Genomic DNA, 57,671 nt, shown 5'->3' with positions numbered 1-57,671 from the left:
CCCTCACTGGATCAAGCTCGACGAGGACGACATCGCCGCGCTCGGCCACCCCGCTCAAGAAGGTGCCAACTAAACCTGGACGAAAACGCTTCCGCCGTCCGCACCTAGTTGGCACCGCAACTGCTCAAGCGCGACGATTAGTGCCACCTTCACGTGGACCGGACATACGGCGTTCCCGAGTCACGGGTGCAGCTCGACGGCCGCTTGATACTCGACGCCGCCGTCCGGGCGGTCCGGCTCTGGCCCCCCGCCGACAGGACGCCCGACTGACCGGGTCAGTCGTCGGCGCCGGCCGCCGGATCGGTCGCGCGCCGGAACCGATCGCTCCACTCCCGGAGCTGGTCGGTCAGCTCGGGCGGGGAAAGCACCTCGAACTCCGCGCCGAGCGCGCCGAGCGCCATGGTCGGCCAGTCCAGGGTGTCGGTGGTCATCACCATCCGGCAGTGCCGCTCGTCGACGTACTCGATGGTGGCCCAGCGGGACAGCCGCTCCTGCACGACGGCCAGCGGTGCCCGGACCAGCACCTCGACCCGGTACGGCGCGGGCAGGTTCTCGATGCCGGCCCGGACGAACGTGGCGGCGTCCTCGGCGGGGAGTTGCCGGGGATGGAACCGGGCGCCGGTGCCGCGCGGCTCGTGCAGCCGGTCGAGCCGGAAGCTGCGCCAGTCGTGCCGGGTCAGGTCGTAGCCGACCAGATACCACCGCCGGCCGAGCGAGACCAGCCGGTACGGCTCGACGTGCCGTTCGGTCCGCTGCCCGTCCCGGGCGGTGTAGCCGAAGTGCAGCCGTTCGGTGTCCCGGCAGGCCTGGGCGACGGTGGTGAGGACCGCCGCCTCGACGGTCGGCCCGCCACCGTCGCCCCAGAACGCCGGTACGGTCATCGCGCGCAGCGCGTCGACCCGACGCCGCAGCCGGGCCGGCATCACCTGGACGACCTTGGTGAAGGCCCGGATCGACGACTCCTGGATGCCGGCGACCGCCCCGTGTGCGGCGGCCTGCAACCCGACGGCGAGTGCGACGGCCTCCTCGTCGTCGACCACCAGTGGGGGCAGGGCGGCGCCCGGGGCGAGCTGGTATCCGCCGTCGACGCCACGGTGCGCGTCGACCGGGTAGCCGAGTTCGCGCAGCCGGTCGACGTCGCGGCGGAGGGTACGGACCGAGACGCCGAGTCGGTCGGCGAGTTCGGTGCCGGGCCAGTAGCGGTGGGTCTGCAAGAGGGAGAGCAGGCGGAGGGTCCGGGAGCTGGTGTTCGCCATGCCGGCAAGTCTGCCCGACATTCAGGCCAGAAAGTGGCCGCTATGCGACCTAGCGTTTCGGGCATGACAGAACCGATCCTCCGACCGGGGGAGCAACCGATGATCGACGCCCGCTCGCTCACCCGGGATTTCGTCGTGAGCAGCACCCAGACCGTGCACGCCGTCCGGGGCGTCAACCTGCGGATCGAACCCGGCGAACTGGTCGCGCTGCTCGGCCCGAACGGCGCCGGCAAGACGACCACGATGCGGATGCTCACCACGCTGATCGCCCCGACCTCCGGCACCGCCACCGTCGCCGGCCACGACGTGGTACGCGACCCGGGCAAGGTCCGCCGGCACATCGGGTACGTCGGCCAGGGCAACGGGGCCGGGCACAGCCAGCGGGTCCGCGACGAGTTGCGTACCCAGGGCGCGATCTACGGCCTGGACCGGCGTGCCGCCCGGCGACGGGCCGACGAGCTGCTGGACAACCTCGACCTCGCCGACCTCGCCGACCGGAAGGTCTCGGCCCTCTCCGGCGGGCAGCGTCGCCGGCTGGACGTGGCGATGGGCCTGGTGCACGCGCCGTCCCTGCTCTTCCTCGACGAGCCCTCGACCGGGCTGGACCCGCAGAACCGGGCGAACCTCTGGGAGCACATCCTGCGGATGCGCGCCGAGGCCACGATGACGGTGGTGCTCAGCACGCACTACCTCGACGAGGCGGACTCGATGGCCGAGCGGGTTGTCATCGTCGACCACGGCGAGATCATCGCCGACGAGTCTGCGGCGGCGCTGAAGGCGAAGCTCGCCGGGGACCGGATCGTGGTCACCGTCGCCGGGGACGACGCCGCGCCACTGGCCCGGCTCGTCGACCGGCTCCCCGGCGCCCGGGACGTGGTCCGTGCCGGATCCCGGGTCGAGGCGCACGTCGCCGACGGGCCGGCGGCGCTGCCGGAACTGCTCCGGGCCGCGGTCTCCGCAGGGGTACCGGTCGGCACCGCCCAGGCGCACCAACCCACCCTCGACGACGTGTTCCTCACCCTCACCGGCCGCAGCCTGCGCGAGGCCGCGCACGACACCCCGACCGCGCAGGACGGCCCGCAGGACCCGCAGACCCGGAAGGACCTCCCATGACCGCCATCGGTGCCACCGCCCCCTCGCCGATCCCGGTTCCGGCGGAACGCCGGACGGGTCCGGCCGGCCTGCTCCGGGACACCGGCATCGTGCTGGCCCGGGAACTGCGTCCGCTGCGGCACGACCCGTTCTCGCTCATCTTCGGCATGGTGCAACCGCTGGTCTTCCTCGGCCTGTTCGGGCCGCTGCTGGTCGGCTCGCTCGGCGGCCAGGCCGGTACCGCCCTCGGCGCCGGTGGCGTGTGGCAGTGGTTCGTACCGGCCATCCTGGTGATGACCGCCCTGTTCGGCACCTCGGCCACCGGAGCGAACCTGCTCTTCGAGTTCCAGACCGGTGCGCACGAGCGGATGCTGGTCACCCCGCTGTCCCGCCCGTCGCTGCTGGTCGGTCGGGCGCTCAAGGAGATGGTGCCGCTTGCCGGGCAGGCGGCGATCATCGTCGCGGTGATGATCCCGTTCGGCTTCCGGCTCTATCCGGTCGGCGCGCTGGTCGGGTTGGCACTGCTCGCGGTCTTCGGCGTCGGGCTCGGCGCGCTGAGCTACTCGCTCGCGATCGCCGTACGCAAGCAGGACTGGATGTTCTGGGCCGTGCAGCAGACCCTGATCTTCCCGCTGATGCTGCTCTCCGGGATCCTGCTGCCGTTGGAGACCGGCCCGGGGTGGATGCGGGTCGCCGCGCACTTCAACCCGTTGGCCTATCTGGTCGACGCCGAGCGCGCGCTCTTCGCCGGTGAGATCGGTTCGTCGACCGTGCTCTGGGGCTGGGTCGCGGCGCTGGTCACCGCCGCCGTCGGCCTGGCCGTCGGGGTACGGGCGATGGCCCGCAGCGCCGGCTGAGCAGACTGGCCCGCCGGGGCGGGTACGGCGGTCGCACGCCACCCCGCCCCGGTGGAGGCCGCCACTGCCGAAAGGTCGTACCGCCACCGCCGGACGTCCACGTTGGATGCGCCACCGCGGCCCTGTCCAGGGCTCCGTCCGGGCGCGGCGGAAAATGTCGCCGCGCCCGTCTATCTTCTCGGGGCATCGAACGAGAAGGGCGGGGGTCGTGGGAACGATCGAGGACGGGTGGGAGCGGCGCAGTGTCGCCCGGGTGCTGCCGGCGGTGCGGCCCCGCAAGCTGGCGAAGGTCCCCTTCGTCGAGTTGGCGGACGGTCGGTTGCAGGGTGTCGTGTCGAGCGGTTCGGACATCGAGCGGGTCTACGTCTCGTCGATCGTCGCCGGCAGCCACGCCTTCAACTGCAGCACCAACAACAACCGCCCCTGCGGCGGGTTGCGTGGCGCGCCCTGCAAGCACCTGCACGCGCTGCTGGACGAGGCCACCGTGCAGTACGGCGTCGAGCGGGTCGCCCGCTATCTGCGGATCGACGCGGCCGACGGGGCGTCCTCCGGTGCCGACCTGGCGGCCCGGCTGACCGGCGGTCCCGAGCCGACACCGGCGGCCGTGGTCTTCAGCCGGTTCCTCCGGCACCTGGCCTATCTGGAGGTGCCGGGCAGCACCGAGCCGCTGCCCGAACTGCACTGGTTTCCGGCGATGGGGACGGTCGGCTGATGCTCGCCACCCAACTGGCCGGGCTCGCCACCGTCGAGCCCGGGGTCGAGGAGGCGCTCGACCTGGTCGGCGGCTTCGACGACGGTTTCAGCCACGGTTTCACCCGGCTGGGTGAGCAGCCCCGGGCGGCGCTGGCCGCGCTGGCCGACACCCTCACGGTGACGCCACTCGGCGAGCGGGTCCGGGAAGCCGTGGCGAAGGTGGTGGCGGGTTCTCTCGCCGACGAGCACCTGACCGCGCTGGCCGGCGGACGTGCCGCACTGCTCGGCGCGGTGCACGACGCGCTGCTCGCCCGGCTGGACAGCGCGCTCGGCCGCACCCGGGCGGACCGGACGGCACCCGAGCCGGCCGGCACCGCCGGGTCCGTGCCCGACAACGTGCTGGCCGGATGCCGGTCCTGGCTGCGGGAGCTGGCCATCGCGGGCTGGCGCGGCGTCGACCACGACCTGGTCGCCGCCGCGGCGCCGACCCTCGACGCGGCGCTGGCCGTGCCGGCGCTGCGCCGGCTGGCGGTACTCCTCGACGGCCTGGCGGCCGAGCTGCGCGGCTGCTGCCCGGTGTCGACAATGGACCGGCTGCCGGCCCGGCGCTGGGCGGACCTGTGGACCCGGGCCCTGCTGCTGGCCCAGCCCGGTGCCCTGCCGGACGGGCCGGTCGCCGGCACGCCGGTCTCCGGACGGCTGCTGCCGCTCGGTGCCGACGTGCACGAGCACGGCACCGCGATCCAGGTGCAGGTGCACGCCGTACTCGAACCGGCCGGCGGTGCGCCGGCCCGGCTGGTCCGGACGAGCGTCTCGGCCGCGAAGGTGGAGACCATCGTCGGCCCGGCGGTCTGGCGACTGCTCGGCAGCCACCGGGTGCTGCTCGGCGCGCTCGCCCAGCGGCACGCCGTGGAGGTCACCGACCTGCCGCTGCTGCCCGGTGGCGACCTGGTCTGGCGGGACGACCAGGCCCGGCCGGCCGAGCCGGCCGACCCGTTCGCCACCGCCCGGCTGCGGCTTCCCGAGGCGGTCGCCCCGGCGGTCGCACCGCTGGACCGCCATCCGGTACGCATCGCCGAACCCGTCCTCCTGGAGGGCTATTCCGCCACCGCCGACGACCGGGGCGGAGTCACCCTGGAACTCGGTGGGCAGTCCCTGCCGGTCGACGTGTCCCGGCTGCCCAGCTGTGCGCCGCTGACCCCGGAGCTGGTCGCCAGGTCGTCGGCCTGTCTCGGCCTGCTCCGCTGGGACGCCGGCCGCTGGCTGTTGCAACCGCTCGCAGTGCGACACACCTCGAAACGCGCGACGGCGGAGGCGCACACCGGTGACTGGGCGCTCGGCCCGACCGATCCCAGGGTGGTCAAGGCGGAGGCGAAGTCCGGCGACGCGGTGGCCGTACTCCGCGAGCGGGCGGGACGGTTGCTGCGGCGATGAGCGGGCAGAGAGCAGAGTCGAGCGGCGGTGCCCGAACCCACGCCAACCGGCGGCAGGTGCTCTACTGGCGCCTGCTGGCCAGGCTTTTCGACGGGGACGAGCAGCCGGCGCTGGAGTCGGCCAGCGTGGCGATCGTCGACGACCTCGGCCTGCCGGCGGCACTGCTGGATCCGGCGGTCTCGGTCGACACCATCGTGCAGCGCTTCCCCGAGCTCGCCGCCGACCTGCGGGACCTGATGACGGCGCCACCCGCCGAGGAGGACTCCACCGGCGCTCCGGCGTCGCCCGGCGGCTCCGACGAGCAGGTCGGCAACGCGGAGGTACGCCGGGCCGCCCTGGTGTCGAAGTTGCTGCTCAACGTCTTCGCGACCGGTACGGGCAACGTCACCGCCACCGAACTGGCCCGCTGGCAGTCCGACGCCGGCTGGTTCGAGCAGGCGCTCGGGCTGGAGCCGGGGCAGCTGCGTGGCGGTCGGCCAGGCGCCACCGGCGGGCCCGGCGTCGGGACCCAGCCCGGCACCGGCGAACTGGCCGGGGTGCTGGCCGGGATCGAGGGCGACCTGGTGCGCCGGATGCGGTTGCGCGAGGTGCTCGGCAACAGCGCGCTGGCCAGCAAGCTGACCCCGAGCATGTCGCTGATCGAGCAACTGCTGCGGGACAAGCACAACCTGTCGGGTGTGGCGCTGGCGAACGCCAAGGCGCTGATCCGGCGCTTCGTCGACGAGGTCGCCGAGGTGCTGCGTACCCAGGTGCAGCAGACCAGCGTCGGCACCATCGACCGCTCCGTGCCGCCGAAGCGGGCGTTCCGCAACCTCGACCTGGAACGCACCATCTGGAAGAACCTCACCAACTGGAACCCGGAGGACCAGCGGCTCTACGTCGACCGGCTCTACTACCGGCAGACCGCCCGGCGGACCACCCCGGCCCGGTTGATCGTGGTGGTCGACCAGTCCGGGTCGATGGTCGACGCGATGGTGAACTGCACCATCCTGGCCTCGATCTTCGCCGGGCTGCCCAAGGTCGACGTGCACCTGGTGGCGTACGACACCCGCGCGCTGGACCTGACGCCGTGGGTGCACGACCCCTTCGAGGTGCTGCTGCGGACCAAGCTGGGCGGCGGGACGGACGGCACCGCCGCGCTCACCCTGGTACGACCGAAGATCGCCGAGCCGCGCAACACCGTACTGGTGTGGATCTCGGACTACTACGAGGCGAATCCGCAGGGCGTCTTCGACGGCCTCGCGGCGGCGCACCGCAGCGGGGTACGGGTGATCCCGGTCGGCTCGGTCAACAGCGGCGGCCAGCAGAGCGTGAACCCGTGGTTCCGGCAGCGTTTCAAGGATCTCGGTGCGCCGGTCCTCTCCGGGCACATCCGCAAGCTCGTCTTCGAACTCAAGAACTTCCTCAGCTAGGAGACCCACCGAATGACCGACATGTTGCGTGCCCCCGCCGAGGTGAAGTACGCCGAGGAACTCGACTGGCTGGAGTCGGTCGACGACGGACCCAGGCCGTTCTCCTGGCGGCTCAGCCCGCGGATGGTCCGGCTCTTCGTGCTCGGCTCCGAGCGGGCCGACGGCCTCGACCGGGAGATCTCGCAGAAGTGGTTCGGCGACCGGAGTTTCGTCGAGCGCAGCATCGTGACCCTGGCCTCGGACCGGGGCCTGCTGCTGATCGGTGACCCCGGCACCGGCAAGAGCTGGCTCGCCGAGCTGCTCGCCGCCGCGATCTGCCGCAACTCCACGCTGGTGGTGCAGGGCACCGCCGGCACCACCGAGGACCACATCAAATACTCGTGGAACGTCTCGATGGTGATCGCCCGGGGCCAGTCCCGGGAGTCGATGATCCCGTCGCCGATCATGACGGCGATGGAGCAGGGGGTGATCGGGCGGTTCGAGGAGCTGACCCGGTCGACCAGCGACGTCCAGGACGCGTTGATCTCCATTCTCTCCGAGAAGTACGTCTCCATCCCGGAGCTGGACGACGACAACATCGTCTTCGCCCAGCCGGGCTTCTCGATCATCGCCACCGCGAACAGCCGGGACCGGGGCGTGAACGACCTCTCCTCGGCACTCAAGCGCCGGTTCAACTTCGTCCGGATCCCGGTGGTGACGAACAAGCGCAGCGAGGCGGAGATCGTCCGGTTCCGTACCACCGAACTGCTGCGCCGGCACCGGATCGAACTGGACGTGCCGCCGACGCTGCTGGACATCCTGTTGCAGAGCTTCGCGGACCTGCGGGCGGCGGCGGCCGCGGCCGGCAGCGACGACGAGAAGTTGGAGTCGGCGCTCTCCACCGCCGAGCAGATCGGTGTGCTGGAGGACGCGATCCTGCACAGCCACTTCTTCGGCGACCGGACGCTGCGGGCCGGCACGCTGGCCGGCTCACTGGTCGGCTCGCTGGCCCGGCGTGCACCGGAGGACCTGGCGATCCTGAACAAGTACTGGCACGGCGTGGTCGAGCCGCGCAGCAAGGCCGACGGCGGGTCGTGGCCGGAGTTCCTCGAGGGCGGTCGCGAGGCGATCGCGACGCTGTCGTGAGCGGGCGGGTATCCGTTCCCCCGGACCGGTCGGCGGGCACGTTCGCCCCGCTGCGCGCGCAGCTTGAGGCGGCGGCGACCACGTTCGCCGGTGGTCCGGGCGCGGTGGCCGAGATCCTCACCGGGATCGTCGACGACGTCGACCGGGCACTGGGGGAGGAGTTGGAGATCTTCCCGGTCTGCCACCACTCACCCGCCTCCGCGCTGGCGATGGCCCGCCGGCTCCGCGAGAAGCAGCCCGCCGTCATCTACCTGGAACTCTGCGAGGACCTGCGACCGCTGCTGGAGGAGCTGCGCAACTGCCGGCTGCCGGTGGCGTTGCAGGCGTTCGCGTCCGATCTCGACGGGTTCCCGTCGGCCTGGGCACCGCTCAACATCGTCGCCCCGATCAGCGAGGCGTCGGCGGAATACCAGGCCATCGCGTACGCGCTGGACACCCCGGGCGTCGAGCTGGTCCTGGTGGACCGGTCGGCGGACCACGTCTTCCAGTGGACGTCGACCGATCCGGCATCCGGCGTCGGGCCCGAGTCCGGCGACTCCGATGCGACCCCGGACGGATCCGGCGGGCAGCCGGCGGAGGAGGCGGCCCTGCACGGGGAGGCGGTCGGGATCGGCATCGGCGACCTGCGTCCCCGGTTCGCCGAACTCCGCTCCTACCTGCTGCACCACGGTAGGGTGCGGCACTGGTCCGAGTGGTGGGACCAGTACGTCGAGCAGCCGCTCGCCGACGCCGACTACGACACGTACCGGCAGGTCATGGTCCTGATCGGCAGCCTGTTCCGGCGACTGCGTCCACCGGCCGACCCCGGTCACGACGACCGGGACTCCGACCGCGAGCGCCACATGTGGACCCGGATGCGCCAGCACCTGGCGGCCACCGGCGTCGACCGGTCCCGCTGCCTCTACGTCTGCGGCGCCTTCCACGCGGCCAGCCCGGTCGAGGAGTTCGGCACCGCACCCGGCACCCCCGACTGGGAGATCAGCCCACCCACCGCCACCCGCTGGCTGTACGGGCTCATCCCGTCCAGCCACTCGGCGATCGAGCGGCAGTTCGACCTCGCTCCCGGGTCGGTGTCGATCGCCCAGGCCGGCTGGGCGAAGGCGGTGGGCCGGGGCGGTGTCACGCCGTACCAGCTGGCGGGGCAGCAGGCGGGCCGTAAGCGGGGAAGGGCGAAGAAGCAGCCTGCGGCGGCGCCGGCACCGGTCACCGACCGGCTCTCCGGGTTTCTCTCCCGGCCGCCGGTGCTGGACGAGGTCGACGAGGCGGAGTTGCTCGGCTGGTGCGTCGACATCGTGCGGCTGGCCCGCCGCAACGGCTACCTGGCCAGCACGGCCGACGCGATCGCGGTCTTCGAGACCTCGATCCTGCTGGCCGGGATCCGCAACCGGGCCCGACCGACGCCCTACGACTTCTCGGACGCGGCGGTCACCTGTATCGAGAAGGACGTCGTCCCCGGCCGGCGGGACGTACGCCGGCTCTGCGAGATCCTGCTCGGCGGCGACCGGATCGGCCAGGTCGGCTACGACGCGCTGCCGCCGCTGGCCCGGGACGTCTTCGACCGGCTCGCGCCGCTGGGGCTCGCCCTGGAGACCCGCACCATCCAGCGGGCCCTGCTGGACCTGACCGCCCGCCCTGAGTTGGCGCCCTGCTCGGATCTGCTCTGGGTGCTGCACCGCCTGCTGCCCGACGGCGTCGTCCGGCCGATCATGGGGGATCGGCGGCTCGGCGAGCGTTCCATCCAGGAGAGCTGGGATCTGGGGCTGGGCCGGCACCAGCGCGCGGTGATCGAGCTGGGCTACGAGGGCATCACCGTCGAACAGGTGCTGGAGAAGCGGCTGCGTCGCTCGGTCTGGGCTCCGGACGCCACCGCCGCGGTCGCGCTGGCGGCGGTGGAGGACGCGATCCTGTTCCTGCCCAGCCGGCGCTTCGTCGACGAACTCGGCTGCCGGGCCGTCGAACTGCTCTCCGCCGAGCGCACCCTGGACGAGGCGCCGGAGGTGCTGCGCCGGATCCGCCGGCTGCTGGCGCACCACCGCACCACCGAGCCGGAGCTGCCGGCCTGGTGCGAGTCCTTCGTGACGACCGGGTACGCGCACTACTGCACCCTGCTGCCGACCGCCTTCACCGACGACGAGACCGGGGTACGCCAGGTCGGGGCGATGCTCGGCTTCCTCTTCTCCATGGAGAGCCTGGCGTTGTCCCTCGGCTGCGACCGTGCCCAACTGGAGCTGGCGGTGCGCCAGTCGCACCCGGAGGCACCGGCGAAGGTGGCGCTGCTCTGGGCCGCCCAGTCCCAACTGGGGCTGCTGTCGATGGCACAGCTCCGGTCCCGCTGTGCCGAACTGTTGACGAATCCGCTCGTCGTGCCGGCGTTCCCGCACTACCTGAGCGGCTTCGTACAGGCGCTGGAGCCGGTGCCGTCACTGGCCTCGTTCGTCGTGGAGGTGATCTCCGAGGCGTTCGCCCGGCTGCCCGATCCGGTGCTGCTGCCCTGGCTGCCCAAGCTGATCACGACGCTGCGGGAGCAGGCCTGCGAACTCGTCCCGCTGCTGGTCCGGGAGGCGGGCCGGACCTTCCCGGCCGGTCTCGCCGCGCTCGATTCCTGGGTGCCGCCCTGGGCGTCCGACCCGACCGCCTCGCCCGCGCCGGATGCCCTGGCTGGTAGCCCGGTGTCGTCGTCCGGGCCTGCGGTCGGGTTGCTGCGTGAGCATCCCGCCGCCTGCGACGCCGTTGCCGAACTGCTCGGCTGCGACGCCGGTTGGCAGCCGGCCGGGGCGGGCGGGGGCGAGTCACCGCCGAGCGGGCCGGCGTTGCTGCTACGCGCGCATCCGGCGACCGCGGCTGCCGTCGTCGAGTTGCTCGCCGAGACGGCCGGCTCCCGGTGAACCGGAACCGGGCGACCGCCCCGGGGCTGCGGCGTGGATCCTCCCCACCAGGGACGAGCGCCGGCCGGACCGCCACCTGTACCGGCGCTGTAGCTGCTTCTGGAGGTGGCGTCCGTACCCTCGCGCAATGATCAGCATCGCCCGGACCGCCCGGGCCGTCGCGGTGGTCTGGCGGTCCGGGCGGGCCAACCTGGCGGCGTACGTGCTGCTCGCGCCGATCGCGGGCGCGTTGCCGGTACTGGCGGCCTGGCTCACCAAACTCGTTCTCGACCGGATCGCGAACGCCTCCGGCGGCCCGATCCTCGGGGTGGCGAGCGCGTTGGCGGGAGTCTCCGTCGGCCTCGCCCTGGTGCCGCACCTGATGAACTACCTGCGGGCGGACCTCGGCCGCTCGGCCGCCATCGTCGCGCTGGACCAGCTGTATGCCGCCACCGACCGCCTCGCCGGCCTGCGCCGGCTGGAGGAACCGGCCTTCCAGAACACGCTCCGGCTCGCCGAGCAGGCCGGGCGGGACGGGCCCGGCCGCTGCGTCGACGGGCTGCTCGGCCTGGTGCAGGGCACGGTGCTGCTGACCGGCTTCATCGGCACCCTCGTGGTGATCAACCCGGTGATGGCCCTGCTGGTGGCGGCCGGCGGCGTACCGGCGCTGGTGGCGGAGGTCCGGCTGAGCCGCCGCCGGGCGAACCTGCTGTGGGAGATCGGGCCCGGCGAGCGGCGCGAGATGTTCTACGCCAGCCTGCTGACCAGCTTGTCCGCGGCCAAGGAGATCCGCCTGCTGCGACTGGGCGGGCTGTTCCGGCGCCGGATGCTCGCCGAGCTGGGTACCGCGAGTGCCGCCCGCCGGTCCCTCGAACGCCGGGAGGTACGCGTCCAGGCGCTGCTGGCGATACTGAGCGCGACGCTCTCCGGCGGCGGCCTGGTGTGGGCCGTCGCCACCGCCCGGTCCGGCGGGCTCACCGTGGGCGACGTGGCCGTCTTCGTCGCCGCCGTCGCCGGGGTGCAGAGCAGCCTGACCACCCTGATCGACCACATTGCCGGCATCCACCAGGCGATGCTGCTGCTCGCCCACTACGAGCAGATCGTCACCTGCCCGCCGGACCTGCCGGAGCCGACCCGGCCGCGACCGGTACCGCCGCTGAAGCGGGGCATCGAGTTGCGCGACGTCTGGTTCCGCTACGGTCCGGACCATCCGTGGGTGCTGCGGGGCGTGCACCTGTTCATCCCGGCCGGCCAGGCGGTGGCCCTGGTCGGCCACAACGGCGCCGGCAAGAGCACCCTGGTCAAGCTCCTGTGCCGGTTCTACGACCCGACCCGGGGTGCGATTCTCTGGGACGGCCTCGACCTCCGCGAGCTGCCGGTAGCGGAGCTGCGGGCCCGGATCGGCGCGGTGTTCCAGGACTACATGACCTACGACCTGACGGCCGCGGAGAACATCTGGCTCGGCGACGTCGACCCGTCCGGCCCGGACCAGGTGCCTGCCGAGGATGTCGCCCGGATCGCCGACGCCGCCCGCCGGGCCGGCATCCACGAGACCATCGAGGCCCTGCCCCGGGGGTACCAGACGATGCTGTCCCGGGTCTTCGAACTGGACGGCGATCCGGCGGACGCCGGCGTCCTGCTCTCCGGTGGGCAGTGGCAGCGGGTGGCGATCGCCCGCTCGGTGCTGCCCCCGGCGCGGGACCTGCTGATCCTCGACGAGCCGAGTGCCGGCCTGGACGCCGAGGCCGAGCGCGACATCCAGCTCCGGCTGGGCCACTACCGGGCCGACCGGACCAGCGTGCTGATCTCGCACCGGCTGGGTACGCTGCGGGATGCCGACCTGATCGTGGTGCTGTCGGGCGGGCGGGTCGTCGAGGCGGGCCGGCACGGGGAGCTGTTGGCGGCCGACGGCACCTACGCCACGCTGTTCCGGATGCAGGCGTCGGGTTACGCCCCGGCCGAGGTGGAGGCGGAGGCGGAGACGACACCGGCCGGCTGACCCGGGCCGACCAGGAACGTTTCGAGTACGCCGTCCCGCTGGCCGGGCAGGTCGGCGAAGAGCAGGTTGGCCCGTCGGGCGTACCCGTCCGCCGCCGCCCGCTCGCCACGGCGCTCCCGTACCCGGCCGAGCTGCCGGAGCGCTGCCGCCTCGCCGTACCGGTCGCCGGCCGCCCTGGCCAGGGTCAGCGCCTCCTCGCCGTCCTGGTGGGCCAGCGCCACGTCGCCGATCCGCAGGTACACCTCCGAGCGGCTGAGCAGCGCCTCCCACTCGTCCTCCCGGTTGCCGGTCCGCCGGCACAGTCGCAGCCCGGCGGTGAGCGCCGTGAGCGCGTCGGGATGCCGCCCGAGTTGGCTCTGCGTCCGGCCGAGCGCGACCAGCGTGATCGCCTCGCCGACGGCGTCGCCGTCTTCGCGCCGCATCGCCAGGCAGCGGGTGAGGTGCAGTCCGGCGGCCGGGAAGTCGCCGAGTTCGAACTCGATCTCCGCCAGGTTGTGCAGTGCCATGGCGAGCCATACCGGCTTCGCCTCGGCGAGCAGCCCGACGGCCGCCCGGACGAGTTCCGCCGCCCGGCGGGGCGAACCCGTCCGGTGGTGGAACCAGCCGAGGTTCTGGAGTGCCCGCCCCTCGCCCTCGCGGTCACCCAGCCGGCGCCACAGCCCCAGCGCCGACTCCAACGCGCCGCACGCCGCCTCCGGGGATCCGGTACGCCAAAGCAGCGTCGCCCGCAGCGGAAGCACGGTGGCCCGGGCGGCGTCGTCCCGGGTCAGGCCCGCCGCCTGCTCGCAGACGGTGACCAGCGCATCGGCCTCCGCCCAACGGTTGTGCTTCTGCAACCACACCGCCACCGACGGAATCGCCTCCACGCAGAGCCGGCTCAGCGGTGGCGCCGCGTCGCAGGCCTGACGTGCTGCGGCGATGATCCCGGCCAGCTCGCCGTCGACCCAGCGCACGGCGTCGTCGAGCGTGCCAAGTTCGGTGATGGTCGGCCCGGCGGCGAGTTCGGCCACCCGCTGCGGGCGCAACAGTTGGCCCGCGCGCAGCACCGTGGTCAGATACGCGGTGAGCCCGCGCCGTACCGCGCGTTGCCGCTCGGCGGCCGGATCCACCTCCTCGGCCAGCTCCGCGCCGAAGAGCCGGAGCAGGTCGTGGAAGCGGAACCGGGCCGGCCCGACCGCGTCCAGCAGGTGCGTCTCGGTGAGCCGGTCCAGCAGGGTCAGGGCGCGCCGTTGCGGGACACCGATGGTGACCGCCGCGAGCGGCAGCGGCAGTTCCGGCACCCGCAGCAGCGACAGCGACCGGAAGGCGGCTGCCGCCGTGCGGTCGTCCGGATCGGCGCTGTCCAACAGTTGGCGGTAGGTGTTCCAGAAGCTGGACCGGATGGCGAGGTCCTCCGCGCGGAGTTCGTCCAGGCGCTCCCGCTCGTCGTCCAGCCGGTCCGCGAGTATCGCGACGGACCAGTCGGGGCGGGCCGCGAGCCGGGCTCCGGCGATGCGCAGCGCCAGCGGGTGCCCGTCGCAGAGTGTCACGAGCTGTTCGGTCGCGTCCGGGTCGACCGCCACCCGGCCGTCCCCGCAGAGGGTGTCGAGGAGTTGCCGCGCCTCGGCGTCGCTGAGTCGATCCGGCCGCAGCCGGAGGGCGTCGAGGGTGCTCGCCGGCCGGCGGCTGGTGACGAGGACCGCGCAGTCCCGGCCGGCCGGCAGCAGGGGCCTGATCTGCGGCGCCCCGGTCGCGCCGTCCAGGAGGATCAGCAACCGCCGGGCGGCCGTCTCGGACCGGAACCGCGCGGCCGCCTCGCCCAGTTCGAGCGGTACGTCCCTGGCCGGTACGCCGAGCGCGCGCAGTAGCTGGCCGAGCGCCGACAGCGGGTCCAGACCGGGCATCCCGGGAGCCCCGCCCTGTAGGTCGAGGTAGAGCTGCCCGTCGGGGTAGTGGCCCGCGAGCAGGTGCGCGGCGCGTACCGCCAGGGTGGTCTTGCCCATCCCGCCGGGGCCGTGCAACACCACCACCGACGGACCCGTCCGCGGCCCGTTCCCGGTGGTGCAGGCCCGCTCGATGGCACGCAGTTCGTCGACCCGACCGACGAACGCGGCCGGGTCCGGCGGCAACTGCCGGGGCGGCCCGGGCGGATCGCCGGGCACGGCGGCCGGTGGCGGGTCGACGGGTTCCGTGCTCGCGTCCGCCGTGGACAGCTCCGGGGCCCGGCGCAGGATGGCCTGGTGCAGCCGGGACAGCTCCGTGCCGGGTTCGAGGCCGAGCTGGTCGGCGAAGACCGCGCGGGTCTCCGCGTACGCGGCCAGCGCCGCCGGGGCGTCGCCGGACCGGTACAGCGCCAGCATGAGCTGGTGACGCAGCCGCTCCCGGTACGGGTGGACGGTGATCAGCAGCCGCAGTTCGCCGGTGACCGAGGCGTGCTCGCCGCGCGCCAGGCGTACCTGGATCAGATCCTCGACCAGCGACAGGTGCTGCTCCTCGAGCAGGGTGATCCGGGCGGCCAGTTCCGGCCCCGGGCGGACGTCCTCGGCCGGCCGGCCCCGCCACAGCTCCAGCGCCGCCCGCAGCCGTGCGGTGGCGGTGGCGTGGTCGCCCCGGGCCAGCGCCGCCCGGCCCAGCTCGATCGCGCTCTGGAAGCGGTGCAGGTCCAACTCCTCCGGGTCGACCCGCAGCCGGTACCCGGCGGCACCGGCGACCAACCGGTCGTCGTCGGCGGGTCCGCCCTCCAGCTCGGCCAGCAACCGGCGCAGCCCGCTGGCATAGGTGCGCAGGTTCGCCACCGCCGAGCGGGGCGGCTGGTCCCACAGCTCGCCGACGAGGCGGTCCAGCGAGACCCGCTCGTTGGCCGACAGCAACAGGATGGCCAGCATCGCCCGCTGCTTCTGCGGGCCGACCGGCACGGCCCGACGGGCGGCGGTGATCCGGAGTGGGCCGAGTAGCTGGAATCGCAGGCTCAAGGCACCTCTACCAGTTTGTATCGATGTTGTAGGTCGCCGTGTAGCACGGCCGGCTACCGTCCGCGATCAGTCTAGAGATCCAGATTGGAGGTACGCGATGACCCGTCACGTCGGCACCCTGGCGGACCGGTTCCTGGCGCTGATGCTGCCCAGGACCACCGCCTCGGCGGTCTGCCAGCCGCTCTGCAGCAACGTCCCGATGTGCTGCCGGTTCACCAACACCCGGTTCAAGTGGCGCACCTGTAACAGCCAGTGCCAGTGCTGGTGGGGTACCGAGTGCTGAAGTAACCGCCCGTGAGAGCGTCGCGGCCGGACACCCCCCCGGCCGCGACGCGCTCGTGCCATTCCCGTCAGGAGCGAAGCCATGTCCATCGTCGTCGCCGTACTCGTCGTCCTCAGCACACTCACGCTGCTGAACCTGCTGCTCACCTTCGGCGTCGTCCGGAAGCTGCGCGAGCACACCCAGGAGTTGGCCGCCGTCCGCCCGCCGGCGACCCTCACCGTCGGCGCGCAGGTGCCGGACTTCACCGCGTCGACCGCCGGCGGCGAGGTGGTCTCCGTCGCCTCGCTGCGCACGGCGGGCGCCCTGGTGGCGTTCCTCGCCCCCGACTGTGCGGGATGCCGGGAGCAGCTTCCCTCGGTACGGTCGACGCTCGCCGAGGCGCTGGAGACCCCGGCGGCGGTGCTCGTCGTGCTCACCAGGCTGCGCCCGGAGCAACCGGACCGGGAGGAGCGCGAGCGCGCCGAGCTGGTGGCGGCGCTGGGCGTGCTCGACACCCGGGCGGCGATCGTCCACGAGCCGCTCGACGGGGCGCTCCAGTCGACCTTCCAGGTCGCCGCCTTCCCCGCGTTCTACCTGGTCGGCACCGACGGGCGGGTGACCGGGGTCAGCAACAGCGCCGCCCAGCTAGCCGAGCTCCTGCCGGGACGCGACGTCGTGCCCGCCGGACGATGACTCCACGGCGGACCGCAGCCGTCGGATGACCACGCCCCGGACCAGCTCCGGTGCGAGCGCGCCGAAGGCCCGGGAGTCGAGGCTGTGTCGCGGCGCGTCACCGAGGACGTAGACCTCTCCCTCCGGCAGCGCCGCCACCCGCTTGACCATCAACTGCGTGGCGGCGTCGACGTCGCCCGAGGTGATCCTGACGCCGGGCGGCGGCAGGCAGACGACGACGGCGCCGACCCGCAGCCGGCGCCGGAATCCCCGCCGTAACACGAGGAGCTGGTCGCCGTCCCGGTACGTCGGGGTCATGCTGTCGCCGTTGACCCCGACGACCTGGAGCAGGGCACGGGCAACCAGGACGGCGATCGCGAGCGTCACGAACACGAACGAGCCGGCGACGATCAGCAGCGTGGGTCGAGGCACCGCGCCACGGTAGCCCCTCGCGGGGCGGGCGGTGACAGGAGGCGGGAGAGGATGTCGTACGCGTTGGAGTTCAGCCGGTGGTTGCTCGTACTGGTCTTCCTGGCCTCGGCCGGCAGCAAGTTGCGCGGGCGGGCCTCGTTCCGGGCGTTCGCCGACTCGTTGCGGGCGATGGCACTGCTGCCGTCGCGGGTGGTCGGGCCGGTGGCGGTGGCGGTGACGACGGCCGAGGCGGCGGTGCCGGTGCTGCTGGTACCGCTGCCCGTGGCCGGGCTGACCACGGTCGGGTTCGCGCTGGCGGCGGCCCTGTTGGCGGCGTTCACGGTGGCGGTCGCGGCGGTGCTCCGCCGTGGTACCCCGGTCTCCTGCCGGTGCTTCGGGGAAGCCGCCGCGGCCCCGTTCGGCCGGCATCACCTCGCCCGCAACGTCGTGCTGACCGCGCTCGCCGGTGCCGGTGGGTACGCCTCGCTCGGTGGTCCCGGCACGACGGTCGGGACCGTCGTGCTCGCCGTGCCGCTGGCCGTGGTGGGGGCGCTCGTCGTCGTCCGGCTCGACGACATCGCCGCGCTGTTCCGGCCCGGCACCCCGGCCGGGCAAGCGGCCCGGCGCGGTACCGCCGTCCGGGGCGGCCGTCCGGGCGGCTGAGCCGGCCGGGCTCGGAACGAGGTGGATCTCGGGTCCGCACGTAGTCTTCGCCGGGTGAGGGAGATCGTGACGTATCTGGAGATGACCGCCCGCGACCAGCTCGTCCCGGCCGATCCGGTGCCCGGCCTGGCGTTGCAGCCGTTGGACCGGGACTCGCCGTTGGTCGTCGAGTTGCAGGTCGAGATCGGTGCTCCGCACGGGTGGCCGTGCGCGCGCCGCACCGGGGACGACTGGACCGCGTGGTTCGCCCGGCATCCGGACCGGGTGTTCTGGCTGCTCTCCTTCGACGGCGAGCCTGCGGGACTGGTGGCCTACGATCTCCATCCCGGCGACGAGGTGGAGATCGAGACCTTCGGGCTGGTGCCGAGGTTCGTCGGCCGGCGCCTGGGCGGGTACGCGTTGACGCTCGGGGTCCAGCGGGCCTGGGAGCTGGCGCCCACGGTACGGCGGATCTGGCTGCACACCTCGTCGGTGGACCACCCGCACGCCCTGCCCAACTATCACCGCCGAGGTTTCCGCACCTTCCGGACCGAAGAGGGCGAACGCGGCTGAGCCGCCGCTCGCAATCTCGACAATCGAACGATCCCCGTGACATCGTCGGTGTCCGCCACCATCCGGGGCTGCCGGGCTCCGGGGGGAGGAGACGGAGAGACGATGTCCGCGCTCAGCTTCCTCGCTCGCCGTCGGCGTACCGCTGACGGCACCGTCCACACCGGTCGGCTCGGCCGGCGGAGCCGCTCCGTCCCGCCCGCCGGGGCCGGTGGCAGGTCCGCCGGATCCCGTGTCCGCCGGGGCCTCACCGGTGGGCTCGGGATCGCCCTGACCGCCGTACTCGGCGCCGGACTGGCGACACCGGCCGCCGCCTGGACCGGCGGTGCCGGGCAGCGGCTCGACATCGAGGTCCTCTCCAGCCGGGCCGATCAGGTCACCGGGGGCGACGCGCTGGTCCGGGTCACCGTCGACGGCCGGATCGACCCGCGCGCGGTCCGGGTCACCCGCAACGGCGCCGACGTCACCCGCGCGTTCCAGGTCGACGGCCGGGCGCTGCGCGGCGTCGTCGACGGGCTCCGGGACGGCGCGAACCTGCTCCGGGCGGGCGCCCGGTCGGCGCGTACCGCGACCCTTGCCGTACGCAACCATCCGATCTCCGGTCCGATCTTCTCCGGGCCGCAGCAGTATCCGTTCCTCTGCCGCACCGAACAGAACGGGCTCGGCGCACCGCTGGTGGACAACCAGGACGGGCAGGGGATGCGGGTGCCCGGCCCGGACGGCGCGATCACCGGCTGGAGCCGGGACTGTGCCGCCCCGACCGTCGTCGACCGGCTCTACCGGGCCGCCGACGGCACGTTCAAGCCGATGCCGCCGGACGGCACCCGCCCGGCCGACCTGACCACCACCCGCACCCTGGACGGCCAGACCGTCGACTACGTCGTACGCCGGGAACGCGGCACCATCAACCGGTTCGTCTACTCGATCGCCGTGCTGGAGGGGAACTGGAACCGCCGGGTCGTCTACCGCTTCGACGGCGGGGTGGCGATCGGACACGACCAGGGCCGGCTCCCCGGCGGGCATCTCTACCACGAGGGTCTCTCGCTCGGTTACGCCGTCCTCTACTCCACCGGCACCCGCACGGCCACCCACTACAACCTGGTGCTCGGCGGCGAGACCGCGCTGATGCTGAAGGAGCACTTCGTCGAGGAGTACGGCGTTCCGCTCTACACGGTCGGGGTCGGCGGCTCCGGCGGCGGCATCCAGCAGTACGTCTACGGCCAGAACCACGGCAACCGGGTGATCGACGCGGCGATCCCGCAGTACTCGTACCCGGACATGGCCACCCAGACGATCCACGTCGGCGACTGCGAACTGCTCGAGTACTACATGGACGTCACCGACCGGGCGAACCCGAAGTGGCGGGACTGGGAGAACCGGACCTGGCTGATCGGCATGAACGCCAGCGCCACGGTGCCGAACCCGTACCTCGGCGGTGCGCCCGGCTCCACCGAGTGCATCGAGGGCTGGCGCGGCCTGACCCCGCTGGCGTTGAACCCGCGCTGGTTCCCCGGCGACCCGCTCTGGGACCGGATGGACCCACCCGGGGTGGCCGGGACGGTGCAGTGGTCGCACTGGGGCGACCTGGTGAACATCTACGGCACCGGCCCGGACGGGTACGCCCGGTCCACCTGGGACAATGTCGGCGTCCAGTACGGCCTGTCGGCGCTGACCTCGGGCCGGATCACCCCGGCCGAGTTCCTCGACCTGAACGCCCGGGTCGGCTCCTGGAAGCCGCAGCCGGAGATGGTGCAGGAGGGCTGCCCGTTCACCCCGGCGGCCTGTGCCGACCCGGCCCAGTTCGACCCCTGGTCGTCGCGGAACATGCGACTGTCGCCGGACGGCGGCCGGACGCCGGCGCCGCGTACCACGGGCGACCGGCGGGCGATCCGGGCCGCGTACGAGTCGGGGATCGTCTTCACCGGTGACATCGACATCCCGATCATCGACTGGCGGCACTACCTCGAAGAGCAGCTGGACATGCACAACTCGCACCAGTCCTTCGCGTCCCGGCAGCGGATGCGCGAACACGACCGGGACGCCGGCAACCAGGTCATCTGGTTCACCGACGCCCGGCCGGCCGAGGCGTTCGACCAGACCCCGGAGGCGCTCGCGGTGATCGACGACTGGATGGCCAACCTGCGGCTGCGGCCGTGGCGGGGCGTGCAGGGCAACAGGCCGGCGCTTGCCGTGGACCGCTGCTTCGACACCGCCGGTACGGAGATCGCCCGGGGGGACCACGTCTGGGACGGCATCCTCGACAACCGGGCCGACGGCGCATGCACCCGACAGTTCCCGCTCTACGGGACGTCCAGGACGGTCGCCGGTGGACCGATCGAGGGCGGCGTCTACGCCTGCGACCGGCAGCCGGTCCGGGTGGCGATCGCCCGGGGACTCTACGGATCGTGGCGCCCGACCGACGCCGAGCGGCGGCGCCTGGAACAGATCTTCCCGACCGGGGTCTGCGACTACCGCTGACGCACCGCCGGCCACGGGCCGGCGCCCGACCGGCAGGCCGGGCCGAGCGGACCGCCTCACGTCGAAACTGTCGTGGTGCGGCCGAGCGGCCCGGCTGCCGCCTGTCCGGGAACCGCTCCGGGCATCGCCAGCGAGAATTCCGTTTCCGGAAACGCGGTCACATATCAGGGTGCACGGCCGTCCGGGTCGCAAGCGTTGAGTCGGCAATCCAACCAATTGACACCGCCGACCAATTCTGCCGTGTCCCGGACGTCGTTCTCCGGTTGGACGTACCGACATCCCACAGCCCCCGGTCCTGGTCAGCGGCGGCGGCCGACCAGGTCGCCGGGCGCGGCCCGGAAGGAGCGATGACGGTGCGCGGAGCGGCGGGCGCGGAGGAGAACCTGATTTTCGAGCGTCGGGAATCGGCGGTACGGAGCTACTGCCGCCGATTCGACTGCGTATTCGACACGGCGGAGGGGAGCGTGGTCCGGGACGTCACCGGCCGCGACTATCTCGACTTCGTCGCCGGTGCGGGTTCGTTGAACTACGGGCACAACGACCCGGACATGCGGAAGGCGTTGATCGTCCACCTGGAACAGCGGGGGATGTCGCACAGCCTCGACCTGTCCAGCTCGGCCAAGAGCGCCTTCCTCACCGCGTTCGAGTCGATCGTCCTGCTGCCCCGGGAGCTGGACTACCGGGTGCAGTTCACCGGGCCGACCGGGGCGAACGCCGTCGAGGCGGCACTCAAGCTGGCCCGCAAGGTGACCGGGCGGACCAACGTCGTCGCCTTCACCAACGGCTTCCACGGCGTCTCGCTGGGCGCGCTGGCCGCGACCGGGAACCGGCACCACCGGATCGGCCCGCAACTTCCGCTGCCCGGCGTGACCCGGATGCCGTTCGACGGCTACCAGGGCGACGGGATCGACACCGCCGACCTGCTGGAGCGGATGTTGCGGGATCCGTCCAGCGGGCTGGACGCCCCCGCCGCGATCCTGCTGGAGACCGTGCAGGGTGAGGGCGGCCTGAACGTCGCCTCGGCCGCCTGGTTGCGGCGGATCGCCGAGCTGGCCCGGAGCAGCGGGGCGCTGCTGGTCGTCGACGACGTGCAGGCGGGCTGTGGGCGTACCGGCACGTTCTTCAGCTTCGAGCCGTACGACGTCGTCCCGGACCTGGTCGTGCTCTCGAAGTCGATCTCCGGGTACGGCCTGCCGATGGCGCTGCTGCTGATCCGCCCCGAGTACGACGTCTGGCAGCCCGGCGAGCACAACGGGACGTTCCGCGGCAACGTGCACGCCTTCGTCACCGCCCGGGTGGCGCTGACGAAGTTCTGGGCCGGCACCGGGTTCGCCGCCGACGTGGCCCGCCGCGCGGACCTGCTGGCCGCCCGGCTGGCCGAGGTGGCCGAGACCGTTCCGGGCGCCGTGGTGAAGGGGCGCGGGATGATGCGTGGCGTCGACGTCGGCTCGGGCGAGTTGGCCGAGGCGATCAGCCGGCGCTGCTTCGCCGACGGACTGATGCTGGAGACGGCCGGCTCGTACGACCAGGTGGTCAAGGTGCTGGCGCCGCTGACCACTCCGGACGACCTGCTCGACGACGGCCTCGACATCCTGCTGGCGGCGACCCGGGCCAGCGCGCCGGCCGGCGCCGTCGGGCCGGGGTCGGGCGGCGGGTCGGCGCGGGACGCGCGGGGCTCCTCCGGCCTGGTGCCGGCGTGACCGGGCCGACACCGGTGGCGCCGGGCGCCGCCGCACCCACCGTCGCGCCCCGTACCCCGACCCGGGTCACCCGGCCCGACGCCGGCCTGGTGCTGGCGGCGCGGGGCGTGGACAACCGGATCCGCTGGCGACCGGGTGAGCGCCTGCACCACCTCTTCGAGGAGCGCTGCGACCGGTTCGCCGTCGAGGGCGATCCGGGGCACCTGGCCGTGGACGACGGCGAGCACCGGCTGACCTTCGCCGAGCTGGACGCCCGGGCGAACCAGTTCGGTCGGCTGCTGTCGGCCCGGGGGGTACGGCCGGGAGATCGGGTCGGACTGCTGCTCGACCGGTCGGCCTACGCCTATCTGGCAATGCTCGCGGTGTCGAAGATCCATGCGGTGTACGTCCCGGTGGACGCCAACTTTCCGGCCGACCGGCTCGGCTTCGTGTTCGCCGACGCCCGGGTCGGGACGGTCGTCACGCTCTCGACGCTGGCCGACCGGCTCGACGGCGTCGCCGGCACCGTGATCCTGATCGACACCGACCCGGATCTCGACCGGTACCCACGGCACCGGATCGGACCGGACGAGCGGGGACCGGCCACGGACGAGCTGGCCTATCTCATCTACACCTCCGGCAGTACCGGCCGGCCCAAGGGCGTCGCCATCGACCAGGCGAACATCTGCAACTTCGTCCGGGTAGCGGTGGAGTGTTACGGGCTGCGCCCGGACGACCGGGTCTACCAGGGGATGACGATCGCCTTCGACTTCTCGGTCGAGGAGATCTGGGTGCCGCTGGTCTCCGGCGCGACGCTGGTGCCGAGCACCGCCCCCGGTGCGCTGGTCGGCAGCGACCTCGCCGGCTTCCTCGCCCGGCACCGGGTCACCGCGCTCTGCTGCGTACCGACGCTGCTGGCCACGATCGAGGAGGAGTTGCCGGAACTGCGGTTCGTGCTGGTCTCCGGCGAGGCGTGTCCGGCACACCTGGTGCAGCGGTGGCACCGGCCGGGCCGCACGCTGCTCAACGTCTACGGGCCGACCGAGACGTCGGTCACCGCCACCTGGACCCGGTTGGAACCCGACCGGCCGGTGACGATCGGGGTGCCGCTGCCGACGTACTCGGTGGTGATCCTGGACTCCGGGCACCGGCTCCTGCCGGCCGGTCAGACCGGGGAGATCGGCGTCGCCGGGGTCGGCCTCTCCCCGGGGTACGTCAACCGGCCCGACCTGACCGAGCGGGCCTTCATCCCGGACCCGGTCGGCATCCCGCACAACCCGTCGGGACGGATCTACCGGACCGGGGACCTCGGCCGGGTCACCCCCGACGGGCAGCTCGAATATCTGGGCCGGATCGACAGCCAGGTCAAGGTGCGCGGGTACCGGATCGAGCTGACCGAGATCGAGTCTGTGCTGCTGCGGCTGCCGGAGGTGGCCCAGGCGGCGGTGACGACGTACCAGCCGGAGCCCGGCGTCGTCGAACTCGCCGCCTTCTACACCCGGCGGGCCGGTGCGGCGGCGCTGGACCACGCGGCGGCGCTGGCCGCGCTGCGGACCCGGCTGCCCGGCTACATGGTCCCGGCCTATCTGGAGGAGCTGCCGGAGCTGCCGACGCTGCCCAGCGACAAGGTGGACCGCAAGCGCCTGCCCGCGCCGCGGTCACGTGCGCTGCCGACGACGCCGGTGGTCGCTCCGGTCGGGCCCACCGAGTCGGCCCTCGCGGACCTCCTCGCCGAGCTGCTGCGGGTGGACCGGGTCTCGGTCCGGGACGACTTCTTCACCGACCTCGGCGCCGACTCGCTGGTGATGGCCCGGTTCTGCACCCGGCTGCGGGAGCGGCTCCGTGCCGACGTCTCGATCAAGGACGTGTACCTGAATCCGACCGTCCGCGACCTCGCCACCGTCGTCGGGGCGGAGACCCCGCAGGCGCCGCCCGAGCCGCCGCGCCCGGTCCACCGCGTGCCGAGCAACCTGGAGTGGTACGGCTGCGCGGTCTTCCAGACCCTCTTCGGCCTGGGCTTTCTGGTCCTGCTCGCCGCGGTGGCACTGGCCGGGTACACCTGGATCTCCGACGGTGCCGGCGCGGTCGACGTCATCCTCCGGTCGCTGGGCTTCGGGGCGGCCTGGTTCGCCGTGCTGGCGGTGCTGCCGGTGGCACTGAAGTGGCTGCTGGTCGGGCGGTGGCGGGCCGGCACCTTCCCCATCTGGGGGTGGCGATACCTCCGGTTCTGGGTCGTCAAGCGGATGATCCGGGCCAACCCGCTGGTGCTCTTCGTCGGGTCGCCGGTCTACAACCTCTACCTGCGCGCGCTCGGCGCGAAGATCGGCCCGGGTGCCCTGCTGCTCTCCCGGTCGGTGCCGGTCTGCACCGACCTGATCGAGATCGGCGCCGGCACCGTCGTCGGCCGGGGCACGAGCTTCCTCGGCTACCGGGCCGAGGCCGGCTGGATCACCACCGGCCCGGTCCGGCTCGGCCGGGACGTCCAGGTCGGCGAGGGCAGCGTGCTCGACCTCGACACCGTACTCGGTGACGGCGCCCAGCTCGGGCACGCCTCGTCGCCGCGTGCCGGGCAGGTCGTACCGGCCGGGGCCCGCTTCCACGGTTCACCCGCGGTGCCCGGCGGGAGCGGCAATCCCGCGGCGGAGCCCCGGCACTGCTCGACGGCGCGCCGGGGGGCGTACGGCGCCGCTCAACTCCTCGGCCGGGTGGTGGTCGACACCCAGTTGCTGGTCGTACTCGCCGCGGTGGCCCTCGCGCTGGACGTCAGCACGGTCCCCGGGTCGCTGCTGCTGTACTTCGGCGCCGTGCTGCTCGGCGTGCTGCTGGTGCTCGCGGTGCCCCGGCTGGCGAACCTCTTCCTGGCCGCCGACCGGGCGTACCCGCTCTACGGCTGGCGCTGGATCTGCTTCCAGACCGTCTCCCGGTTCAGCAACGTCCCGTACTTCAACCTGCTCTTCGGAGACAGCTCCTACGTGGTCGGCTATCTCCGGGCCGTCGGTTGGCGGTTCCACCAGTTGCGCCAGACCGGGTCGAACTTCGGCTGCGGGCAGCGGCACGACACGCCGTTCCTCTGCGAGGTGCGCGGCGGGGTACTGGTCTCCGACGGGCTCTCCATGGGCAACGCCCGGTACTCGTCCTCCTCGTTCGCGCTGTCCCGGGTCACCATCGGCGCGGAGAACTTCCTCGGCAACCGGGTCGTCTTCCCGGCCGGGGCGCGGGTCGGCGACAACTGTCTGCTGGCGACGAAGGTGATGGTGCCGGTCGACGGGCCCGTCCGGTCCGGCGTCGGGCTGCTGGGGTCACCGCCGTTCGAGATCCCCCGGTCGGTACGCCGGGACGCCGGCTTCGACGAGCTGCGGACCGGGGACGAGTTCCGCCGCCGGCTGGCCCGGAAGAACCGTTCGAACCTGCACACCATGGGCTGGTACCTGCTCAGCGGCTGGCTGCTCTTCCACCTCTCGATCCAGATCGTGGTGCGGGTCGAGGGCATCCACGACGGTGCCCGGCCGAACCTCTGGACCTTCAGCGCCGGGATCCTGCTCGCCCTGCTGCTGATCGTCGGCTACTCGGCCCTGGTGGACTGGCTCTGCCTCGGCTTCCGCCGCCTGCGGCCGCTCTGTTGTTCGATCTACGACCCCCGGTACTGGCGGCACGAGCGGTACTGGAAGCTCACCGGGGTGGGGCACCTCGGCCTGTTCAACGGCACCCCGCTGAAGCCGCTGCTGCTGCGCCTGCACGGCGTACGGGTCGGCCGGCGGGTCTTCGACGACGGCTGCGGGATGCCGGAGCGGACCCTGGTGCGGATCGGCGACCACTGCACGCTGAGCGAGGGGTCGACGCTGCACTCCCACTCGCTGGAGGACGGGACGTTCAAGACGGACCGGATCCGGCTGGGCCGCGGCTGTTCGGTCGGTACGGGCGCACTGGTGCACTACGGGGTCGAGTTGGCCGACGGGGTGGTGGTGGCGCCCGACTCGTTCGTGATGAAGGGCAGCAGCCTGCCGGCCGGCACCGTCTGGCGGGGCAACCCGGCCCGCCGGGTGTCGACCGGCGTCGCCGTCGCGGACGGCGAGCGGCGGGCGGAGTAGCCGGAACGCCGACCGGCCGCCGGTGGACGTCGCCGTGGCCGGTCGTGCGGTCGCCGGTCCTGTTCGGAGGGCGTTGACAGCCTATACATAACCGTTAAGCTCTAACCGTTATGTATAGGCGGCCGGGGTTCGCGCACGGGCCGGCACCGCCGCGCCAGGGGGAGGGGCGACCCATGACCGAGCACGCCGTCCAACCGGCCGCGACCGCCGCGCCGCCGGACGTACCCGAGCCGGCCGCGACCACCGACGGCGGGCGGCTCGCGCCGCCCCCGCTCGCCTGGCGACCGCTCGGCGCCGTCGCCGCCCTGGTCGCCGCGCTGCTGCTGGCCACCAACGGCGGCTACGGCTACCACCGCGACGAGCTCTACTTCCTGCTGCTCCGCCCCGACTGGGGCTACCGGGACCAGCCGCCGCTCACCCCGGCGATCGCCCGGCTGGCCGACGCCATCTCCGGGGGCTCGCTCTGGGGGCTGCGGGTGCCGGCCACCCTCTGCGTACTGGCGGCACTGCTGCTGGCCGCCCTGCTCGCCCGGGAACTCGGCGGCGGCGCGCTCGCCCAGACCCTGGCCGCGTTCGGCCTCGGCACCGGGGCGGCCACGCTGATCTTCGGACACGTGCTGCTCACCGCCGGGTTCGACCTGGTGGTCTGGCTCGGCATCGTCCTCTGTGCCGCCCGGGCGCTGCTGCGCGACCAGCCGCGCTGGTGGCTGGCCGCCGGGGCGGTGCTCGGGATCGGGCTCTACAACAAACTGCTCGTGGCGCTGCTGCTGGTCGGGCTCGGCGTCGGGCTGCTGGCGGTGGGGCCGCGCCGGGTCCTGGCCAACCGGTGGCTCTGGGCGGGCGTGGCCCTCGCCCTGCTGGTCGGCGCGCCCAACCTGGTCTACCAGCTCGGCCACGAGCTGCCCCAGGCCGACATGGCCGGCGCGATCGCCGAGAACAAGGGCGCCGAGTCGCGGAGCACCTTCGTGCCCTTCCAGTTCCTGCTGATCGGGCCGCCACTGGCGGCGGTCTGGCTCGCCGGCCTGGTCGGGCTGCTGCGTCGCCGACCGTGGCGACCGGTACGCGCGCTCGCCGTCGCGTACCTGGCGGTCTGCGTACTGGTACTCGTCTCCGGCGGCCAGCCCTACTACTCGTACGGATTGCTCGGCGTGCTCTTCGCCGCCGGCTGCGTACTGGTCGCCGAGTGGCTGCGGCGGGGGCGACGGCGGGTCCGCGCGGTCGTGGTCGGCGCGGCGTACCTGCTCAACGCGGTGACGAGCGCGGTGATCGCGCTGCCGCTGCTCCCGGTCGAGGTGCTCGGCGGCACACCCGTGCCCGGGATCAACATCACCGCCGCCGACTCGGTCGGCTGGCCCCGCTACGTCGACCAGGTGGTCCGGGCGTACGACGAACTCGCGCCCGCCGACCGGGCCGCGGCGGTCGTGCTGACCGCCAACTACGGCGAGGCCGGTGCGCTCACCCGACTCGGTGCCGACCGGCTGCCGCCGATCTACAGCGGACACAACGAGCTGGGCTACTACGGACCGCCGCCGGAGTCGGCGACCGTGCTGATCGGGGTCGGCGTGGGGGAGGCGGCGGACCTGCACCGCTACTTCGGCACCTGTCGGACCGCCGGACGGCTCGACAACGGGGTAGGGGTCGACAACGAGGAGCAGGGCGTGCCGATCGTGGTCTGCCAGGACCGGCGGCCGGCCTGGGCCGAGCTGTGGCCCCGAATCCGGCACTTCGACTGATGCCCCGGCAGAGCGCCGGGCGGCGGGCGGGACAATGCCGGTGCGGCCGTTCTGGTTTGATACGGCGGTAGCGGTGCGGACCACGCACACCGCCACCTTGCCGGTTGTTCGTCGCGAATCATCCGTCCCAGAGGCAACCGATGACCGGCAGGGTGCGTCTTGTCAAATGTCGGTCCAGGACTACGTCGGTGAGGGGTGCCGGTGCGAAGGCGACTGCTGCTGCGTTCGTGCGTGCTCGTGTTGCTCGTCGGTGCGGGTGCCGCTTGCAGCGAGTCGGATCCGGAGGCCGAGACCCCCGGACTGGCGGCCCGGGGCACCACCATGACCACGGCGAAGCCGGCCCGACAGAATCTCGACAACCGGGTCAGCCTGACCGGCAGGGTCACCATGAACCCGGTCTTCGGCGTGGTGGCACCGGTCGCCGGGCAGATCCGCTACCGCGACGTCGACCCGCCGCAGAGCACGCCGACCAAGGCGACGCGGGTGGCCAGCGTCTGGGCGAAGGGCAAGTCCCACCGGGTCGACGTCCCGGCCGGTGCCGTCTTCGCCGGTCGGCTGGTGGACGACCGCTCCAACGTCACCGCCGGGATGCCGGTGGTGTCGGCGAAGCGCATCGGGTACGGGCTGGTCGCGGAGATCGACGGCGCTCAGGCGTACCAGATCTCGGATTCGCTGGCGACCGTGCAGGCCCAGATCAAGAACGGTCCCGGCCCGTTCGCCTGCAAGGTCCTCGGCACCATCGCCGCGCTCCCGGCCGGGACGATCCCGGACCCGCCGGCCCCGGAGCCGTCGACCGACCCGTCCGCCGGCCCGGGTGCGCGCCCGGTCGTACCGGTCGGCCCGCCACCGGACCCGAGGCAGCCGGTCGAACCCTCCGAGCCGACCGGCATGCGGCTGGTCTGCACGGCGCCCGCCAACGTCAAACTGATCAACGGTGCCACCGCCACCCTCCAGGTGGTGACCGCCCGGGCGAAGAACGCACTCGTGCTCCCGGTCGAGGCGGTCGCCGGAGGTCAGGGCAGCGGCAAGGTGGACGTGGTCGGCCCGGACGGCAACCGGGAGACCCGGGACGTGGTACTGGGGCTCAGCGACGGCAAGGTCGTGCAGATCAAGTCCGGGCTGACCGGTGACGAGACGGTCGCCGTACCCGGCCCCAACCTGCCGCCGGCGAAACCGGCGCCGGGACAGCCCGGCGGCCCGGCCGACCCGATGGGCGGGAAATGACGGCGCTGCTGGAGTTGCACGGCATCACCAAGACGTTGAAGGGGCAGCGCACGCCACGGACGATCCTCGACGGCGTCGACCTCACCGTCGCCGAGGGGGAGAGCGTGGCGATCCTCGGCCGGTCCGGCTCCGGCAAGAGCACCCTGCTCAGCCTGATCGGCCTCTTCGACCGTCCGGACGGCGGCCGCTATCTGCTCGGCGGCCGGGACATCACCCGGCTGCCCGAACGCCGGGCGGCCGCCCTGCGCAGCGCCGAGTTCGGCTTCGTCTTCCAACGGTTCTTCCTGCTGGGGCACCTCACCGCCGCCCAGAACGTGGCGATGGCCCTGGTCAACGGGCAGGGCTGGCTACCGCGCCGCAAGCGCCGGGCCCGCACCATGGCCGCGCTCGACCAGGTCGGCATCGCCCATCTGGCGAAGCACCGCCCGGCCCGGCTCTCCGGCGGCGAACAGCAGCGGGTGGCGGTGGCCCGGGCCCTGGTCCGGGAACCCCGCCTGCTGCTGGCCGACGAGCCGACCGGCGCGCTCGACACCGAGACCGGCAACCTGGTGATCGAGGTGATGCGCTCGGCCACCGAACGGGGCTGCGGGCTGATCCTGGTCACCCATGACCGGGACCACGCCGACAAGATGCGCCGGGTGCTGCGGCTGCGCGACGGGGTGCTCGAACCGGCGACCTCCACCGCGGACCCGGCGTGGAGCACGCAACCCGCCCAGTCCGAGTCCGCCCGGTCCGAGTCCGCCCAGTCCGAGACCCTGCCGTTCGGGGCGGTTGCGGCGCCGGAAGGGGCGAGCCGGTGATCCGGCTCTCCGGGCGGTTCCGCTCCGCGCTGATCATCGGCGCCCAGGGCATCCGGGCCCGCAAGATGCGTACCTTCCTGTCGATGGTCAGCCTCTTCCTCGGCGTACTGGCCGTGGTGGTGGTGCAGGCCGGCGCCGAGACCCTCGAACAGGCCCAACTGACCAACCTCGCGCTACAGGTGGGCAAGGACGGCACTCGGCAGGCGTACCTGCCGGGCGGCCGGGAGGCCGTCCGGGCCAGCTCGGAGACGCTGGCGAACCGGCCGGACGCGGTCGCGATCGTCACCCGGCAGGCGACCGTCGGCGAGCCCGGAGTCGCCCCGGTCAACCCCGGCGGGGCCCCGTTCGACCAGGCCGGCGGCTACGGCGGCCCAGGCGGCCCGATGTACTGCGACCAGTACGGCTGCCGCCCGATCTCGCCGGGCGGTGACGGCGGGACACCGGTGCCCGGTCAGGCGATCGAGTTGACCCTGACCACGTTGACCGGCGACATCCGCCAGTTCAAGCCCTTCCGGGAGGTTTCCGGGGAGTGGCTCGACTTCACCTCGGCGCCCTCCCTGGCACCCCGGCTGGTGCTCAACCTGGAGGCGGCGAAGGGCTTCAACCGGCACCAGGTGCCGGCCGAGATGCGCATCGACGGGGCGACGGCCAACCCGACGCCCCGAATCATCGGTGTGGTCGACGACGGCAGCCCGCAGCCGGTCGCCTACTCCCGGGCCGACGAACTGGCGACCTGGATGGCTCCGGCGGCCGAGTCGAGCGAGTTCGGGCCGGGCCTCCAGGTGATGATGGCCCCGACGGCGGGCGAACTGGAGCGGCTGCTGGTGCTCCGGCTCACCGCGACCGGGATACCGGCGGACCAGATCCACTTCGAGACGATCGAGGCCCGTCAGCAGATCGCCCGGGACCTGGCCCTGATCCGCTGGATCTTTCTCGGCATGGCCAGCCTGGTCCTGCTGATCGGGGTCGCGGGAATCCTCAACGTCGGGCTGGCGACGGTGGGGGAGCGGGTCGAGGAGTTCGCGCTGCGCCGGGCGGTGGGCACCTCGCGCCTGCTGCTGGCCGGCATCGTCCTCGCCGAGACCCTGCTCACCGGCCTGCTGACCGCGGCCGCCGCCATCGGGGTGTCCGCGCTCGCCCTGAACGTGGCCGGCACCCTCTTCGCCGACCAGGCGCCGTTCCTGGCGGACACGGTGTTCCCGTGGCGCGCGGGAGTCGCCGGAGTCATCGCCGGCCTGGTGGCCGGGCTGCTCGGCGGTCTCATTCCGGCCATCCGGGCCGCCCGCATCCCGATCGCGACCGTCATGCGCGCCTGACGAAGGCGCCGGGCCGGGCCGAGCCGGGCAGCCGGTCGACGTCGGCCCGGACGTCCGGTAGACGGCTATACCCCGGCCAGGCTGCTCCAACCCCTGTTCCCGGCCGGCACTCGCCGCAGCGGCGGCTGGCGGACGCCGCCCCGGAGAGGTCTACCCGAGATCCCTTCCGGTCCGGCCGCATGTCTTGCCGTCGGCCGGGAACCGCACACGCACCGGACGACCGGGCGGGACGACTCGGCAGCGAGGGTGGTGGGGATGGGCGCGAAGAGGCGACCGGCGGACCAGGATCCGGGCGGACAGCTCCGGCCGGCCGACGCCGACGGCGGTCAGGCGGCCCCGGACGGGCAAAACCGTGGACCGCAGTCGGTCGGACCGTGGGGGACCACCGGCGGTACGGAGGATCGGGACGCGCCGTGGGGCGCGGCCGAGGACTCGCCGCTGGACGAGGGAAGCGAGGAGGCCGGCCTGCCACCCGCGCGACGTGCCGAACGGCGGGCCGACGCGCAGCCGCCCCAACCGTGGCCGCAGGGGGCGGGCAGACACGGGTTCGGTTCGGTCGAGCCGAGCCGTACCCCGGAAGCGGGACCCGGTGGCGCACCCTCCGACCCCGGGCCGGGCCGCCGGTTCTTTCCCGACGACACCGCGCTCGACGACCTCCGCAACAACCCGCTGGAGGAGGAGACCGGCATGCACTCCGAGGGCGTCAGCCGGCACGAGTAGCGCGACCCCGGCCGCACCCCCGCCCGGCCGCCCCGGGGACCGGAGGAGGGGTCAGGGCGTCGGGCCGGGCTCGGTGAGGGTCAGGGCCTGGCTGGGGCAGATCCGGACCGCTTCGTGTACCCGGCGGACCGTTTCGGCGTCCTCGGGTGCGGCACGGAGGATGATCACGGTGCCGTCGTCGTCGCTCTGGTCGAAGACGGCGGGTTCGGTGAGTACGCACTGGCCGGCACCGACGCAACGCTCCAGGTCGGCTGTTATCCGCATCCCGCCGCCTACCAGGTGACCGGGAGCGAGTGCAGGCCGTAGACGGTGGAGTCGTCCTTGAAGGACAGCTCGTCGACCGGCACGGCCAGCTTGAGGTCGGGAATGCGGGCGAAGAGACTGTCGAAGACGATCTGGAGTTCGACCCTGGCGAGGTTCTGCCCCAGGCACTGGTGGGCACCGAAGCCGAACGCGATGTGGTGGCGGGCGGCGCGGTCGATGTCGAAGGTGTCGCCGTCGGTGAACGCCGCCGGGTCCCGGTTCGCCGCGTTGGCGAGCGTGACGACGCCCTCGCCGGCCCGGATGAGCACCCCGCCGATCTCGACATCCTCGACGGCGATCCGCGAGGTGACGTACTCGGCGATCGTGAAGTACCGGAGCAGTTCCTCGACGACCTGCGGTGTGACGGCCGGGTCCCGTTTCAGCGCGGCCAGCGCCTCCGGCCGCTCCAGCAGGGTCATCGTGCCGAGCGAGATCATGTTTCCGGTGGTCTCGTGCCCGGCGAGCAGCAGCAGGAAGCCTAGGCCCGCCAGGTCCTCGTGATCGGCTCCCCTGCCGAGCTGCCGGCTGAGCAGGTCGTCACCGGGTGTCTTCGCCTTCTCCGCGATCAGCGTGGCCATGTATTCGCGGATCTCCTGGGCGGCGGCGAAACGTTCCTGCGCCGGGGCCGACCGGAGCAGCAGGTTCGCCGAGCGGCTCTGGAAGAAGTCGTGGTCGGCGTAGGGCACGCCGAGCAGCTCGCAGATGACCAGCGACGGTACCGGCAGAGCCAGCGTCGACACGAGGTCGGTCGGGCGCGGCCCGGCGAGGATGGCGTCGAGGCAGTCGTCGACGATCTGCTGGATGCGCGGGCGCAGCGCGTTCATCCGCTTGATGGTGAACTCACCGACGACGGCGCGACGGGCCGTGCCGTGCTCCGGCGGGTCGAGCTCGATCAGCACCGGCCGTTGATTGGCACGCTGCTGTCCGGGGGACTGCAACGGATAGCCGTCGCGTTGCCGGTCGGAGCTGAACCGTGGGTCGGTGAGCATGGCGCGGATGTCTTCGAGCCGGCTCAGCGCCCATGCCGTCGAGCCGTCCGGCAGGGTCACCCGGGCCACCGGCTCCTGCTGTTGCAACCGCAGGTGTTCGGCGGGTGGCGCGTACGGGCAGGTGCGCTTCAGGGGGAGTATCGGAGAAGCGGTCATCGTGTCCTCTCCCATCGCAAAGGATGATCAAGCAGACGAACTTCCTCCGCCGCAGCGAGCGTACCGTGATCCGTGGGGCCGCTGTCCACCGTGGTGGGTACGGCCCCACGGTCTCAACCGGCCGGGCCCATGGTGACGACGATGTTGCCGTACTTGCCACGGTCCAGGTGGCGGTGCGCCTGCGCGATCCGCTCCAAGGGATAGCGGTCCGCGATGACCGGCCGGAGCGCGCCGGCCTCGGCCAGCTCCCGCACCAGCAGCAGGTCGCGGGTCTTCTCCGCCGCCTTCCGCAGCCCGGTGAACGAGACGACCGCCTTCCGCCGGCCGAACGCGGCCGTCCACGGTGTCAGGAGCAGCAGGCTCGGCGACGGTACCGGGCTGAGGTAGCGTCCGGCCGGGTTGAGTATCCGGCGGCAGCGCCCGAACGTACTGGTGCCGGCCACGTCGAAGACGACGTCGTAGGTCTGGCCGGTGCGGGTGAAGTCCTCCCTGGTGTAGTCGAGCACCGTCTCGGCGCCGAGTTCGCGTACCAGGTCGAGGTGGGGTGTGCTGCACACCCCGGTGACCCGGGCGCCGAAGTGTCTGCCGAGTTGCACGGCGGTGCTCCCGACGCTCCCGGAGGCGCCGTTGACCAGGATCGTCTGGCCGGAGCGCAGCCGGGCCCGGTCGCGCAGGAACGCCAGCGCGGTGCCGTCGATCAGCGCGACCGCCTCGGCGAAGTCGAGGTTGGCCGGCTTGGGTGCGAGGGCGCCGTCCTGGCGGACGCGGACGTATTCGGCGTGCGCGCCGAAGTCCGGCCCGGTGACCCCGACCACCTCGTCGCCGACCCGCAGCCGGGTCACGCCCGCCCCGACCGCCGAGACCACACCGGCGAAGTCGGATCCCAGCACGTTCCACCTCGGGCGGCGGAGCCCGAAGAAGAGCCGGGCGTAGCCCGGTGAGCCGCGCCGGGCGGTACCGTCGGTCACGCCGAGCGTCGCGGCGCGGACCTGGACGACGACGTCCTGGTCGCCGGGGACGGGGGTCGGGACCTCCTCGACCCGGACCACGTCCGGTGGGCCGTACGTCCGGTACACCGCTGCTCTCATGGCTGCTCTCCTCCGGAGTCGGGGTACTGGAACACCTCGTCGAGCGGCACCGCGAAGACCCGGGCGATCTGGAACGCCATCTCCAGTGACGGCGAGTATCTGCCCTGCTCGATCGCGATGATCGTCTGGCGGGTCACCCCGATCCGCTCGGCGAGCTGGGCCTGCGTCATCTCGCCGGCGGCGAAGCGCAGGGCGCGGATCGAGTTGGTGACCCTGGTGGGCTTGACCACGGCTAGATACCCCTGCGGTAGGCGCGGAGCTTGACCACGGATCCGACCACCGAGGAGGCGACGAAGCCGAGATAGAGCACGTTCGCGATCCAGAAGTGCTCGGCCTCGAAGAGCGCCAGGCCGAGTGCCCCGAGCGCGGCGGTCATCAGCAGCCGCTGTCCCACGCGTTCACCGAACCAGTGGATCTCCCTGTCCCGGACGTCGCCGGAGTGGCTGTCGCTGGGGCGGGCGATCTCGACCGCGATGCGGGCCACGATCGACGCGACGATCGAGACGCCGATGGCCAGCAGCAGGGCCGGCACGTATGCCACCGCTGCCACGGGCGTGCCGGCCAGCCGGCCCAGGACGACCGCGAGATAGCCGAGGTAGACGGTGACGCCGACCGTCAGGGCCACCCAGGTGCCCTTTTCCTCGTACGACATGGTTGCCGCCTTCGAGAGGTAAAGAATTCTTGACACAGCGAAGAGTAAAGAGCCGTAGACATCATGTCAAGTTTTCTAGACACGGTGCGGCCCGGCGTCCCGATGGCGTGCTGCTCTGGTGGGCGTGGCCTGCGGGCCTTGGCCTACGGGCCTTGGCCTACGGGCCTTGGCCTGCGGAGCCGCCCGGCCCGACCGCACCGCTGCCGGCGCGGCGCCTCAGCGCGGTAGCGGCCGGTTGGTGTAGACCGTGATGCCGTAACCGGTGCCCTGCCGGATCCAGCCCACCGCGTCGTAGAAGGCGGTGGCGCCGGCGACCTGCGGAACGGTCAGCAGCCACGCCGGCCGGTCCTCGGTGAGCGCGGCCAGCAGGCGCCGGCCGAGTCCGGCCCGCCGGGCCGCCGGACGTACGGCCAGCTCGGCGACCTCCAGCCAGCCGGAGAGCGCCTCCGTGGCCGGCCCGAGGAGCCGGCGTACCTGCCCGTAGGCGCGGTCGGCGGGGAACGGGTGCCCAGTGGTGAACCCGAGCGCGAAGGCGGGAACCGTCCCGTCGTCGGCACCGGATCCGGCGGGTCCGGCGTCGTCGGCCAGGACGGCGACGAAGCCCGGCTGCCCGGCCCACTCGGCCAGCAGTTCGCCGAACCGGGCGGCCCGCTCGGGAGAGTCGTTCCACGGCGGCGCGCAGAACACCGCCGCGTACGTCTCGACCAGCCGGTCACGCAGCACCAGCGCCTCCGGCCCGGTCAACCGGCGCAGTACCGGGGTGCCGGTCGGCTCCCGGCCGGTCATGCGGCCGGCCGGTGAAGTTCGGCGCTCCGGGGCGGATTCGTCGCGGCGTAGCGGCGGTCCGGGCCCGAGGCGTCCATGATCCGGCAGCCTACCCGCCGTCGGTGGCGCCCTCGGCCCGGCCGGCCCACGGATCCGCCGCCCGACCGGGTGCGCGGGAGTGGTTTCGCGCGGTCCCGGCCGGGGTCAGCCGGGCGTAGACGTCGCCGGACCGGCCCAGCGGGCGGAAGCGGTCGAGCAGGCTCACCAGGCCGGAGGCGTCCAGCCAGCGCTCGCTGGCGAACCGCATCGTCTCGACCGGCGAGTAGTTGTAGCGGTACCCGCCGACGGGCGCACCCAGGTCGTCCACGATGTCCAGTGCGGTGAGTGCGGCGTCGTGCGCCGACGGAAGGTACTCGAACGACAGCGCGGCCAGCGGTCGGCCGAGTCCGGCGAGGACGTTCGCCTCGAAGCCCTCGACGTCGATCTTGCAGAACGCCGGTACGCCGTACGCCCCGATGAGTTCGTCGAGGGTGGTCACCTCCACCTGCACCGCCCGGTCCCATCTCACCCGCGCGAAGCCGCGGTCCGTGGCCACCGACCGGATCCAGTCGGCCGACATCGTCGACACCGTCGGGGTGGCGGTGGAGAGCGCCATCGTCGCCCGACCGGATCGAGCGCCGAGCGCCGCCGGGACGATGGTGACGTCGTGGTCCCGGCGGAACGCCCAGCGCAGCAGGCGTAGACAGTCCGGCTGTGGTTCGACGGCGACGACCCGGGCGCCCAGCCGCCGCCAGATCCGCACCCGGCCGCCCACGTGCGCGCCGATGTCGAACCCGACGTCTCCCGGGCGCAGGAACTGCCCGTAGAGTCGCGCGGCCCGGCGCTGGGTGGCCGGCCGGCAGTGGTAGAGCAGCAGGGACCGGGCGATACCTCTGGCCCGGATGAACATGTTTTCAACCTAGCAGCGGCAATTGTCCCTCCGCTTCCGTTCGGCGGTGCCGGACAGCTCCGGTTCAGGCGCTCGACGGAGGTGGAACCCGTATCCGGCTGGGGCGATGATCGCGCGTTCGGTAGGGTGGGAGCCGGTGTGCCGGGAAGTCTGGTCGGCGGTTCATTCGTCGACCCACCGGAGGCACACTGATGGCCACCCCCGGCAGCCGCATGCCGAACCTCTTCTCCCGGGGCAGTTGGCCCGAGGTTCGGCGCATCGGTGACATCCTGCGTGCCGAGACCGTCGGTGGGGTGTTGCTGCTGGCCGCCGCCGTAGTCGCGCTGGCCTGGGCGAACTCGCCGTGGTCCGGGGCGTACCGGTCGCTCGGTGACCTCAAGGTCGGCCCCGCCGCCCTGCACCTGGACCTCTCCCTGGCGACCTGGGCGGCCGACGGCCTGCTGGCGATCTTCTTCTTCGTCGCCGGGTTGGAACTCAAGCGCGAGTTCGTCGCCGGGGACCTTCGGGAACCCCGCCGGGCGGTGCTGCCCGTCGCGGCCGCCGTCGGCGGCATGGCGGTGCCGGCCCTGATCTACGCCGCGTTCAACCTCCGCACCGGGGACGGGGCGCTGGCGGGTTGGGCGATCCCGACCGCCACCGACATCGCGTTCGCGCTCGCCGTACTGAGCGTGATCAACACCCACCTGCCGGCCGCGATGCGGACGTTCCTGCTGACCCTCGCGGTCGTCGACGACCTGCTGGCGATCATGATCATCGCGTTCTTCTACACCAGCGCCCTGCACCTCGGCTGGCTGCTCCTGGCACTGGTCCCGCTGGTGCTGTTCGGCCTGCTGGTCCAGCGACGGGTCCGGTCCTGGTGGCTGCTGCTCCCGCTCGCGGCGGTGACCTGGGCGCTGGTGCACGCCTCCGGAGTGCACGCCACGGTCGCCGGGGTGGCGCTCGCCTTCACCGTACCGGTGTCGCGGCGCAAGCCGGGGCCCGGACCGGGGCTGGCCGAGCACTTCGAGCACCGGTTCCGGCCACTCTCCGCCGGGATCGCGGTGCCGGTCTTCGCGTTCTTCGCCGCCGGGGTGTCGGTGGTCGGCGCGGGTGGTCTGGGTGCCTCCCTCACCGACTCGGTCGCCGTCGGGGTGGTGGTCGGGCTGGTCGTGGGCAAGGGCGTCGGGGTCTTCGGCGCGACCTGGCTGGTGCAGCGGTTCACCCGGGCCAGGCTCGCCGAGGGGCTGAGCTGGTGGGACGTGTTCGGGCTGGCGCTGCTGGCCGGGATCGGCTTCACCGTGTCGTTGCTGATCGGCGAGCTGGCGTTCGGCGCCGGCACTGAGCGCGACGACCACACCAAGATCGGCGTACTGCTCGGCTCACTCATCTCGGCGCTGCTGGCCGCGGTCGTGCTCCGCGCCCGCAACCGGCACTACCAGCGGCTCCGCACGGTGGAGGAGCACGACGGCGACGGCGACGGGGTGCCGGACGTCTACCAGGAGAAGGACCAGAGCCCCCGGGGATGATCCGGGCCCGCCGCTCCACCCCGGCCGGGACGTGCGACCCTCGACGCCGCAACCCGAGCGCCGGCTACGGCGGCAGGTCCGGTGCCAGCGCGGCGGCCAGCCGGTCGAGCCAGGGCGTCGGGTCGACCCCGGCCGGCGGATGCCGGTCGGCCAGGTCGGACCAGTCCACGGCCCAGCCCCGGACCGCCGCCGGTCGCAGCAGCTCCGGGTCGGGGATCCGGCGCAGCACAGTACGGAGCAGCCGGGCCGAGAGTCTCACCTCGGGCAGCTCGGCGAGCAGCACCGCGTCGTAGAGGTCCTTTCCGGCGCAGTGCCCGTCGGTCGCCTGGTCGGTGCAGAGCCACTGGAGTTTCCAGCCGAGCGAGAGCTGTGGCGTCGCCGCCCACAGCACCGTCGGCGGGTCGGTGCCGTCCTGCCGGGGCACCGCGAGCAGTCGGGGTGGCTCGGGCAGCCGCTCGTCGTACGCGAAATCGAGCCGGACCGTGCCGGCGAGCGCGTCGCCGGCCCGCCAGGGCACGACGAGCCGGCTTCCCCCGCCGCCCTCCCCGGCGGGGTCGCGGTAACCGGAGTCGTACGAGTAGCCCCAGGTGCTGTCCTCGACGATGCCGTCCGGGTCGACCCGGAGGTCGCCGACGGCCGTGGGATGCCGGCGCAGCAGTTCGACGACGTCCCGGTGCGGGCTCGGCAGCAGCGCGGTCTCGGCGGCCTCGACCCAGTGCAGCCCCTCCGGCGGCAGCCGCGCCGGCAGCCCGCCGGTGTCGAAGTCCTCGAACATCCAGGGCTCGTCCCGGGGCACCCCGTGCACCGCCTCCGGCCAGAGCCGGACCGGGTCGAGGCGGTCGAGGTAGGGGTGCGGGTGCAGGTCGTCCAGCGGGACCGGTGCGCCGGGCCGCACCACCCAGTCGAGGTCGCCCGGCTCGCGTGCCCGGTCACCGACCCAGGACCGCATCGTCATGCTGCCGCGCAGCACCAGGGCGTCGCCGCAGGGTGCCGCCGCGACCAGCGCGAGTATGTGGTCGAGCACGGCAAGCCGGGCCGCCCGCTCGTCGGTCAGCCCGGGGCCGGCCCCCGCAGGGCTGTTCACGCCGGGCAGGCTACCGGGCCGGTGCGACGCCTACCGCCCGCCCGTCCAGGTCCGCCGGCTCCGCCCGGGAGCGTCGGGCCGAAACCGGCGGGTGCGGACCGGTCAGGCCGGTCGGCGGTGCGGCCGCTCGGCCAGGGCGCGGAGCCGGTCGTCGAGGGCGTCGAGATCCGGTACGAACCAGATGTGGTCGGCCCGGTTCGACTCCTCGACCAGGGCGCGCAGCGCGGAACTGGTCGCGAGGGGCCCGGAGATGTCGCCGACCACCGCCAGCCGCAGCCGGTAGTTGACGAACTTCTGCATGACCTCACCGGCGAAGCGGGTGCCGAGGGTGAAGAAGCTCGGGTCGAGCCGGCTCGCCGGCACCGCCACCACCGTGGCGCCGAGGAAGGCCGCGCCGATCAGGTCCAGCGCGTCCTGCTCGGTGCTGATCGGCGGGCCGGCCGGGTCGCAGACCAGCACCGACTCGCCGGCTCGGTCCTGGATCTCGTCAGGCATCCGACACCTCCCCGCTGAGCAGGCCGTTGTCGCCGTGCAGTACGGCGTCGAGCAGGCGCAGCAGCTCGGCGGTGGCGGCGGCGTCGCCGAGTATCACGATCTTCATCCGGTCTCGTTCCTCGTCGTGGACGATCTGCACCCGCAGCGGATGCCCGGGAGCGTGGTTGGTGTTCGCCCCGGCGAGCAGGAGGGTGCCGAGCCGGTCGACTCCGGACCGGTCGATGCCGTCGACCTGCACGATGCTCGACACCTCGACCGTGGCGCGGCCGGCGGGCCGGGCCGGGCCGGCGCCGCCGGTCAACGCGTCGAGGTCGGCCCGGGCGATCCGGTACTGCTTGCCGATCCGTACCGCCCGGAGCCGGCCGGAGCGGATGTAGCCGCGTACGGTCCGGACGTGCAGGCCGAGCCGCTCGGCCACCTGCTCGACCGAGTACATCTCCTCACTCATCGGCACCTAACCTACCCTCGATAGGGAGTGATAGGGAAGTTTGTTGCCGACGTCACCTCTGCGAGTTGACCCCGGTCGAGCGGAGACGCCTCGATCATGCGGGGGTGAGGACGAGGCTCGCGGTGCGGTTGCGGGCCGGTTCGCGGAACGGGCCCTGCGACTGGTCGGCGGAGCGCAGGGTGAACGCGGTCAGTGGCAGGTCGCCGGCCTCCGCCAGCTCCCGCGCCGCGACCCGGGCCCGGCTCAGTGCCGTACCCGAGCCGCCGCTGGTGCGTCCGCCCGGCACCGGCACGCTGTGCCCGACCACGGTCACGGCCACGTCGAGGTCGGGCAGGCGGCGGCCGACGTCGGCGAGCACGTCGGCGCCGTTCGCGGTCAGCCAGGCGTCGCGGCTGAACAGACCCCTCCGGAAGTAGACCTCCACCGCATCCGGCCGGCGCTTCACCACGACGCCGGGCAGGGTGACGCCGCGCGCTATCGCGTCGAGCCGGGCGGCCAACGCCCGAGCGGCCGCCGCCTGCTCCGCCTCGATCTGCGCGAGCCGGCCCTGCAACTCCGCGGCACGGCGCCGCTCCGCGTCCAGCGCCGCCGCGTCCGGCGTCGGGGTGGTCACGGACGCGGCCGGCCTGGCGGGCGGCGACGCTGACAGCGACGGGAGCACGACCACGGTACCGGCGACGACCGCGACCACCACCGCGCCGGCCGCCGCGAGGCGCACCGGCGGAGCGACCGGGCGTGCCCGGCGGTCACCGGCGAGGATGGCGGCGACCGCCCGCCGGCCGGCGGCGGCGCCCTCGTGGCCCGGGTCGATCGCCTGGACCGCCGCCCAGCACTCGTCCGCCTCCCGCCAGCGCCCCTGCTGGGCACGGATCCGGGCGAGCAGGTCGAGGACGGCCGGCTCGTCGCCGTCCAACGCGACCAGAGCCTCGGCGGCACCGTCCAGATCGCCGCGCCGAGCCGCGGCCGTGGCCCGGCTCAGCGCCAGGTCGGTGCTCAGGGCCGGCGCGGTCACCGGCCGACCAGCCCGATGATCTTCGGCTGCTCGTCGCGCGGCAGCAGCCGGACCAGCCGCGAGTTGACCGCGTCGAGCGCGCGCTCGTCGCCAGCGGCCAGCGCCTCCTTGCCCTCCCGGACGAGCCCGCGGGCCTCACCGGACGGCTGCATCCGGCCCTGCTGCTCGCAGAGCGCGTAGAAGAGGCGTACCGACCAGCCCGGCTGCCGCCGTTCCAGCTCGATGAGGAACTCGGTGACCCGCTCGGTCTCCGCCTTGATCCGCGCCGAGCTGCCGCTCTCGATGGCCTCGTTCGCGCGCTGCTCGAACTCGGCCAGCGCCGACCGGTCGGCGGGGTGCCCCACCTCGGACACCAGCCGACCCGTCTCGGCGAGCAGGTCACGCAGCTCCCGTACCAGCGCCGGCCGGTCGGCCGCCTCCTCGATGTCGTCGAGCTGCGCCTGCACCTCACGTAGCCGGTCCTCGGCGGTGGCGGCCGCGCCCGCGTCCACGCCGGCGGCCCGGACCTGTTCCCGCGCGGTGGTCAGCGTGCCCTCGTCGTCGAGCCGCGCAAGCTGGTCGCGCACCTCCGGTACGTCCGACGCGCGCGACTCCCGCAGCGCGGCCATCCGCTGCTCGGCCTCGGCCAGCGCGGTCGCGAGTTCGGCCGGCTGTGGCGTGCGGACCTCGTCGAGGTTGATCTCCGCCTCGAACTGGGCCTGGATCAGCGGCACGTCGGCGACCACGGTGACCAGGCTGGAGGTGTCCACCTCGAACGTCACCTCGACCTCGGCTCCGGCCGGCAGGTCGATCCGCACGTCCAGCGGGCGGATCTCCAGCATGCCGACCGGCCGGTTGCGGTCGGCGCGGTCCCGTTCGCCCTGCACCACCGGGATCCGGACCACCGCCTCGGTGTCCGAGCGGCGCAGCGCGGCGGCGGTACGGAACACGTCGCGCGCCCGGGTCGGCAGCGTCGCGCCCTTGCGCAGCAGCGGCGCGAACGCCCGGTCGGCGAGCTGGATGCCGAGCGAGTGGGTCAGCCGGGCACCGCCGAACTCGACATCCCGGTGCGTGATGGAGAGCGAGTCGGGGGACACCTGCTGCGGCACGCCGGACCCGTCGGTGAGTTCCACCGTGAACCGCGACGTCCGATGCGGATCCACCGCGACCTCGGTCAGGAAGGCGCCCTCGGCGTTCAGCTCGACCCGTCCGGTGCGGAACGGCGGCTGCCCGTCCGGGTTGCGCAGCGTCACGCCGTACCCGGTCCAGTCCATCGGTGCGGCGGCGTGCACCTTGCCGGCGACCACCGGCGTGGTGGTCGTGACGCTCGGCTCGTACGCGAGTTGCAGGGCGAACTCGCCGGCTGCCGGTTGGAACGACGGTGGGTCGGGGCGCCGGACGGTACTGGCGAAGATGGCGGCACCCCGGGCGACCACGGTGGTCGGATCGAGGCTGGTGTCGAGCACGATGCCGAGACCGTCGCGGCTGTCGGCGAGGCGCTCCCGCAGACCGGGCGCGAGGGTGGTGCCGCCGACGAGCAGCAGTCGGTCGATGTCGCCCGCGTCCAGTCCGCCGTCGGCGAGCGCGCTGCGGCACAGGTTCATCGCCCGGGCGTAGAACGGCTCGGCGACCCGGTCGAGCTCGTCCCGGCGGAGCGTGTACTCGAACGTCTCGATGTCACCTCCGACCGTCAGTTCCACCACCAGCTCGATCGCGTTCCGGCGGGAAAGCTCAATCTTGCCCTCCTCGGCGAGCCACTTCAGCTTGGCGAAGTGCACGCGCCACTCGGGGTTGTCGCGGCGGAAGTCGGCGAAGCCGAACTCGGCCGCGGCGGCGGGGGCCAGGACCCGCTCCACCACCGCCCAGTCGATGAGCTTGCCGCCGAGGTACGGGTCACCGGCGTGGTTCAGCACCCGCAGGTCGCCGTCACGCTTGCTCACCACGGCCGCGTCGAACGTGCCGCCGCCGAAGTCGAACACCATCCAGTACGCCCGGTCGTCGGCGTCGTGGAAGCCGTACGCGAAGGCCGCCGCGGTGGGCTCCTGGACGAGCGGGCAGGCGGCGCTGAGCCCGGCGAGCGCCGCCGCCTCCAGGGTCGCCTTGTTCTGGTTGAGCGAGAAGGCGGCCGGCACGGTGATGACCGCCGCCTCCGGTGGGCTGCCGCTGTGGTGCGCGGCGTCCGCCCGCAGCGACTTGAGCACCTCGGCGGAGAGCTGCGGCGGCGTCAGCGTCGTGCCGGCCCGGCCGAACCGCTTGCCGGCGTCGGCCAGTCCCATCTCCAGCTTGAATTCGGCGGTCGCGTTCTCCGGGTCGCTCTGCACCCGCTCGCGCGCCCGGCGCCCGACGTGCACCACACCGGGCTTCGGAATCCACACCGCCGAGGGCGTGATGTCCCAGCCGTCGTTGTTCTTGATGACGGCGACGCCGCCGTCCTCCTCCACCACCGCGATCGCGCTGTTGGTGGTGCCGAGGTCGATGCCGAAGTCGATGGTGTCACGCATGGTCGTTCCCTCCGTCAACGGGCTGGGTGGGGGTGCCGACGATGACCTGCCCCACCTGGATGAGCCGCCCGTGCAGATAGACGGACGGCCGTACGGTCTCGATGACTGTCTCGGCGGTCAGGGCGGGGTTCTCCTGGTACACCAGGACTTCGAGTTCCCGCCCCGCGTCGAAGACGTCGTCGTCGTGGTCCTGGACGACCAGGCCGGCGTCGGCCAGCGCCTCGGTGGAGGTACGCAGGTAGCGGCCGGCCTGCCGGTCCCGGGGCGACGGCCGCTCGCCGGTCGCGGCGAGCTTCCGCTGGGCCCGCCACAGGTTCGTCACGGCTGTCGCCAGGGCCGCCTCGTCCGGCTGGGCGGGCGGCGCTTCCTTCTCGGCCGGCGACGCTTCCTTCTCGGCCGGCTTCGCGTCCCGGACCGCAGTCAGCAGCTCCTCCAGGCGGGCCCGCTGCGCCTCCGTCCACATCGGAGGCGGGATCCGGAACTCCCGATGGTGCCGGCGCTGGCGAAACTCCTCGCGCAGTCTGGTCATGCGGTTCACATCGTCACCCCTCGTCGCCACAGGTTCAGCTTGGGCAGGTAGCGCGCGCGCAGCTCCGGCGACAGGTCCAGCGCCTGCGCCATGAGACCCGCCGCACGGTCGAGTTGGCCGGCGTGCCGGGCCAGCGCCAGCGCCTGGTCGGCAAGCCGCCGGGCCCGGGCGTCGGCCGGCTCGCCCCGGCTGGGGGCGGAACCGCCGCCGAGTCGTCGACCGCGCAGTTCGGCGGCCAGCACACCCGCGGTGGCCGGCCGGTTGGCCGGGTCCGTCTCCAGTGTGGACAGGAGGATCCGGTCCAGCTCCGGGTCCACCTCGGGGTGGTAGCGGCTCGGCGGCAGCGGTACCCGGGCGAACCGGCCCGGCGAGTACGACGACAGGGGTGCACCGTCGTCGTAGGGCAGGCGGTTGGTCAGCAGCAGGTACACGATGGTGCCCACCGACCACACATCGCTGGCCCGGGAGTACCCTTCGCGGCGCAGCACCTCCGGTGCCATGAAGGCGAACGTGCCCTGGGCGCTGGCCAGCATCGTGAACGGGTCGGCGCGCTTGGCCAGCCCGAAGTCGCTGATCCGGATCCGCAGGCCGCTGCCGTCGTATCCGACGAGGATGTTCGCCAGCGTGAGGTCACGGTGCAGGATCGGCGGGTCCTGTTCGTGCGCGGCGGTCAGCCCGGAGGCGATCTGCTCGGCCACCTCGACCGCCAGCTCGACCGGAATCGTGGGGCCGTGTGCGCGGATCAGCCGCTCCAGGCTGCCCCCGGCCACGTACTCCATGGTGAAGAACCCCCGGACCCCCTGCGGTGTCCGCACGGTGCCGGCGTCGAACACCCGGACGATGTTCGGGTGACCCAGTGTGGACAGCAGTCGGGCCTCCTCCAGCAGGGTCCGGGTCTCGTCGAGCGAGGCGACCCGCTTGAAGACCTTCATGGCCTGCCAGCCGAGGTACTCGTGGCGCACCCGGTGCACCTCGGCGAACGCGCCCTCCCCGAGCAGCCGGTCCACCACGAGCGTCTCGGTGACCCGGTCGCCGCTCTCCAGCAGGCTCACGAGTCGTCCTCGGGGTTCGTGACGTTGAGCCGGTACCCGATGCCGGTGATGGTCTCCAGGATGCGCGGCGCGGACGGGTCCGCCTCGATGGCGCGACGCACCGCGCGTACGACGCCGGCCAGGTCGGCGCGGGTGTAGGCACGGCCCGCCGGCCACTCCTCCCGGGGCCCCCAGAGCGCGGTGACGAGTTCCTCGTGCCCGCAGGCGACCGCCGCACCGGCGCTGCTGCGACCCACCATGTACCGCAACAGTTGGTGCCCCTGCGGCCGCAGTCCGCTGACCGGGGTCTCACCGTGCTCGTCGACGCGGTACGCCCGCGCGGCCACCCAGTCGTACCGCAGGGCCGCCCCGCGCGTCGGCACCGGCGGTGGCGGCTCGAACGGCGCGGCCTGGGTGGTGTGCGGGTCGAGCAGCGTCAGTTCCCAGTACAGCGGTTCGCCGTCCGGGGACATGTCGCCGAGGATCAGGAGCGTGTCGCCGTGCCGCAGGCGGCGGCTTCCCACCAGGCGCTGGGTGCGCCCGTCCAGGCAACGCAGCAGCGTGCCGTTGACACTCGCGTTGTCGGTGACCGCCCAGCCACCGTCGCTCAGGTCCAGGGTGCAGTGTAGGCGACCGACCCAGCGCTGTGGGTCCGGCTCCAGCGCCACGTGCGGCGCGTGGTCCGGCGCGGTCCGTCCGACCGTGACGGGCCCGTCCGTCAGCTCGACGCCCCGGGTCCGCCCCTCCGGGGAAGTGATGCGCAACGTCACGCTCCCGTCGGCTCGGGTCTTCTCACCCACCGTCGACTCCTTGTCCGGCGTCATGTGCCCGGCTACCGGGCTCGCCCGTCGAAGGGCTGGTGGTCCTTGCGGTGTGCCACGCAGGCCGCGTACATCCGCTCCTGACTCTGCTCGGTCCACCATTCGGACGGGATCGCCGAGATCGAGAACGTGTCGGGCACCCGTAGCTCGCTCGCCAACTGCCGGCACGCCCGGCCGGCCTCCTGCACGAGCCGCTCCCGGGTCGTGTCCGCCGTGGGCCGCGCACCGGGCGGGGGCCAGGCCAGGCGCTGGTAGCCGAGGATCTCGGCCCAGTGCGGGTTGTCGCAGCGCACGATCGGCCACACGTTGTCCGCACCGTCGTGCTCCTGTCTGTGTTCCACGCAGTATCCGGCCGGTGCGTTGTGGTCCCGGCCCTCCCGGGACGTCAGCGGCCGCGGTACGGGGAGCTGGGCCCCGGTCTGCCGGACGGCCGCCCGGAACGACCAACGCTCGACGTCGGTACGCCGAACCAGGCATGTCGCGTAGTTGGACGGTGAATCCGCCCGCATGATGATGTCCGGGGCGGGCAGGATGACGTCGGTCGTGTACCTGCTGCTCGCCGACAGGCCGAAGTGGTTCGCCTGCTCGCCGCAGCTGAATCGGGCGAGGCCGGCCAGGTAGTCGTAGTCCGCGCCCCGGTCGGAGACCGCGCTCTGCAACCTCAGATAGGCGATCACCTCGGCGGCGTGCTCCTGCCCGCAGTCCACCTCCACCACCGTCGAGTCGCCGTCGCGCCAGTCGTCCGCGCTCCGGACGCAGATGATCTCCTGCGCGACGTCGTTGTAGTCGGCCGGGTGGATGTCGACCCCGCTCTCGTCCGGGCCGGTCACGGCGTTGATCAACATCACCAGCGCCACGACCACGACCGCGCAGGCGACGAGGGTGGCCACCGCCCGGCGGCGTTGCCGCCTGACCTGAGCCTCCCAGTCGGACAGCTCGAGCCGAGAGCCGTACCGGACCGACCGCTTGGGTGTGCGGTACGAGATCGGCGCGCCCTCGTCCAGATCGGAGAGCATCTCGCGGACGGCCGCCAGGAGCGCCTCGTCGGTCGCCTCGGAGAGGATGCTGCGCAGGAACGCCGCGGCCGCGTACCGCCCGCGGTTCCGCCGGATCTCGTCGACCCTGAACCGGAGCTGGTTGAGCGCCTCGTCCGCCTCGTCGAAGCCCCGCAGGTTCTCCCGGACCCGACGCCGGGTCTCCGGATCGGTGGCGAGCTTCGCCGCTTCCGCCAGCCAGCCCTTGACCTTGCCCTCGTACTGCCCGGTGGCCCGGTTCCGGGCGAGTGCGCAGTTGTTGAGCAGCACCGCGACCTTGTCGCGGGCGGCGTCCGTGCGGCGGTGCTCGTCACGCGGCGCCAACCCTTCCAGCCGGGCCAGCAGCGGATTCACCCGGGCGCGCATCTCGGTCACGATCTCGTCGGCGTCGCCGGAGTCCAGCCGGGTGTGCAGGTCGCGCACGGCGGACTCCAGCTCCGTGTACAGCGGCTCGGCGGCCTCCTCGATCAGCCGGTCGCGTTCCCGGGTCGGCACCGGCCACTCGGCCAGGTTCTTCCGGATCGGCGCCGGATAGGCGGCGGAGGCGGCCAACCGCAGCAGCGGGCGCACCAGCGCCACCGGCAGTTCCGCGCGCAGCGCATCCACGGCGGACACGTCGAGTTGCCTGTCGTCCAGCCGCTGCACGCGGTGGTGCAGGTGCCGCCAGAACGACGCCGATCGCAGCGTCTTCGTCCAGGCCGCCGCCGCCGCCGTCCACTGGCCCGGCAGCGCGCCGGAGATGGTCGAGGCCAGCAGGTCGGTCGGGCCGACGTCGAGCGCCCCGGCGTGCGCGCGTACGGCGGCGTCGTGGTCGTGGTGCACACCCGCCGGACATTCGCAGCCGTCCGGCGGGCCCCACTCGGCGAACACCTCGTGCACCAGGCGGCGGCGCGGATCGCCCAACACGTCGAACGCGGCGCGCACATCCTCGGTGGTCGCCGAGGAACCCTGCCAGTCCACGTCGGCGCCGACCCGCAACGCCGCCGTCAACTGGTGCTGCCGCGCTCGCGCGGTGCGCCGGTCCACGTCCACCGGCAGGCCGGTGACCCGGAAGGCGTTGCGCCGGTAAAGGTCCGGCCCGGCCAGCTCCCGCAGGCTGGCGATCGCCACCTCACTCACTCGAGCTCCCCAGGACGACGCGAGTCCGAATCAGGTCAATCTGGCTTCCAGGATCGTCGCGGCACGCGCCGCACACCACAGAAGACAGTTGGAAATTGGATGTACGGCCTAGGACAGATCCCCGCGGATCGGATCTTCGCCGACGCGCTTCAGGTAGTCACCCGGATTGGTGATGGGTCGCCCCTGGTCTCGGTATTTCTGCCGGACCCGTTCCAGGTGGGTCTTCACGGTGCTTTTCTCGATGCCGAGCCGTCGCGCGATGGCGGCGTGCGTCATGCCCTCCGCCACCCCCAGCAGGATCTGCCGTTCCCGGGGTGTCAGCGACGGACCGCGCCGGTCGTCGTCGCTGAGCAGGAACGCGTGCTCCGGCGAGGTCGGTGTCTCCCCGCGGTGCACCGCCCGGATCGCGCCCGCCAGATCGTTGAGGTCGCGCTCCTTGGGGATGTAGGCCACCGCGCCGGCCTCGGTCGCGGAGACCACCCAGCGGCGGTCCTTCACCACCGAGATGACGATCACCTGGCGGCCGGTGGCGGTCAGTTGCGCGACGTTGTGCGCCGGGTCGGTGAAGTTGCCGAGGTCGAGATCCAGCAGCACGATCGTCGGCGCGTCGGGTCCGGCGAGATACTCGTCCACCGAGGCGGCCAGCGCCGTCAGACGGATGTCGGGCGTGCTGCCGAACCAGTTCGCGAACGACTGGAGCAGCATCTTCTCGTCGTCGATCGCACCGATGGTTATGACGGTTTCCATGTGATCTCCACGGTGGTGCCCTCGCCGGGCGTACTGGTGATGTCGCACTGGCCGCCGACCTCGACCACGCGGTGCCGGATCGAGCCCAGCAGGCCGTAGCCGGCCCGCGCGGCCGCGGGCACGAAGCCGGCGCCCCGGTCGACGACGGTGATCCGCACCCCGCCGGCGCCGTCGCAGCGGCTCGTCAGCCACGCCTGCCCGGTGCCCGAGTGCTTGCGGGCGTTGTTGAGCGCCTCCCGGGTCGCGCCCAGCAGCGCCTCGGTGACGTGCCCGGGCACGCCCGCCGGCAGTTCCGCCGCGTTGTGGTCGATCCGCAGCCCGAGAGCCGCCAGGTCGCGCACGACGCGCCCGAGCCCGGTGCCGAGGTCCGTCGACACCGCGTCGTCCGACCCGGTGATCAACGAACGCAGGTACCTCGCGTCGCGTTCGCACTGGCTGCGGAACTGCTCGGTGTTGAGGTCGATCTGCCCCATCGCGCCCACGGTCAGCGTGGACAGCACCGTGTCGTGCAGGTTCCGGTACTGTCGCCGCCGCTCCCAGTCCCGGGCCTCGACCGACGCCATCCGGGCGGCCGCGTCGGCTGCCTGGCGCTGGGCCGCCAGCGCCGACGCGTGCGCCTCGTCCGCGACCCGGGCCGACGCGCGTACCCAGGTCGCGGCGAGTCCGGCGGCGACGGTGAACAGGACCAGCGAGCCGATGTTGCCGGTCACCGACGCGAGGAGCGAGGAGTCGGCGGCGAGATCCCGCCACACGCCGACGAGGTAGCAGCCGGACAGCAGCAGGATCGACGGTACGGCCAGCCAGCCCGGGCCGAACACGACGGCGAGTACCCCGGCCGCGTTCGCCGGCGCGACGGTCCAGTTCGCCCACCCGATCGCGTGGCCGGGCGCGGTCAGCCGGCCGATGACAACGAGCGCGACCCCGATCAGCAGGAGGTCGGCGACGACGGCGACCCAGGTGATGCGCCGTCCCCGCAGCGCGCCTCCGTAGAGCAGGAGCGACCAGACGGCGGCGACGGCGTAGAAGCCGAACACGACGCCCGGCCGCAGGTACGCCGACCGGTCGGTGGTAACGGCGGCTACCCCGGCCGCGGTGTACTGCGCGAGGCGTACCGCCCCGAATCCGCGGACCAGCACGCGCTCGGCCTGCTCTCGCCCGTTGACCGCCGACACGCTCCCAACATTCCAGAACCCGGGGATACCCGGAAGTCCGCTCTGCGGCGGACCTCCCACGATCAGGAGGGGGCCACGGCCGGCAGGTCGAACGCCGCGACAACGCCGCCGTGCAGGCTGCCCAGCCAGACGGTGTCACCGTGCCGGCGTACTCCGGTGACCATCGAGAAGCCCGGGGCGGTGGCCTGGAGGTCGTACCGGATCCGGCCCTCGGCGTCCAGCGCCTGCACCCAGGCGGTGTTCGCCGGCTTCGGTTGCAGGAGGTCCGGCAGGGCCCAGACCACCCGCCGCACGGCGGGATGCCACGGCGAGACCCGGTCCAGCAGCGCGTTGCGGGGCGAGCCCATCGCGATCCAGAGCAGCCCGTCGTCGTCCCGGGCGAGGTTGTCGGGGAAGGCCGGCAGGTTGTCGGCGAGCCGGTCCACCTCGCCGGTACGCGGCCCGGCCAGCCACCGCCGGGTCAGCCGGTACGCTCCGGTCTCGGCCACCACCACGTACGACTCGTCGGCGGCCAGCGCCACCCCGTTGGCGAAGTGGAGCCCGGTCAGCACCTCCTCGGTTCGCCCGTCCGGACACCACCGGAGCAGGCGCCCGGTGCCGGAGTGTTCGAGCAGGTCCGCCTTCCAGTGCGCCAGGGCGAAGCGCTGGGACGAGTCGCTGAACCAGATCGAACCGTCGCCGGCCACCGCCGCGTTGTTGCAGAGCCGCAGCGGTGCCGAGCCGACCGGCGTGCCGGCGGCGACCAGGGTGTCGATCCGGCCGGTGTCGGGTTCGACCCGGAGCAGCCCGCGCGCGGCGTCGCAGACCACGAGTCGGTCGGCGCGGTCCACCTCGATGCCGAGTGGCCGGCCGCCGGTCTCGGCGACCACCCGTGCTCCGGCGCCGTCCGCCGCCAGCCGCACCAGCCGGCCGTCGGCGAGGCCGGTGTGGATCCGGCCGGCGGAGTCGACCGCGACGTCCTCCGGCCCGTGGCCGGGCACAGGGTGCAGGCGTACCGGTGGCATCGGGTGGCTGCCGCTGCGCTGGCGGGCCCGGGCCGGTGCCCGCTCCGGCCGCCACACGACGGGGTCGATCCGGGGTCTGGCCATGGCCCATGCTATCCATCCGGATCGCTGCCGGCGCCGGTCCAGCTCCGTCCACGATGGACGGCAGCTCGGGCGGGTCGGCTTGACGCCCCCGGCCGGGCCGCGGTATAAACCATCTGGTTATAGAACTGAAAGGTTACGAAACATGAGTGCGGATCTGCTCGACGCGACCTTCGCGGCCCTGGCCGACCCGACCAGGCGGGCCATCCTCGCCCGGCTGGCCACCGGCGAGGCCAGCGTCACCGAGCTGGCCGCGCCGTTCGCGATGAGCCAGCCCGCCGTCTCCAAGCACCTCAAGGTGCTGGAACGGGCCGGGCTCGTCTCCCGGGGCCGGGACGCGCAACGCCGGCCGTGCCGGTTGGAGGCCCGGCCGCTCAAGGCCGCGCTGGACTGGCTGGAGAACTACCGCGACTACTGGGCCGAGAGCTACCAGCGGCTCGACGGACTGCTCGCCGAACTCCAGGCCGAGGGCGGCGAGGGGCGCACCCGGTGAGCGGCGGCGGCCGGGAGCTGACCGTCACCACCCCGACGGACCGGGAGATAGTGCTGACCCGGGCCTTCGACGCCCCGGCCGGGCTGGTCTTCGACGCGCTCACCCGCCCCGACCTGCTCCGCCGCTGGTTCGGCGCGCGGGGCTGGCAGCTCGTCGACTGCCAGCTCGACCTGCGGGTCGGCGGCGCGTGGCGGTTCGTCTCCCGGGGCCCGGGAGACGAGGAGATGGCACACGGCGGGACCTACCAGGTGATCGAGCCGGCCCGACGGCTGGTCTACACCGAGCGGTACGACGACCAGTCCTATCCCGGCGACACCCTGATCGACCACCGGCTCGTCGAACGGGCCGGGGTGACCACCCTGACCAGCACGATCCGGTACGCGACCCCGGAAGGCCGGGACCGGGTGCTCCGCTACCCGATGCGGCGCGGCGTGACCGAGGGCTACCGCCGGCTCGACCACCTGCTCGCGGAGCGGGTCGAGTCCCCCTGACCGCCGATCACCACGGTGCCCGGCGATCGTCCCGGCACCGGCCGGACACCGATCTCCACCTAGGCAGAGAGGCAACAACCGTGAACTGGACCCTGGAAGTGGTGGTGGTCCCCGTCTCCGACGTGGACCGGGCCAAGACCTTCTACGCCGACCAGCTCGGTTTCCACGTCGACCACGACACCCGGGTCGGCGACCAGGTACGCATCGTCCAGCTCACCCCGCCGGGCTCGGGCTGCTCCATCGTGATCGGCACCGGAGTCGTACCGGACATGCCGCCGCCCGGGTCGCTGCGCGGGCTGCAACTCGTCGTCGCCGATCTGGCCAAGGCGCGGGCGCAGCTCGTCGAGCGGGGTGTCGAGGTCAGCGAGATCCAGGTGCTCGGCGAGAACCCGAGGCCGGTCCCGGAGCCGCTGGACAACGTCGGATTCGTCTTCTTCAGCGACCCGGACGGCAACGGCTGGGCCGTGCAGCAGATCTCCTCCCGGGGCTAGTAGCCCAGCCGCACCAGCGGGCATTGGGATCTCCGCAGGTGGTGACAGCACAGAGGTGGCACGGCGACCCCGGCCGCCGTGCCACCTGTGCTGAAGGATCGCCTGTCGAGCACCCGGAGTGTGCCGGTGGAGCCGAATATCGTTGTTACACGGACCGACGTCCGACGCGAATCAGCGAGGACTGGTTGTCACGGTTCATGCGGCGGGACCGCAGTGATGAGCGGGACTGTTGGTGTTCGTCAGGCAGGCCCGGACGTACAGGCTGTTGATACTGGTGAGTGTCATCCCGCCGGCCTCGGTCTCACCGTATTCCCAGGCGCGCATGTGGTTTTCCGGGACTCTGTAGTGCTTCCTGTCGTTGAAGTCCAGCCATTCAAGTCGAATGGTGGCTCCGGCGCCGTTGGCGGCGTTATCGGTGATCCGCCAATAGGTGTAGGTGTGGTACATTCCCGGGCTGCCGCCGAGCGGCTGCCAACACAGGGTTGCGGCGAGGTGGGCGCCATTGCCGTTCTTGGCGTTGTTGGTGGAAACGTAGCGGCCGTTGGTGAAGCCCAATCCCGTGCAGAGGGAGGGCGGTGCTGCGGCGGCGGGATTGGCGACCGTGACGATGCCGACGGCGGCAAGCGCCACCGTCAGCAGGTAACTCAGGAAACGACGGCGTCTCATGTAATACAGCCTCCCCAGATCTGTCCACTGTGGCTAAAAGAAGTTGATCTTCGTGTCCAAACCGGTGGGAAGCAAGGGAACCGTGGCGTCTAGGCCACCTGCATGTTTATCACCACCGGGCGGTGATCCGACAGCCGGGTGTCCAGCACGTCGCCGCTGGTCACCGTAACGGCGCGAGAAAAAACGAAATCGATGCGTGCGGTGCCCAGCGTGGGTTCGTTGGCGTACCGGCCGCCGGTGTCCAGGAAACCGGCACCAACGAACCATCTGTGGATGGTGCTCCCCGGCACGTCGTTGATGTCACCGGTGAACAACAGCGGCCCACTCTGCGAGAGGTAGTCCACGACGGTGCGGGCCTGCTGCTGGCGCAGCGCCACCGCGGCGGCCGAGTGACCGGGCGTGAAGTGCGAGGTGAAGACCCGGATCGTGCGGTTGCCACCGAGGTCAAGTTTGACGCCGGCCATCGAACGCCGGACGGGACAGTCCTGGTTGACCGGCGACAGCGGCTTGGTGACCCGCTCGGCGATCCGGAACGAGGTCAGAATGGCGTTGCCGGCCTGGCCCTCCCACTCGTCGTCGCACGGTCCCGGGCTGTCAGCAGGTCCGAAATGGACGTTGGTGGTGAGCTGCCACCCCAACTCGTCGGCGAGCTGCTGCACCTGGTCCCGGGACGGCCGGCGGTGGACCTCCTGGACCGTCAGCACGTTCACGCCGTTGGCTTGGACGAAGTCGGCGATGGCGGGGATGTCAGCGCTCTCGCCGTGGATGTTCCACGTCATCACCCGCAGGTTCACGGGCGCGAGAGGGGCGGAACCGGCGTGGGCGGAACCCGCGTCGGCGGAGGTGGCGAAGGATGCCACGAGCACCGGCGTCAGCGCCAACGCCACGGCGTACCGCTCAAGGGCATTTAACATCATCGAAGACTAGTACTCCGGTCGCACCTGAGCGCGTGGGTGTTACCGCAACGTACGGCAGCAGGATCTGCTACGCGGAGAAGCATCGCTCCCCGGATGTCGGTAGGGCCACGTAGCATCCGCTGCCGTGACCGCCGTCCAGACGTACCGGTATCTCGGCCCCTCCGCGCTCCGAGCCGATGGTCTCGCCCTACAGACCAGCGGCGGGCCGGCGGCCAACCCCCGGTTCTTCTCCGGGTTCCTGACCACGCCACGGGCGGCCGCCGCCGGTCTGCTCGCGGTGGCCGAGGTCGCCCGCAGCCGCTACTACCGGCCGGCCGATCCGGCCAGCCTCGACCCGGTGGTGACCGGCGGCCGCGACCGGTTGCGCTTCGAGTCCTTCTCCGGCTGCTGCGGTGTCTACGCCCGGTTGGACGCCCTGCCGGCCGGGATCGACGGCGAGATCCTCGCGCACGGCACCACCAACGTCGACGTCAACCCGCCGCTGCGGGCGGCGCTGGCCCGGGTCGGCGGGCTCGACCCGCTGCACCTCTCGGTCGGGCCGGACGACCTCACCGTCTCCACAATGGACGGGTCGGTGGTGGAGCGGAAGGTCCCGCTGCCGGGGCGCTGGCTGCGCGGTTTCGCCGAGGTGCACGTGCTGGCGGCGGCCTTCGAGCCACGGGCCGAGATACCGGCCGCCGAGGCAGCCGCCTTCCTGCGCCGGCTGCCCGGCGCCGGAGACCGGTCGGTGCTCTGGGCGGTGCCGGCCGGGCGGTCGTTGCGACTGACCGGGCGACCGGTGCCGGGCGCGGTCTGCCTGGCCGGGGCCGACCGGCTGGCGACGCTGCGCGGTCTGCTGCGCCACGCGAAGACCCTCCGGGTGTACGGCCCGACCGCCGCGGCCGGCGCCCCGCCGCTGCCGAGCAGTTGGGAACTGGACACCGGTGAGTTGCGACTGTCGCTGACCCTCTCGCCGGAGCCGTATCGGGGCTTCTCCGGGGAGGGGGCGAGCCTCGCCGCGCTGGCCGGCGACGATGTCGTGGACGACGCCGAGCTGGTCGGCGCGCTGCTCTCCTGGGACCCGACGATCGACGTCGACACCCTCGCCGAGGGGGCCGGAATCGGCACCGGCCGGGTTCGTGCCGCGCTGGCCCAGCTCGGCACCGCCGGTCGGGTCGGCTTCGACGTGTCGCAGGCGGCGTACTTCCACCGCGTGCTGCCGTACGAAGCCGGCCGGGCCGAGCGGGACAACCCCCGGCTGCTCGGCGCCCGGGCCCTGGTCGAGGCGGGTGCGGTGCAGGTCGACGGCTCCACCGCGACCGTGTGCAACGGTGCGGAGGTCTACCGGGTGCGCAGCCACCCGGGCGGCCGGTACACCTGTTCCTGTCCCTGGTGGGCCCGGCACCGGGGCGAGCGCGGGCCGTGCAAGCACGCCCTCGCCGTGTCGATGGTCGGCGCGCGGGCGGAGGTTCCGGCGTGACCGAGAGCATCTTCGACCTGATTCACAAGCGCGCGGTCGAGGCGGTCGCCGACGCGCTCGCCGGGCTGCCCGAGCCGGACCGCCGGCAGCTCGGCGTCGAACTGGTCGCCTTCGTCCGCCGGCTCAAGGACAACTGGTGGGCCGGCCGGGAGGCGGCGGCGCTCGCGGTGGCGGTGGTCGGTTGCCTGCCCAGCGCGGCGAAGGCGGCCGAGATCCTCGGGCGGCGCGCGGTCGAGCTGGACATGGCGGCCGGGCCACCGGTGGTGGCGGCGGCGCGGGACCGGGGCATCGACTGGCTGCCCGACCTCGCCCGGCGGCTGGCGGACCGGCTCACCGGGACTCCGCCGCGCAGCTGGGGTCTGGTCGCCTACCTCTTCGCGGAGGAGAAGCTGACGCCGCCGACCGGAGACCGGTTCGTCGAGGGGTGGCTCGACGAACTCTCCTGGGCGTCCGGCGGGCGGCAGGCACCCCCACTGCCTGACCGGTTGCGCGCCGACCCGTTCCTCGACACGTTGCTGCCGCGACTCTTCGAAATCGACGGGCTGGGCAGCAGGGTCGGCTTCGAGGACTACTACACGGAGACGGCGATGGCCCTGCCGCACGCCCTCGTCCAGCTCGCCGCCGAGGGCCGGGTGGACCGGGCGGTGCTGCTCGGCGGCTGCGTCGACCGGCTGGTCCGGGGCGACCGGGCGGCCGCGCTGCGCCCGTTCCTCGTCCTGCACGACCTGCTCGCCCCGACTCCGGCCGAGCGCGCCGACCGGGCCGGCGACTACCTCCGGCTGCTCGCCGACGGCCCGGGTCCGGTGGCGTCGATGGCGCAGAAGGCGCTGCGTGGTGCCGCAGATGTCGAGCTGGAGGAGCTGCTCGACACGTCCAGGGCGGTGCTGATCCGCCCCGAGAAGGGGCTGGTACGCGCCCAGCTCGGCTGGCTGGACCAGCTCGCCCGGCAGCGACCCGAGGCAGCGGCGGAGATCGCCGACGTGTTCGGCGCGGCGGCCGAGCACCCGGCGGTGGAGCTGCGGGACCGGGCCGCCGCACTGGCCGCCAGGCACGGCGCGGCACCGGCGCCGGTCGGTGTGGTGGTGCGCTCCGGCGACGAGCTGCCGCCCGTGCCCGCGCCGACGCCCGTCCCGGCCCCGATCACGGATCCGGACGAACTGGCCGAGGAGGTCGCGGCGCTGCTCAGCACCGGGATCACCGCCCTGCCGCTGGAGCGGGTGCTGGACGCGGTGGTCCGGTTGACCGCCACCGACCAGCCGGGCCTGACCCAGGCACTGGCACCGGTACTGGACCGGCACGGCTCCGGCGAGCACCGCTGGTCGCCGTCCTGCCTGCACGGCCCGTTAGAGGACCTGCTGCGCGCGGCCGCCGGTCCGGCCCAGATCGGTGTGCTGCGCCGGTGGTGGGTGGGT

The 57,671-nt window shown here is 72.9% G+C and carries 51 protein-coding genes (2 of these 51 running past the window's edge); 27 read left to right on the top strand and 24 right to left on the bottom strand.

What is annotated here, in order from left to right:
* Positions 1-73, top strand: partial view of a TniQ family protein gene (locus V1634_RS27805; RefSeq protein ID WP_331209014.1) — the final stretch only. It extends 1,094 nt beyond the left edge of the window; only the last 73 of its 1,167 coding nucleotides appear in the window; its start codon lies off the left edge, out of view; the stop codon is at positions 71-73.
* A 202-nt stretch (positions 74-275) separates the two neighbouring features.
* Here V1634_RS27805 and V1634_RS27800 read toward each other — a convergent pair whose 3' ends face one another.
* Entirely contained in the window at positions 276-1,256 is a 981-nt protein-coding gene (locus V1634_RS27800) for a helix-turn-helix transcriptional regulator (protein WP_331209015.1), read from the bottom strand.
* Between the two features lie 63 nt (positions 1,257-1,319).
* On the opposite strand from V1634_RS27800, the gene V1634_RS27795 reads away from it, so the two are divergent.
* From V1634_RS27795 to V1634_RS27760, 8 genes are all read left to right on the top strand, one after another.
* On the top strand, positions 1,320-2,369 hold the full coding sequence (locus V1634_RS27795; RefSeq protein WP_456238619.1) for an ATP-binding cassette domain-containing protein: 1,050 nt from the start codon (positions 1,320-1,322) through the stop codon (positions 2,367-2,369).
* The gene (locus V1634_RS27790) at positions 2,366-3,205 is read left to right on the top strand and encodes an ABC transporter permease (RefSeq protein WP_331209016.1); all 840 of its coding nucleotides are present in this window, start codon (positions 2,366-2,368) and stop codon (positions 3,203-3,205) included. Before V1634_RS27795 ends, V1634_RS27790 begins: the two co-directional genes overlap by 4 nt.
* A 208-nt stretch (positions 3,206-3,413) precedes the next feature.
* The gene (locus tag V1634_RS27785; protein WP_331209017.1) at positions 3,414-3,917 is read left to right on the top strand and encodes a hypothetical protein; all 504 of its coding nucleotides are present in this window, start codon (positions 3,414-3,416) and stop codon (positions 3,915-3,917) included.
* Entirely contained in the window at positions 3,917-5,332 is a 1,416-nt protein-coding gene (locus tag V1634_RS27780) for a hypothetical protein (protein ID WP_331209018.1), read from the top strand. Before V1634_RS27785 ends, V1634_RS27780 begins: the two co-directional genes overlap by 1 nt.
* A complete protein-coding gene (locus V1634_RS27775; protein WP_331209019.1) occupies positions 5,329-6,744 on the top strand; it encodes a VWA domain-containing protein in 1,416 nt (471 codons plus the stop codon). The genes V1634_RS27780 and V1634_RS27775 overlap by 4 nt, the downstream gene beginning before the upstream one ends.
* Positions 6,745-6,756: 12 nt before the next feature.
* Entirely contained in the window at positions 6,757-7,869 is a 1,113-nt protein-coding gene (locus V1634_RS27770; RefSeq protein ID WP_331209020.1) for an ATP-binding protein, read from the top strand.
* Positions 7,866-10,754 (top strand): DUF5682 family protein, encoded by a 2,889-nt coding sequence (locus tag V1634_RS27765; RefSeq protein ID WP_331209021.1) that lies wholly within the window; start codon positions 7,866-7,868, stop codon positions 10,752-10,754. Before V1634_RS27770 ends, V1634_RS27765 begins: the two co-directional genes overlap by 4 nt.
* Before the next feature lie 127 nt (positions 10,755-10,881).
* Positions 10,882-12,732: an ABC transporter ATP-binding protein gene (locus tag V1634_RS27760; protein ID WP_331209022.1), complete on the top strand. Its 1,851-nt coding sequence runs from the start codon at positions 10,882-10,884 to the stop codon at positions 12,730-12,732.
* Here the strand turns inward: V1634_RS27760 and V1634_RS27755 are convergent.
* The gene (locus V1634_RS27755) at positions 12,681-15,683 is read right to left on the bottom strand and encodes an AfsR/SARP family transcriptional regulator (protein WP_331209023.1); all 3,003 of its coding nucleotides are present in this window, start codon (positions 15,681-15,683) and stop codon (positions 12,681-12,683) included. The two genes, V1634_RS27760 and V1634_RS27755, sit on opposite strands and share 52 nt — an antisense overlap.
* A 97-nt stretch (positions 15,684-15,780) precedes the next feature.
* On the opposite strand from V1634_RS27755, the gene V1634_RS27750 reads away from it, so the two are divergent.
* Both V1634_RS27750 and V1634_RS27745 read left to right on the top strand, forming a co-directional pair.
* On the top strand, positions 15,781-15,966 hold the full coding sequence (locus V1634_RS27750; protein ID WP_331209024.1) for a hypothetical protein: 186 nt from the start codon (positions 15,781-15,783) through the stop codon (positions 15,964-15,966).
* Between the two features lie 81 nt (positions 15,967-16,047).
* Positions 16,048-16,638, top strand: coding sequence for a peroxiredoxin family protein (locus tag V1634_RS27745; RefSeq protein WP_331209025.1), 591 nt, complete (start codon positions 16,048-16,050; stop codon positions 16,636-16,638).
* On the opposite strand, the gene V1634_RS27740 is transcribed toward V1634_RS27745, so the two are convergent.
* The gene (locus V1634_RS27740; RefSeq protein ID WP_331209026.1) at positions 16,591-17,049 is read right to left on the bottom strand and encodes a S26 family signal peptidase; all 459 of its coding nucleotides are present in this window, start codon (positions 17,047-17,049) and stop codon (positions 16,591-16,593) included. The genes V1634_RS27745 and V1634_RS27740 overlap by 48 nt on opposite strands.
* 51 nt (positions 17,050-17,100) lie before the next feature.
* On the opposite strand from V1634_RS27740, the gene V1634_RS27735 reads away from it, so the two are divergent.
* The 10 genes from V1634_RS27735 to V1634_RS27690 all read left to right on the top strand — a co-directional run bounded on the left by V1634_RS27735 (position 17,101) and on the right by V1634_RS27690 (position 32,278).
* A complete protein-coding gene (locus V1634_RS27735) occupies positions 17,101-17,691 on the top strand; it encodes a MauE/DoxX family redox-associated membrane protein (protein WP_331209027.1) in 591 nt (196 codons plus the stop codon).
* 54 nt (positions 17,692-17,745) lie between these two features.
* Positions 17,746-18,243: a GNAT family N-acetyltransferase gene (locus V1634_RS27730; RefSeq protein WP_331209028.1), complete on the top strand. Its 498-nt coding sequence runs from the start codon at positions 17,746-17,748 to the stop codon at positions 18,241-18,243.
* 102 nt (positions 18,244-18,345) lie between these two features.
* Complete coding sequence (locus tag V1634_RS27725) at positions 18,346-20,718, top strand: DUF6351 family protein (RefSeq protein WP_331209029.1); 2,373 nt, start codon at positions 18,346-18,348, stop codon at positions 20,716-20,718.
* A gap of 347 nt (positions 20,719-21,065) precedes the next feature.
* Positions 21,066-22,418 (top strand): diaminobutyrate--2-oxoglutarate transaminase, encoded by a 1,353-nt coding sequence (gene ectB, locus V1634_RS27720; RefSeq protein ID WP_331209030.1) that lies wholly within the window; start codon positions 21,066-21,068, stop codon positions 22,416-22,418.
* Positions 22,415-26,485 carry a Pls/PosA family non-ribosomal peptide synthetase gene (locus V1634_RS27715; RefSeq protein ID WP_331209031.1) on the top strand — a complete coding sequence of 1,357 codons (4,071 nt, stop codon included), beginning with the start codon at positions 22,415-22,417 and terminating at the stop codon, positions 26,483-26,485. The genes ectB and V1634_RS27715 overlap by 4 nt, the downstream gene beginning before the upstream one ends.
* Positions 26,486-26,658: 173 nt before the next feature.
* Positions 26,659-28,218: a glycosyltransferase family 39 protein gene (locus tag V1634_RS27710; RefSeq protein WP_331209032.1), complete on the top strand. Its 1,560-nt coding sequence runs from the start codon at positions 26,659-26,661 to the stop codon at positions 28,216-28,218.
* Between the two features lie 201 nt (positions 28,219-28,419).
* Positions 28,420-29,442 carry an efflux RND transporter periplasmic adaptor subunit gene (locus tag V1634_RS27705; protein WP_331209033.1) on the top strand — a complete coding sequence of 341 codons (1,023 nt, stop codon included), beginning with the start codon at positions 28,420-28,422 and terminating at the stop codon, positions 29,440-29,442.
* The gene (locus V1634_RS27700) at positions 29,439-30,242 is read left to right on the top strand and encodes an ABC transporter ATP-binding protein (RefSeq protein ID WP_331209034.1); all 804 of its coding nucleotides are present in this window, start codon (positions 29,439-29,441) and stop codon (positions 30,240-30,242) included. Before V1634_RS27705 ends, V1634_RS27700 begins: the two co-directional genes overlap by 4 nt.
* Entirely contained in the window at positions 30,239-31,558 is a 1,320-nt protein-coding gene (locus V1634_RS27695; RefSeq protein ID WP_331209035.1) for an ABC transporter permease, read from the top strand. Before V1634_RS27700 ends, V1634_RS27695 begins: the two co-directional genes overlap by 4 nt.
* A 255-nt stretch (positions 31,559-31,813) precedes the next feature.
* The gene (locus V1634_RS27690) at positions 31,814-32,278 is read left to right on the top strand and encodes a hypothetical protein (protein ID WP_331209036.1); all 465 of its coding nucleotides are present in this window, start codon (positions 31,814-31,816) and stop codon (positions 32,276-32,278) included.
* Between the two features lie 51 nt (positions 32,279-32,329).
* Here V1634_RS27690 and V1634_RS27685 read toward each other — a convergent pair whose 3' ends face one another.
* From V1634_RS27685 to V1634_RS27655, 7 genes are all read right to left on the bottom strand, one after another.
* A complete protein-coding gene (locus tag V1634_RS27685; protein WP_331209037.1) occupies positions 32,330-32,542 on the bottom strand; it encodes a ferredoxin in 213 nt (70 codons plus the stop codon).
* Positions 32,543-32,550: 8 nt separating this feature from the next.
* Entirely contained in the window at positions 32,551-33,726 is a 1,176-nt protein-coding gene (locus V1634_RS27680) for a cytochrome P450 (protein ID WP_331209038.1), read from the bottom strand.
* 113 nt (positions 33,727-33,839) lie between these two features.
* The gene (locus V1634_RS27675) at positions 33,840-34,814 is read right to left on the bottom strand and encodes an NAD(P)-dependent alcohol dehydrogenase (RefSeq protein ID WP_331209039.1); all 975 of its coding nucleotides are present in this window, start codon (positions 34,812-34,814) and stop codon (positions 33,840-33,842) included.
* Positions 34,811-35,044: a helix-turn-helix transcriptional regulator gene (locus V1634_RS27670; RefSeq protein WP_331209040.1), complete on the bottom strand. Its 234-nt coding sequence runs from the start codon at positions 35,042-35,044 to the stop codon at positions 34,811-34,813. Before V1634_RS27670 ends, V1634_RS27675 begins: the two co-directional genes overlap by 4 nt.
* A 2-nt stretch (positions 35,045-35,046) precedes the next feature.
* A complete protein-coding gene (locus tag V1634_RS27665) occupies positions 35,047-35,466 on the bottom strand; it encodes a hypothetical protein (protein WP_331209041.1) in 420 nt (139 codons plus the stop codon).
* A gap of 216 nt (positions 35,467-35,682) precedes the next feature.
* Entirely contained in the window at positions 35,683-36,252 is a 570-nt protein-coding gene (locus V1634_RS27660) for a GNAT family N-acetyltransferase (protein WP_331209042.1), read from the bottom strand.
* Positions 36,253-36,340: 88 nt separating this feature from the next.
* Positions 36,341-37,180 (bottom strand): FkbM family methyltransferase, encoded by an 840-nt coding sequence (locus V1634_RS27655; protein ID WP_331209043.1) that lies wholly within the window; start codon positions 37,178-37,180, stop codon positions 36,341-36,343.
* 191 nt (positions 37,181-37,371) lie between these two features.
* Here V1634_RS27655 and nhaA point away from each other — a divergent pair, with 191 nt between their 5' ends.
* Positions 37,372-38,685: a Na+/H+ antiporter NhaA gene (gene nhaA / locus V1634_RS27650; RefSeq protein WP_331209044.1), complete on the top strand. Its 1,314-nt coding sequence runs from the start codon at positions 37,372-37,374 to the stop codon at positions 38,683-38,685.
* Between the two features lie 64 nt (positions 38,686-38,749).
* On the opposite strand, the gene V1634_RS27645 is transcribed toward nhaA, so the two are convergent.
* The 12 genes from V1634_RS27645 to V1634_RS27590 form a co-directional block, all read right to left on the bottom strand.
* Positions 38,750-39,769 carry a nucleotidyl transferase AbiEii/AbiGii toxin family protein gene (locus V1634_RS27645; RefSeq protein WP_331209045.1) on the bottom strand — a complete coding sequence of 340 codons (1,020 nt, stop codon included), beginning with the start codon at positions 39,767-39,769 and terminating at the stop codon, positions 38,750-38,752.
* A gap of 102 nt (positions 39,770-39,871) precedes the next feature.
* A complete protein-coding gene (locus V1634_RS27640) occupies positions 39,872-40,264 on the bottom strand; it encodes a DUF4180 domain-containing protein (protein WP_331209046.1) in 393 nt (130 codons plus the stop codon).
* On the bottom strand, positions 40,257-40,712 hold the full coding sequence (locus V1634_RS27635; RefSeq protein ID WP_331209047.1) for a helix-turn-helix domain-containing protein: 456 nt from the start codon (positions 40,710-40,712) through the stop codon (positions 40,257-40,259). The genes V1634_RS27640 and V1634_RS27635 overlap by 8 nt, the downstream gene beginning before the upstream one ends.
* A 94-nt stretch (positions 40,713-40,806) precedes the next feature.
* Positions 40,807-41,724, bottom strand: a complete 918-nt coding sequence (locus V1634_RS27630; RefSeq protein WP_331209048.1) for a tetratricopeptide repeat protein — start codon at positions 41,722-41,724, stop codon at positions 40,807-40,809.
* Complete coding sequence (locus V1634_RS27625) at positions 41,721-44,204, bottom strand: Hsp70 family protein (RefSeq protein ID WP_331209049.1); 2,484 nt, start codon at positions 44,202-44,204, stop codon at positions 41,721-41,723. Before V1634_RS27625 ends, V1634_RS27630 begins: the two co-directional genes overlap by 4 nt.
* Positions 44,197-44,733, bottom strand: coding sequence for a hypothetical protein (locus V1634_RS27620; protein ID WP_331209050.1), 537 nt, complete (start codon positions 44,731-44,733; stop codon positions 44,197-44,199). The genes V1634_RS27625 and V1634_RS27620 overlap by 8 nt, the downstream gene beginning before the upstream one ends.
* Before the next feature lie 5 nt (positions 44,734-44,738).
* Positions 44,739-45,785, bottom strand: a complete 1,047-nt coding sequence (locus tag V1634_RS27615; RefSeq protein WP_331209051.1) for a serine/threonine-protein kinase — start codon at positions 45,783-45,785, stop codon at positions 44,739-44,741.
* Complete coding sequence (locus V1634_RS27610) at positions 45,782-46,564, bottom strand: FHA domain-containing protein (protein WP_331209052.1); 783 nt, start codon at positions 46,562-46,564, stop codon at positions 45,782-45,784. The genes V1634_RS27615 and V1634_RS27610 overlap by 4 nt, the downstream gene beginning before the upstream one ends.
* 32 nt (positions 46,565-46,596) lie before the next feature.
* On the bottom strand, positions 46,597-48,738 hold the full coding sequence (locus V1634_RS27605; RefSeq protein ID WP_331209053.1) for a hypothetical protein: 2,142 nt from the start codon (positions 48,736-48,738) through the stop codon (positions 46,597-46,599).
* 108 nt (positions 48,739-48,846) lie between these two features.
* Positions 48,847-49,485, bottom strand: coding sequence for a response regulator transcription factor (locus V1634_RS27600; protein ID WP_331209054.1), 639 nt, complete (start codon positions 49,483-49,485; stop codon positions 48,847-48,849).
* A complete protein-coding gene (locus V1634_RS27595; protein WP_331209055.1) occupies positions 49,470-50,657 on the bottom strand; it encodes a sensor histidine kinase in 1,188 nt (395 codons plus the stop codon). The genes V1634_RS27600 and V1634_RS27595 overlap by 16 nt, the downstream gene beginning before the upstream one ends.
* A 62-nt stretch (positions 50,658-50,719) precedes the next feature.
* Positions 50,720-51,745, bottom strand: a complete 1,026-nt coding sequence (locus V1634_RS27590) for an SMP-30/gluconolactonase/LRE family protein (RefSeq protein ID WP_331209056.1) — start codon at positions 51,743-51,745, stop codon at positions 50,720-50,722.
* 142 nt (positions 51,746-51,887) lie between these two features.
* On the opposite strand from V1634_RS27590, the gene V1634_RS27585 reads away from it, so the two are divergent.
* The 3 genes from V1634_RS27585 (at position 51,888) to V1634_RS27575 (ending at position 53,217) form a co-directional block, all read left to right on the top strand.
* On the top strand, positions 51,888-52,235 hold the full coding sequence (locus V1634_RS27585) for an ArsR/SmtB family transcription factor (RefSeq protein ID WP_331209057.1): 348 nt from the start codon (positions 51,888-51,890) through the stop codon (positions 52,233-52,235).
* The gene (locus V1634_RS27580) at positions 52,232-52,726 is read left to right on the top strand and encodes an SRPBCC family protein (RefSeq protein ID WP_331209058.1); all 495 of its coding nucleotides are present in this window, start codon (positions 52,232-52,234) and stop codon (positions 52,724-52,726) included. The genes V1634_RS27585 and V1634_RS27580 overlap by 4 nt, the downstream gene beginning before the upstream one ends.
* An 80-nt stretch (positions 52,727-52,806) precedes the next feature.
* Positions 52,807-53,217, top strand: coding sequence for a VOC family protein (locus V1634_RS27575; protein ID WP_331209059.1), 411 nt, complete (start codon positions 52,807-52,809; stop codon positions 53,215-53,217).
* Between the two features lie 195 nt (positions 53,218-53,412).
* Here the strand turns inward: V1634_RS27575 and V1634_RS27570 are convergent, their stop codons facing one another.
* Positions 53,413-53,883 (bottom strand): hypothetical protein, encoded by a 471-nt coding sequence (locus tag V1634_RS27570; RefSeq protein WP_331209060.1) that lies wholly within the window; start codon positions 53,881-53,883, stop codon positions 53,413-53,415.
* 89 nt (positions 53,884-53,972) lie between these two features.
* On the bottom strand, positions 53,973-54,797 hold the full coding sequence (locus V1634_RS27565; protein ID WP_331209061.1) for an endonuclease/exonuclease/phosphatase family protein: 825 nt from the start codon (positions 54,795-54,797) through the stop codon (positions 53,973-53,975).
* Between the two features lie 127 nt (positions 54,798-54,924).
* Between V1634_RS27565 and V1634_RS27560 the strand changes: the two genes are divergently transcribed.
* Both V1634_RS27560 and V1634_RS27555 read left to right on the top strand, forming a co-directional pair.
* Complete coding sequence (locus V1634_RS27560) at positions 54,925-56,259, top strand: SWIM zinc finger family protein (protein WP_331209062.1); 1,335 nt, start codon at positions 54,925-54,927, stop codon at positions 56,257-56,259.
* Positions 56,256-57,671, top strand: partial view of a hypothetical protein gene (locus V1634_RS27555; RefSeq protein ID WP_331209063.1) — the 5' portion only. It continues 1,140 nt past the right edge of the window; 1,416 of the gene's 2,556 nt are visible here — the first part of the coding sequence; the start codon lies at positions 56,256-56,258; its stop codon lies beyond the right edge, outside the window. The genes V1634_RS27560 and V1634_RS27555 overlap by 4 nt, the downstream gene beginning before the upstream one ends.

The sequence above is a fragment of the Plantactinospora veratri genome (assembly GCF_036421995.1).
GTDB lineage: Bacteria > Actinomycetota > Actinomycetes > Mycobacteriales > Micromonosporaceae > Plantactinospora > Plantactinospora veratri.
The sequence above is the reverse complement of the archived record's forward strand: the minus strand, read 5'-3'. Positions and strand labels throughout refer to the sequence as shown.

Coding starts and splice junctions, on each gene's coding strand:
- V1634_RS27800 (WP_331209015.1), bottom strand. CDS start 1,256: ATGGCGAACACCAGCTCCCGGACCCTCCGCCTGCTCTCCCTCTTGCAG.
- V1634_RS27795 (WP_456238619.1), top strand. CDS start 1,320: ATGACAGAACCGATCCTCCGACCGGGGGAGCAACCGATGATCGACGCC.
- V1634_RS27790 (WP_331209016.1), top strand. CDS start 2,366: ATGACCGCCATCGGTGCCACCGCCCCCTCGCCGATCCCGGTTCCGGCG.
- V1634_RS27780 (WP_331209018.1), top strand. CDS start 3,917: ATGCTCGCCACCCAACTGGCCGGGCTCGCCACCGTCGAGCCCGGGGTC.
- V1634_RS27775 (WP_331209019.1), top strand. CDS start 5,329: ATGAGCGGGCAGAGAGCAGAGTCGAGCGGCGGTGCCCGAACCCACGCC.
- V1634_RS27770 (WP_331209020.1), top strand. CDS start 6,757: ATGACCGACATGTTGCGTGCCCCCGCCGAGGTGAAGTACGCCGAGGAA.
- V1634_RS27760 (WP_331209022.1), top strand. CDS start 10,882: ATGATCAGCATCGCCCGGACCGCCCGGGCCGTCGCGGTGGTCTGGCGG.
- V1634_RS27750 (WP_331209024.1), top strand. CDS start 15,781: ATGACCCGTCACGTCGGCACCCTGGCGGACCGGTTCCTGGCGCTGATG.
- V1634_RS27745 (WP_331209025.1), top strand. CDS start 16,048: ATGTCCATCGTCGTCGCCGTACTCGTCGTCCTCAGCACACTCACGCTG.
- V1634_RS27735 (WP_331209027.1), top strand. CDS start 17,101: ATGTCGTACGCGTTGGAGTTCAGCCGGTGGTTGCTCGTACTGGTCTTC.
- V1634_RS27725 (WP_331209029.1), top strand. CDS start 18,346: ATGTCCGCGCTCAGCTTCCTCGCTCGCCGTCGGCGTACCGCTGACGGC.
- ectB (WP_331209030.1), top strand. CDS start 21,066: ATGACGGTGCGCGGAGCGGCGGGCGCGGAGGAGAACCTGATTTTCGAG.
- V1634_RS27710 (WP_331209032.1), top strand. CDS start 26,659: ATGACCGAGCACGCCGTCCAACCGGCCGCGACCGCCGCGCCGCCGGAC.
- V1634_RS27700 (WP_331209034.1), top strand. CDS start 29,439: ATGACGGCGCTGCTGGAGTTGCACGGCATCACCAAGACGTTGAAGGGG.
- V1634_RS27690 (WP_331209036.1), top strand. CDS start 31,814: ATGGGCGCGAAGAGGCGACCGGCGGACCAGGATCCGGGCGGACAGCTC.
- V1634_RS27685 (WP_331209037.1), bottom strand. CDS start 32,542: ATGCGGATAACAGCCGACCTGGAGCGTTGCGTCGGTGCCGGCCAGTGC.
- V1634_RS27680 (WP_331209038.1), bottom strand. CDS start 33,726: ATGACCGCTTCTCCGATACTCCCCCTGAAGCGCACCTGCCCGTACGCG.
- V1634_RS27675 (WP_331209039.1), bottom strand. CDS start 34,814: ATGAGAGCAGCGGTGTACCGGACGTACGGCCCACCGGACGTGGTCCGG.
- V1634_RS27665 (WP_331209041.1), bottom strand. CDS start 35,466: ATGTCGTACGAGGAAAAGGGCACCTGGGTGGCCCTGACGGTCGGCGTC.
- V1634_RS27660 (WP_331209042.1), bottom strand. CDS start 36,252: ATGACCGGCCGGGAGCCGACCGGCACCCCGGTACTGCGCCGGTTGACC.
- V1634_RS27655 (WP_331209043.1), bottom strand. CDS start 37,180: ATGTTCATCCGGGCCAGAGGTATCGCCCGGTCCCTGCTGCTCTACCAC.
- nhaA (WP_331209044.1), top strand. CDS start 37,372: ATGGCCACCCCCGGCAGCCGCATGCCGAACCTCTTCTCCCGGGGCAGT.
- V1634_RS27640 (WP_331209046.1), bottom strand. CDS start 40,264: ATGCCTGACGAGATCCAGGACCGAGCCGGCGAGTCGGTGCTGGTCTGC.
- V1634_RS27635 (WP_331209047.1), bottom strand. CDS start 40,712: ATGAGTGAGGAGATGTACTCGGTCGAGCAGGTGGCCGAGCGGCTCGGC.
- V1634_RS27625 (WP_331209049.1), bottom strand. CDS start 44,204: ATGCGTGACACCATCGACTTCGGCATCGACCTCGGCACCACCAACAGC.
- V1634_RS27620 (WP_331209050.1), bottom strand. CDS start 44,733: ATGACCAGACTGCGCGAGGAGTTTCGCCAGCGCCGGCACCATCGGGAG.
- V1634_RS27600 (WP_331209054.1), bottom strand. CDS start 49,485: ATGGAAACCGTCATAACCATCGGTGCGATCGACGACGAGAAGATGCTG.
- V1634_RS27590 (WP_331209056.1), bottom strand. CDS start 51,745: ATGGCCAGACCCCGGATCGACCCCGTCGTGTGGCGGCCGGAGCGGGCA.
- V1634_RS27585 (WP_331209057.1), top strand. CDS start 51,888: ATGAGTGCGGATCTGCTCGACGCGACCTTCGCGGCCCTGGCCGACCCG.
- V1634_RS27570 (WP_331209060.1), bottom strand. CDS start 53,883: ATGAGACGCCGTCGTTTCCTGAGTTACCTGCTGACGGTGGCGCTTGCC.
- V1634_RS27565 (WP_331209061.1), bottom strand. CDS start 54,797: ATGTTAAATGCCCTTGAGCGGTACGCCGTGGCGTTGGCGCTGACGCCG.